We start from the raw sequence: 57,671 nt of genomic DNA on the forward strand, positions 1-57,671 counted from the left end.
TAAGGGAAAAGGCGCAAGTGGAAGACCCACGAGGGTGAAAGTACCGATGCCAGATTCAGGGGCGGAACAGTCCGTAGTAGTGATGAAGCTCCTGTAATGGGAGTGGAGCGAAGGGACGTGTTATCCAGTTTTGTAGGTTAGTCAACCAACTCTGTGCAGACAACCGAAAGGGAGGAACTGTGAACAGAGACAAGGAAGGAGCAAACAGACAAGATGAGGTCGTATGAAATCTCCTTTGTACACTGGACGAAGATCCGCTGTAAGCTTAAGAACAAAAACCCGCTGAACTCTGTGAAGAGTCGTCCTTAGTCCTTCGTCCCAAATCATGGACCCGTCCTTGGGCTTGGGAAGAGCCTGAGGTCAGAGGCAAGAGGTCGGAAGAGCGAAGAGATCTTGATCTTCTTACCTCTAGCCTCATTCCTCTTACCTCTGATCCGCCTCATCCCTGACCAAGAGCACGTCAGGATGACCAATTGAGTTAGTTCATGCAACCTAACGTCCTGCCCCTAGAAAGGTTCTCCCTCCTGGCGAAGCCAGCCTTACGTCCCCGGATGGTTGGGGGTGAAATCGCCCTGGGCTACTCACCGATTTGTTCGTACAAACAAACGGTCGGTTTATGTGGTCTTATTACCAAGGAGGTGACTAAATGAAGAAGACATTCTGGGTTTTAATTGTAGTTTTCAATCTTCTATCCTATCTATTTGCTTTTAACGTTGGCTATGTTGAGCTTGCAGAACTTGAGCCGTTTGTTCTTACGGAGAGTGTAGGAAGTAGAACAAGCAATGTGAACTTCACAGTTCTCTCGAAAAGCTATTCAGGAGAAGTCGCAATTGTCTTGTCCGGCTGGTTGTTCGATCCAGGAAGCCAGAATTCGGAGCGAGAAGTATTCATTCAACTTAGAGGAAATGGGGAGAGTTATGAAAAAAAGATCTCATTGATGAGAGAGGGTATATACTACACAATGAATCCCTTCATTCTCACGTTTCAAAGAGGTTATACACTCGTGGTAATGGGACTCGAAGTTGATTATGATAAAAATAGGGGGGATGATGCTATAGAACTTGGGTTTGAGGACGTCTCGGTTGAAGTTGAGTGGGATAGCGATGTGAGCATTCTTCTGGGGGAGGTTAATGAAGGTCTTTTTACTCAGGTCTCTGCAATCCTTGAAGAACCGGTATTGTTAGTCAAGGGGGGAGAAAGGCCTACGGGCGGCTACAGCATCGTGATAGACGGCGTTTATCTCCACAAAGATAGAACCATTGAAGTAGCTGCAAAACTGCAGACTCCGGGAAGCGGAGATTTCGTTACACAGGCCTTCACTTACCCTCATAAAGCGATAAGAATTCTGGGGCTTCATTCTGGCAATTACGATGTCTCAGTTCGAATGGAAGTGCTCAAGGATGGCGAGGTGATTGATATCTATGAATACAGCTCGTGTTTCACTCTTTACTCGTCAAAGAACTGATCTTTTGCACATAGGCATCGGCATCAAACTTCCTTTTTAGGCCGTTTGAGTTCATATATCTGACTTTTCCGAATACTGAACGCTCCGCCCAAGCTCTGTCGTGTTTTCCGAAGCACCAGAGAATGCCGCTATAACCATTCGGATCTCTACCGTCTAGTTCGTATTTGTCGTTAAGATAGATCGCCGAGCTGATTGCAGTTTCAGGATCTGGACTCCATTCGAGGATCTTCTTTCCCCAATACATACGCATATAACCGTGCATTTTGCCCTTCACGACCATTTCTCTCTGTGCTGCGTTCCAGTAAGGATCGTGAGTCATCCCGCCTTCCAGTTCAGAAAGTGAGTATACGTATTCCCGCCTATCGCTTCTATGTTCATTGAGCGTCTTCTGAGCCCACGGGGGGAGTGCTTCGAAGGAATCGTACCTGGAGTTATAGAACACGAAATTCATGCTCAGTTCTCTTCTAACAATAAGCTCTTCAAGATAAGCTTCTATTCCCGATGAACCAGACTCCATAACCCTCCTGGCGATCAGACAAGGGGAGATTTGTCCGAAGTGAAGAAATGGACTCATCTCTGATAGACAGTCACAATTGGGGTCATTTCTCTCTTTCTCGAACCTATCTATTTTGGTTTCTAGAAATATCTCAAGTTGTCTATTTGCTTCTTCCTGTCCGCCAGGAAAGTTGCTGACCATGGATGCCGTGTCGTCGATATTTGAAAGGTCCGGATTGTCGAGATCAAATGTGGTCTCAAAATCGGTTACAGGGTCTCCGGGTTCGAACACGACGGATTCGAAGTCAGTTATGAAATCTTGAAGGCGACTCAACACTCTTGGCCTAAACGTAGCTGCGCTGTATTCCTCCTTATTACTGGCTGCTTTGACAGGAACAACTACGTTGGCTTCGACCGCGATTACCGGGCACGAGGATGCTTTCGCAATTTCCCTTCTCCATGCGATCTGATGCCTGAGGTATCCAACGTCTGTGACGATCAAAGCACAGTTCCTTGAGGCCCGGGGGACGATTTCTGTTGGATTACCCTCTAGAACAGTGAATCTGATACCCATTTCTTTGAGCTTTGATTTAACAGCCTTGAGCCCGTCAATCATAAAGGAAAAGTTCCTGAGATTTGCAGAGGGGTAATCGGTGTTGAAGACGAAAAGGACTATAAGAGGAAGGCTATTTCTCTTGGCTTCTTGCTTTGCGATCTCGAGTGCGGGGTTTTCTTCGGTTCTTTGAGAGGCCTGCATCCAGTACATAATGAATCTACCTTTCATATCTCGTCTCTTACTCAGGTTATGAATCCTATCACTCTTCATTTTCCGGACCTTCCCTTCCCGGAGTCCGTTATCTCAATCAATTCAGCAGGGTAGGGTTGGAAAAATGTTTGACGAGCAAGATACTCACTGTCAAATGCAACAATGTAAGAACGCAATATGTAGAGAGGAACACTTAGCGGGATTTTTCCGTCTCGATATCTTTCAAGCGTCTCTAGAAAAAACCTCTTCTCAGAAGAAGAGATGTATTTAGAGAAGTAACCAAGCCCATGCATCAAGACGTTTATGTGTGAAGTATGTTTTGGGGGGGTGGACATCATCTTGTAGAAGTGGGATGAATAATCGCTGTATACTTCTTCAATACCTCTTGAATCCATCTTTCCGATTATTCTTCCCATTATTCTCATTTCGTTCTGGTTGTAGGACATGAAGAGCAGCTTGTTATCCGACTGAAAATCAACCAGACCTTTTCTGGTGAGATTTATGGAGAGGTCTCTGAAGCGCGTGACGGTGAATAGAATAGTTAAGAAATGCTCTCTTATAGTGAAATTAGAAAGTCTTCCCTCGTCTTCTATAGGAAGCCCACAGTATCTTTCTAGTACAGCGCCTCCAAAAAAACCAGAATCCCTTCCTGATGAGGCGACTTTTCCTTCTCCTGGATAGACCTTAACATCCTTTATGCCACACGTAGGTGAGGCCGACTTGAGAATGAAGCCATCTACCCTTTCCAGTCCAGCAAAAAAACTCTCCGTAAACTCCAAGAGGCGTTCAGTAACGTCAACTCCCGTTAAGGGTTGCACTAGTCTTGTTTCATTAGATCTGAAAACCATGCGAATGGGCGGCCTAGGAACTCCGAGCCCGATGTCGTATTCCGGACATACGGTCCTGTAATTGACGAACTTCTTCAGCTTCTCCACGAATTTGTTCGGGATCATCTGAGCGTTGTATCTGCAACTTTCGAAGCCCAGGCACCTGCTCACGACTACTTCCGGTTTGGTTAGCCTCAACACATCGCCCTCCTCGTTCATTCCAGAAAACCGATGATTTCTTTTGCTATCCTATCAGGTGATTCAAGAAATGGAGCGTGTCCGCTTCCCTCTACTACTTTCAGAATGCTATTGGGAATCTTTCTAGCCAGCGGCTCTCCATGCTCCGCAACTGGGAGAATAATATCTTTTTCTCCCCAAAGGATCAGCGTGCTGCATTCGATTTCGCCAAGTTTATCCGATATAGAAGCTGTGTCATCACTGTTTATGAATTCATAAATGAAAGAAGAGGACATATGGTCCACGAGCGAGAAATATCTGCCGAAAGTTTCAGAACTGAATAAGGATTTGTCTCCCAATCCTTTAGTATAAAGCAATCTTTGAACCGGAAAAGTTTGGAAATAGAACCTCATAGCGATCCGCGTCATTATCTTGCTTCGCGCAAAGAAACCGGGGAGAATATCTCTATCCCCGTGAATGGAAGAGTCAATGAGAACAAGGCGGTTGACCCTTTCGGGAAAATAGTAGGCGATGTTCAAAGAGACCTCTCCTCCAAATGAATGGCCAATCAAATCAGCTTTCTCAATGTTCAATAGGCTCATTAAATCAACCACAAGCTCAGCATAACCCTTTCTTGAATAGTCACCTTTGTTAGAGGCAGTGGACAGCCCAAAACCGGGCAAGTCCAACAAGTAGACTCTTCTATTCGATGAAAGCAGTTTAGCAAGCTCTAGAAAATCAAAATGTGATCCAGCAAAACCATGTATCATTAGAACTGGGTCGCCGTCTCCAATAACCTTGAAGAAGACCTCCTCTTGTTCTACCTTCAAATACCTTCCGTCTCTCTCTATTCTACCGAAATAAATCCTGGCCATGGTAACGCTGAAGATACTGTTGATAACGAGGAGAGCAGCACCTATTAGCAGAATCAAAAAGAGCGCTTTAATCAATTTCATTAGATACACCCCTTCACGGGAAGTATTCAAGCAACAATAATATACCATTTTTTCTTTGCAGATCGTTGGATGGTTACGAATACCGAGTATCTAGGAAAGCAATTCTTCTTTTTGAAGAGCAGTGCTTCTTTCTTTTGGAAGAAGCCACCATTCGAGAACGATTAAGAGAAGCTGTTGCCTTTTCTTCTTCTTGCCTAGAAGCTCTACACCTTCCTTGGCACTGAGATTTCCTTCTTCCAATTTCCTGATGATCTTCGAAGCTTCCTGAATTTGGCGATTTGCAAGCTCATATCCGAGACTTGTACCAGTTACTCCAGTTTGCTTCTTGCAGTGGGATAGGAAATACTTAGCTCCTTCTGGAGTTCAGAGAGATTTCCTCTATTCTTAATGAACACTTTCAGGAAGTCAAGGAGTTCTTCGGGCAGGTAAAGCAGCTCGTCTTGCACAAAGGTCCCGATAATCTTAATCTCGCAGTTCTTAAAGGTATACTCGGTAATTGTAGATATCCGCCGCAGCTGGGACACTTAGCAAGCCGCTTCTTCATCCAGAGCCCTCCATCCGATCGGCAATAAGCGTACTGCAAGAGAAAATATCGGTAAACCCGGGAAGAAGTCAATCTTTGGAGAGTCATCAATTCAATAAAGTTCAATAATATTATCTAATAATTGATAACTATATGACAATAACTAATAAGTGTAAATATTGCATAAGCAAAATCTTATTTCTTCTGAATTCTAGATATATCCCAGCGATTCGATTTGATGGAGTGTGCGCATGACAGAGAAATGACCAATATTGAAACAATTCCTGAAATTCACCTGGAAAGAAAACTTTAGGTGTTTTCTGCAACGGAGACACGCTTCTGCAAGACAATCCTTGATGTAAATGAATGCGGAGATTCAAACTATTCAATTATCACCTGTCTTGTTTCTACACCCATTCTGAAGACAACTATAGCTGCAAATGTACTGAGAGCGGCCATAAAAATCATTACAACAAATACGCTACCGGTGGCTCCCATTAAAGTGCTGGTGAAATAGGGCGCGATAATTCCTGCTGACCTTGCCATAGCTCCTGAAGTACCGTTTCCAAGGCCACGCATCTCGGTTGGATATAATTCAGGGGTATAAGCGTATACCATGCCCCAAGCTCCAAGAACGAATAGAGAAATCAGAACGCTGGCGAAAAGAAGAAGCGAAGAGCTGCTTACAAAAGCCATCACAATAGACGATACTGCCATTCCCGCAAAAAAGAATGTGAGAGATGGCCTTCTACCGAACCTCTCTATAAGAAGCGCTGCGGCAAGATATCCTGGAAGTTGCATGATAAGCATGAAAAAGGTGTACCAGAGAGATGAAACTGGGGTGAGCCCTTTCGACATGAAAATCTTTGGAGCCCAAGTATAGATTCCGTAGTACACAAAGCTAACCGAGAACCAGCTTATCCATATCATGATTGTTCTTCTCGCAAGACCGTTTCTAAAAAGCCCCAGAATAGGCTGCTTTTGGCGTTGGTGCATCTCAACTTCTTCATCTATACTCGTCGAAAGAATCTTTTCCAGAGCTGATTTTCCCTTCTTCATGAATTCATATTTTGGACTCTCAGGAAGAAGAAAGGATACGAATATAAGGGGAATACTGAAGAAGGCAAGCAAATAGTATGACCACTGCCATCCAAGGGATTCCAGCGTTAACATTGTGAATCCACCTATCAAGATACTTCCAATTGCCCAGCTAGATTCCAGGAGAGCAAGATAAAGGCCCCTGATTCTGATGGACGAGAATTCGGTAAGGTAGGCGTTTACAACAGGCAACAATCCGCCATAACCAAATCCTGAGATAAATCTTCCCAGGGAGAACACTCTCATTGAGTTAGAAGCGCCGGTGAGTCCTGTTGAAAATCCGGCGATCAACAAAAGAACAAGATTAGTCCACTTTCTTCCGAATCTATCAGAAATTGCACCGGAGAATAGGGCTCCAAGAAGCATACCTGCAAATACGGAACTCGCCATCATGTTCTGGCTTCCAACAGTTCCAGCGAGATCGTCAACAATAGAAGGAAGAGTCAGGGAGGTAATCATCACCCCTCCGGCCACAAGCATCCATTCCATTGATGTCAAGAGAAGCATTCGTCTTCTTCTACCGGAAGTGATATATTTCTGAATGACTTCGTCTATGTTCATTCGCTTACCCCTCTACTTGGCAAAAAAGCCCCTCTCCTCCAGCATGTTTCTGATACTCCCCAGTACCTCTTCAGAGTCCGCCTCAATAGTGTGAAGGTGAACTCCGTCTTTTGAAAGACTAAGAAGAGGAAGTGCATCTGATGCTTTCAAAGCAGATACGAACCTGTTTAGATGATCTATGCTTGATAGATTAAGCTGACCTTTGAGTTCACCATAGACTGCGTGAATCACGCTGACATCAATTACGCGTCCTCCAGCTCTTATTATTGCTGAAAGTTCCTCGTAGATATCCTTTTCCTCGTGTTTTACGGAGACAACCATTCTTAAACTCTTTCTTCCGTCAAGAACATATCCTCTCGGAGTAGAGACGATTCTATAGCCTCTTTCCCTTAGCTCGTCAACATCCTTTACGATCATCTGTCTACTAACGCCTGTTTCAGCTGCCAGAGTCTGTCCCTTTACCGGAACGGTAGAAGCTTCAAGAGTCTCTAAGATGTGTTTGTGTCGCGAAGATCTCTCCACCACCTCACCCCCAGCATAAAGCTAATTATAGCAGCTACTTTACAGTAATTCAGTCTAAAAAAATATGCCCGGAAGGACATATCGTGAATTAAGAATCCACGGAAAACTCTGGTGGCAAGGGACGGAATCGAACCGTCGACACACGGATTTTCAGTCCGCTGCTCTACCTGCTGAGCTACCTCGCCATCAATCTGGTGGAAGCGACAGGGATCGAACCTGTGACCTTCTGCTTGTAAGGCAGACGCTCTTCCTCTGAGCTACGCTTCCACCTCTGGCGCCCTCACGGGGATTTGAACCCCGGTCGCCGGCGTGAAAGGCCAGTGTCCTAGGCCACTAGACGATGAGGGCCGAAGCACGAATTTATATTACACTATAAACCGTCCCCGGTCAAGAGGTCGATGCTTTTCTTTCGTGGCTTTCGCCGACTACTTTGGGTTCATAATCCGCCTAGGGTAGGGTTTTTTCATGATAGAATCTTGAAGAAAGGGGTGATCGTGATGCCGATTGACTTCAGAATGACAAAAAAAGGGCTGATTCTTCTCATTGACTCTTACAGAACCGTCGATGAATTGAGGCAAGACATCATGAAGAAGTTTGCTGACGCGAAGGATTTCTTTCGTGAAGGAGATGAGATCTCGCTCATGCTTACTCAAGATACAAGCAAACCGGATGACATCGTTAAGATCGTCTCGCTGTTGAGTGATCTTGGTGTCCACGTTAAGGACATACTCGTGGGTAGTATGGAGCAGAAGGATGTGAAAGTCGGTCAGAAGTATGATCTTGTTAGAGAGAAGATTACTGAAGTCCGAGGAGCTCAGATCATTAGGCGTAATCTCAGATCAGGACAGATAGTTGTTCACAATTATGATGTTGTGGTGGTTGGCAATGTTCATCCCGGTGCAGAGGTAATCGCCGGTGGTAGTGTTGTAATATTTGGAAGTGCAAGAGGGGTTGTTAGAGCCGGTTACTCTCAGGGTGAAATCGGGATAATCGCAGCGATCGATTTGCAGCCTTCACTGATCCAGATTGGGAATTTCATAACTCAGGAATACGATCGTTTTGATAAGCCTGCCGTGGCACACGTAAGGACGGGCAGGATAGTAGTTGAAGAGGCGGACAATGTTAAGTTTGAAGTAAAGGGGGAGGCGAATTGAGTTTAGCCAGGTTATTGATTAATCTCTCCAATGCCTTTGGACCTGTGGGATACGAAGATGAGGTCCATTCGGTAATTAGGGAAGCGATAGGTCCGTTTGTGGATGAGACCTATACAGACGAAATTGGAAATCTGATTGCAGTTAAGAAAGGAAGTGGGAAGAGAATAGGCGTATTCACTCATGTTGACGAGGTATCGCTTGTGATTTCGAGAGTCGATGAAAGAGGGTTTGCAAGGTTTGAAGAGCTAGGAGGCGTCGATCCTAAGGTATTGATTTCTCAGAAGGTTAAGATCAGGAGCAGAGATGGAAAGGAAAGATCAGGAGTAATTGGAATGTTGGCTCCCCACCTTCAGAAAAGGGAGACAAGAGGAGAAGTCCCTTCTTTCGATGAGCTCTTCATTGATGCTTCGATTAATCCGGATTATGAGAAGATAGGTGTTGGCGATCTTGCAGTAGTAGACATTTTAGCGTTTGAGATGAACGGCAAGGTTGCTGGGAAAGCTCTTGACGACAGAGCGTGTGCAGCGATAAGCATAGAGACTGCAAGAGAGCTCTCGAAATACAGTACAACTCCTACCGTCTATTTCGTGTTCACAACAAGAGAAGAAGTCGGGGCAATAGGAGCAAAGGGCGCCGCTGAAGCTTTGGAAATCGATCTTGGTGTTGCCATGGATGTTACTCACCATGACAAAGAGAACGATGTCGAACTTGGAAAGGGTCCGGCCTTAACTGTTGGAGGCCCGAATATCCACAAGAAGTACTTTGAGTTACTCGATAAACATGCGAAAGACAATGAAATCAAAGTTCAATATGACTTCACCTCAGGTAGAACGGGAACTGATGCAGACAATGTCCAAATAGCCGGCACCGGAGTTCCAACGCTTCTGCTTTCTCTCCCTGAAATGTTCATGCACACTCCAGTCGAAGTAGTTCAAGTTAGTGATGTTGCAGGAACGGCCAGATTACTTGCAGGATTTTTCATATCACTGAAGGGGGCTGAGGAGCAATGAAGCTAGAACGCCTGAAAGACCTTTGTGAACTCCCGGGAATATCAGGTTTTGAGGAAAAAGTCTCTTCCTTCATCAGGAGCATTGTCGAGCCAAGAGTCGATTCGATCTGGACCGATACAGTTGGAAACCTAATTGCGGAGAAAAAAGGGACGGGGAAGAGTTCTAAGAAGCTTATGCTTCTTGCTCATACCGATGAGGTTGGTCTTATGGTGAAGAAGATCAATGAAGACGGCACACTCTCTTTCACCAGTGTAGGAGGAGTCGATCCAAGAGTATTGATGGGTAAAAAGGTTTTGGTGGGAAAGGATTTTGTTCCTGGGGTGATAGGGTTTGAAGCCATACACACTCAGGATCCAACCGCTTTGCTTAAAACACCAAGCATGGGCAAACTGAGAATCTATTTGGGTTATTCAAAGAAGGAAGAGGCTCAGAAGAACCATCGCATTGGAGACCCAGTATTCTTCGATACTCAGTACGAAGAGATTGGCGACTATGCGATTGCGAAATCATTTGACGACAGGACGGGGTGCGAAGTATTAATAAGGATTCTTGAGAGCCTTGAAGGGTACCGTCTGGATTTTGATGTCTATTTCGCCTGGGTGGTCCAAGAAGAGGTTGGTCTGAGGGGAAGCGGGGTCGCGGCGAAACAGATAAAGCCGGACGCAGCTCTTGTGTTCGAGAACACTACGGCTGGAGACAACCCGGAGCTTCCTGATTACAGGTGGGCCACAAGTCTTGGAAGAGGCCCCGTCTTAACATTTGCCCACAGTGGATTGGTGCTAGATAAGAGGATACTCGACACAATCGTGGATACTGCTAAGAAAAACTCAATAGAATTCCAGTACAAGAGCAGGATAGCTGGGGGTACTGATGCAGCTAGGCTTGCAAGAGTAATTTCGGGTATACCGTCAGGTGTTATCTCGACTCCTTCGAGATACATACATTCTCCAACTTCTGTAATAAACGTCAATGATTTTCTCGGAGTGGTAAAACTCGCCAGTTTACTAGTTAAGGAAGGGAAGGTGCTGTCTAGATGAAAAAGCTGATTGAGAAACTGGTTACGATTAGTTCTCCCAGTGGTAGGGAGGATGCTATAAGGGAAGCGATCGCCGAAGAGATCAAACCATACGTTGATAGCATGAAGATAGATCCGTTAGGCAATCTTGTTGCTCTGAAGAAAGGAAAGAGTGGCAAGAAGCTGTTATTTGACGGTCACATGGACGAAATCGGTGTCGTGGTCACACATATCGACTCAAATGGTTTTCTCAGGATTGATTCGATAGGTGCGCTGTCTCCATATATGCTTTTGGGTTCGAGATTGATTTTTGAGACAGGAGCATCAGGTGTCGTTGACCTAGAAGGTGAGACGATCAAAGAGCTCGGGGAGAGCATCAAGAATCTTGATTTCGACCACATTTTCGTTGACATCGGAGCAATAGATAAGAGTGATGCAGAGAGGAAGGCACCGATCGGGACTTTTGGAACATATGATTCAGAGTTCATCGATCTTGGAAAGAGACTCATCTCGAAATCTATGGACGACAGGATCGCCTGTGCAATTATGATACAGGTCTTGAAAGAGCTAAAGGATCCCAAAGACGATGTTTACTTTGTCTTCGCCGTTCAGGAAGAAGTTGGACTAGTGGGTGCAAGTGTCGCTGCATTTGATATTATGCCAGATATGGCTGTTGCAGTAGATGTTACCACAGGACCCGACACCCCGAAATCTTTGAAGAGAATGGGATTCAAACTTGGAGAAGGACCTACGATAAAGATAAAGGATCGCGGAAGCATAAGCTCTTCGAGAGTAGTATCTAGATTGAAGGAGATTGCTGAGAAAAAGGAGATTCCCACTCAGTATGAGGTCTTGATTTTTGGAGGCACTGACGCTAGAGGTTACCAGACGACCGGAAGAGGAATAGCCTCAGGAACGGTCTCGGTTCCTTGCAGATACGTGCACTCGCCTCACGAGATGGTTGATTATGATGATGTTCTTAATGCGGTTCGTCTGTTAAAGGCACTTGCTGAAGAAGGAGTGGAATGAGAAGAATCACATTTACCAGTGAATCAGCTGAAAGGTGTCAGTTGATTTTTGGGAAGGCTTTTGCTGGAAGACTTCCAGAGTCCCTGAAAATAGTAGACTCTGGTTTTAGAAAGGTTTTTGGCGAAAGACTGGAAGACGAATACTTGATGCCCGGTGGAGAACATGTGAAGTCAGTTGACAGAGTGTTCGAAATATATCAGGCTATAAGGGCATCGAGAAGAAACGCAATAACAGCCGTTGGAGGAGGTTCTCTCATCGATCTGGTAGGTTATGCGTCATCAGGTCATACCGATATTGAGAAGCTCTTCCTCTTTCCTACGACGACAGTTAGTCAGGTGATGCCTGCGCTGAAAGGATTCAGGGTGAATTTCGAGTTTGTGAAGGACCTTCTCTCTTTCAACTGTCTCCCGGACAAAGTCTTCATTGATTTTGAGGTCAGTTACAGAGAGTATGCTTGCTCGTCCAAGAGTGTTCTGATCTTTCCTTTGCTGGTTGCCCTTTCGTTTGATAATAGGCTTTTCAAGTATCTTTTTAACGTTGTGGTCTCTGGTAAAGATATCTCTGCTGAGCAATGGGAAGATATTGTTTTCTCGTCAGTGAAAGCTTATCTTAAGGGAATTGAAACTGGCAGATTCGTTGTAGGCACGGAAATTGGAAGGCTTATTGAAACTGCTTCTAGGCTTAAGGCTGGATATGATTCTTCACTTCTATTTGGAGCCATGATGGAATTACGTCTGGCCGAGAAATTTGGTACAGGGGATAGTAGTGTGACAGAAGACTTTTTTAGAGTGGTGAAATTGCTGTGGGACAGTAGATGGTCTTCCAGAATTGATATGTCGTCCTTGGTTGACTTGGTCGAACAGAAAGGTGGTGTAAGAATCAGTACTCCTGACGGAAATCTCGACAAGACTTACTTCGTGGGGTGTTCTATATTTGAGAGATTTGTCAGGGAAAAGACCTGGAGGGGATTGGAGAATTTTGTATGAGCGAAGTATCGCATGATTATGTTCTGAAGACTCTTATCGTTATCGTTCTTGCATTGTCGGCAGTTGTCATGACGCTTGGAGGATATGCTATTTTTCTCCGGGAGGAAAACAGAAAGTCGGAACTCATAATTGAGGAAATCAGAAGTTCTGTGCTTTCTCAGGGGATCGATCAGCCTGAACAGCCGGACAATCCCGTACAATTTCCCACAGGAACACAGGTTGTCAGAGAGACAATATCGATTCCAGAAACTCAGAACTTCTTTCTTGAGGTATTCGACTATAGGCGGCTAATACTGAACTCCTTCGACTTTCTTGCAGAAGGTTCCGAGTTTGGTTATGTTGTTGTGGAAGAAGATACAGCATTCAAGTTGTGCGTGGAGAAAGGTCTCGGGAAGTACTTTATCACCAGGGTGGGGGATAGTTTTGGCGTGATGTTTCTGGGGAAGAACCCACTTGACGGACTTTATGACTCAAAGACGGCTTATGGAATTCAACTCGTATCGCACACAGTCTCAGATGGGATAGCACCACAAGTAATGGATCTGAGGAGTGCAGGTTACCCTGCCTTTGTGTATAAGTCAATAACCGCGGACGGGAGAACATTCTATGCAGCTGTTTTAGGGATTTTCCCTGATGCGGCAGCGGCCAGAGAGTACTCTTCATCAGTCGACGTTCAGGCACTCCAGAGGATAACGGGCTGGAATATCACTGACAGGTTTCCGAGGCAGTTGAGATGAGGAAGATTTCGGTCAAGGAGTTACAGATAATCGGATCAATTGTGATACTAGTGCTCATGGGGTTTGTGGCCCTCTCAGGGTATAGCGGTAGCAACTCAACGGCCATCGGTGAAAACTCTGATAAACCGAAGTCGGTTAGCTTCCCTATTGATTTGAACTCTTGCTCGGAGAAGGAGCTGGAGCTGTTGCCGGGGATAGGCCCTGCCAAGGCCCGAGCAATAGTCGATTACAGAGCTACGTCCGGTCCGTTTTTTTCCATTGACGATCTTCTTCTTGTCAGGGGAATTGGTGAAAAGACCCTGAGTAACTTGAGAGAAATGGTGACCGTTTCCGGTCAGCTGTATTCCAACGCAGAAGGAGTGGTTTTAATCGACATAAACACGGCTTCCTCTCAGTCTCTTCAGAAAATTCCAGGAATCGGTGAAGCTAAGGCAGCTGCTATAATCGAATACAGGGAACTCAAGGGACCCATAATAACTGAGGAAGACCTTCTCAATGTACCTGGAATCGGACCTTCCATACTTCCTGAGATACTTGCTGCCATTATTCCTCTTATCGGGGCTGAAGAACAATCCGGTTCGAGAAAGGTGAATGTTAATAACGCAGATGTGGAAGACCTCTGTAAGCTTCCAGGCATCGGGCCCGTGCTTGCTCAGAGAATAGTTGACACGCGTGCTCATTTCGGTCCATTTCGTTCGTGCGATGATCTGGCTAAGGTAAGTGGAATTGGTGATAAGACCATTGCCAGTTTGAAGGAGCTGGTTGAGTTTTGAATCTGCTTCATGTTTGCTGCGCACCGGATCTAGTTAGTTCTGTTTTGAAGAGAGAGGAACTGAAGCATTCAATGCTGCTTTTCTATAATCCGAATATCTATCCTGAAGAAGAGTTCTTCAAAAGATATCATGCTTTCCGAAGAGTCTGTCAAGAAATGGGAGTTGAGTGTCCTGAACCAGACTACAGCCCCGAGGACTTCTCTGCTATTCATGATTCCTTTGAAGATGAGCCGGAAGGGGGCATGAGATGTACGAAATGTATAGAATTAAGGTTGAGAAAGGCAGCGGAAGCTGCAAAATCCTTAGGTGCCAAGAGCTTCAGTACCACGCTTCTTGCAAGCCCCCAGAAGCCAATTTATCTGATCTGTCAGATTGGGCAGAAAGTTTCGGAATCGTTTGATTTGGAGTTCATTTCGGAAAACCTAAGACTAGAAAGGGGAAAGCTAAATCAGTTTTTGGGTAATGTCTATGTCCAGAATTACTGTGGCTGCAAATCTAGTCTCAAGGAAATTGTCCAGACCAGAGAGATCAAGAAAAGGAGAGATAAAGAGGCGCTAGAGAGAGACTTTTCATGCTTCGCCGATCTCTGGAGATTCAGAGGTGCCGTAATTTCTCGAAGCAGCATCCCCGTTGAAGAGGTCTCCGTGTTGAAAGAGCTGATAACTCTCATTAAGCCTTGTGCACTTCTTGATGATGTCGAAGATGTTTCACTACAAGGCAAAAGATGGTTGAAAACCGGGAGTTACAACTGCCGGATAATCAGGGAGAAGAAGTAATGGATACTCTGGCAAAAAGAATCAGATCACTGGGGGAAGAGTGTGGAATGGTCTTTCGCCTGGTCGACGAAAAAGGGATTCCTTATGATGGGGAGTTGGAATTTGATATCCCTCAGCTCATAATCGCGCTTTCAAAAGCTACGGGTTCGAGAAGCTCAACGGTTGTGAATGGGACGCAGATTACCGCTCTATATCTTGATGGAATTAGAAAGAGTTCTTATCTCATAGTGCTCGGTGAGTTCCTTGAAGACAACGCATATAGGCTTTTGAAAACGGTTATCGAGTCCCATGAGGCGAACCTGTGATTGAATTCACTTTGAAACCTGCGGGTCTAATTGATCTTGATTCGACACTTGACTGTGGTCAGACTTTTCGATGGCGAAAAGAAGGAGACTGGTGGAAGGGAGTTGTTCGAGATACAGTTCTCTTCCTGAAAGAGGACTCAGATGGAATTATCGTCAGATCTTCCTCCAAATCTTTGCTCGGAAAAGATATCTATGAGGAAATTGGGAACTACCTTGGACTTGGGGATAATCTGGAGGAGATTCACTCTATAATTCTGGAAAGACTGAAGTGTTTTGATCAAAGGGTTAGAATAGTGTCTGAAAAGGCTCTCAAGGAAGCCGAAGGACTGAGAATACTAAGGCAAGATCCTTTTGAGATGGTTGTGGAGTATATTCTCTCAACTAGAAACAGCATTCCTATGATTCGATGGATGAGCGACAAACTATCGGAACTCTTTCCCGAAAACAGGATCGATCTATGTCAGGAGAGTTACTACACGTTTCCTTCATTGGAGCAGGCCAAGGGAATCTCAGCAGAAGCTCTGACCGAGCTCAAAATCGGTTTCAGGGTTCCGTGGCTTATGAAACTCTTTTCAGACATAGAGACAGAAGGGTATTTCTCACGGCTTTCTTCACTGGCTGCTGAAGACTTGCTCGAAGAATTGATGAAGCATGACGGCATTGGTTACAAGGTAGGTAGCTGTGTAATGCTCTTTGCCTACGGTAAGCTGAGCGCCTTCCCGGTAGATATCTGGGTGAGCAGAGTGATGAAAGATCTGTTCGCGCTGGACGGTTCAACAAAAAAGGTAATGCAGTTTGGAATGGATTCCTTCTTTCCTTATGGAGGGTACTATCAAGAAGCACTATTCAGGTACTATAGAACTCACAAACTAGGAAGAGAGAAGAAATGAGGATAAATGTTATCGGTGGAGGACTGGCCGGTTCTGAAGTTGCTTTGAGCCTCGCGGATTTCGGAAAAGAGGTAATGATTTTCGAGATGAGACCTGCCAGGAAAACCGATGTTCATCAAACGGAAGACTTTGCGGAACTAGTATGCAGCAACTCTTTGAAATCTAAGTCACTGGACAATGCATCGGGCCTGTTGAAGGAAGAGGGTCTGCTAATTGGCTCCCGACTTCTGGAAGCCGCCCACCGTCATAGAGTACCTGCGGGAAAGGCTTTGGCAGTAAACAGAGAGACCTTTGCAAGAGAGATCACTAGGAGGATAGAGAACCACCCACTTATCAGTGTTCGGAGAGAAGAGGTGTGCCAGCTAGACATCTCCGGGTCAGTCAATATAGTGTGTACCGGCCCACTAACTTCTGAATGCCTTGAGAATTATCTAGGTGAACTGTTCGGCAACGCACTCTTTTTCTTTGATGCTGTAGCTCCAATAGTCGCTTCGGATTCGGTAAACTTCGAGAGAGCCTTTGTTGCTGACAGATATTCCGACACCGGAGACTACGTGAACTGCCCTCTTACGACTGAGGAGTACGAAGTTTTCTGGAAGGAGATTGTATCGGCAGAAGTTTTGGAGATCGAAAACTTCTCGGATCGATTTCTCTTCGAACGCTGCCAGCCTGTTGAAGAGATAGCGCGAAGCGGAAAAGAAGCTCTGAGATTTGGTCCAATGAAGCCGGTGGGACTGACCGATCCTGCAACGGGAGAAGAACCTTTTGCGGTTGTTCAGCTTAGAAAGGAAAATCTCTCAGGTTCACTGTTAAGTCTTGTTGGGTTTCAAACGAGGCTGAAATGGAGCGAGCAGAAGAGAATCCTAGGACTTATCCCAGCTCTAAGGAACGCCGACATTGCCAGATATGGAGTAATGCACAGGAACACCTTCCTCGATTCACCCAAGCTTCTGAATCCCGATCTTCAGTCCAAAGATTACCAAGGGCTGTTCTTTGCAGGACAGATTTGCGGTCTTGAAGGATACGTGGAGGCAATAGTCTCCGGAAGGCTTGTGGCAATCAATGTCAATCGATTTGTTGACGGTCGCAGAACGTTAATTCCTCCGAAGGAGACAATGCTTGGAGGGCTGGTCAACCATGTAACAGTATCTGGCAGGAGTCCCTTAAGGCCAGTCTATGCGAATTTTGGTCTTCTACCGGAGATAAGGATGAGAGATAAGAGAGAGAAGAATAGAAGAAAGGTATTAAGAGCGCAAGAGCAGATGGAGCATTTCCTGAAAGAGGTGAGAAAGTGATATACAGAAGCAAACCCGTCTTTTCGAGTAGACCGTGGGGTGATAGTGATTTGAACACCATCTACGGAGTAGATTCTGAAGAACCGATAGGAGAAGTTTGGCTTCTGTCAGATACAGCTAATATGAAGACTAGTCTTGAGTCAAGCTCTTCAAGACTGAATCCTGAAGATGTTACTGAAGAGCTTTGCGGACGAGCTTTGCCTAGGCTTCCTTTGATGGTTAAATATATCTCGGCAAAGGAATGGCTTTCAGTCCAGGTTCATCCTGATGATGAATTTGCCCGTCGCATTGAAGGAGAACCATGGGGTAAGAGCGAATGCTGGTATTTCTTAACAAATGGTCAGGTGCTTGCAGGGTTAAAGAAAAAAACCGAGACAATCGACATCAGAGAGAAAGACCTGAATCACATCAGTCTTAATAAGGGAGATCTTCTGGCTTTGCCTGCAGGTGTCGTACACGCAATAGGGCCGAGTTCTAAGCTGATCGAGATTCAGCAGAACAGTGACACAACGTACAGGCTCTTCGACTGGAACAGGGGTCGGGATCTTCATCTTGACAAGGCAATCAAAGTAATTAAGCCGTCTGTTAATCCAGAATACTGTAAGAACATGAAGAGTTTTCAGTGGAAATACTTTTCGATAGAGAAGACAGTAACATTCTCCGGTACTGGAATATGTGTCACAATTGAGGAAAGACCTAATCTATATGTGGTTATCAATGATAATGTTGAATCCCAAATGCCATTTCTTGCTATCACTTTGGGACCATTTTGGAGTGAGGACTTGTGAAGCACATTTTGGTTCTTGCCTTTATATTGACCGTTTCAGCTCTTGCCTTTTCTGTTGACAAAACGGATTTGCTTCTTTCGAAGAACTACCTTATGGATATTCAATCACTTGACAGCAGAGATTTGGAAACGAAGGCTTATCTTACGTTAGCCGTGGGTCTGAAGTACAGAGAGACTATCCAACCAAACTACAAGGTTTGGTTTAGTAATCTTTACTCAGAGCTTCAAGGAGAGGTACTTCCTCCGTACCTTCAGGAAGCCATCGAGGTGGTCTACCAGTTAGTCGCTGTTTCAACTGTCTCTGCGTTGAATATGCTCTATTCGTCTGAAAGCGAGGACCATCTCTTGAAGGCGGTATCTCTGAGAGCCTTCTTCTATGATTGGGTTGATACAAGAGATCCGAGATCGGCAAAGCAGATCGAGGAGACGGCAAATGAGTTGATTGACGCTCGACCCGGGCAGTATTTCCCATACAAAGCTTTGCTGGAGTTGTATTCCAGCATCGGCTCAATGGATATTGAAAGGTTAATGGAAATCCGAGAAACGGTATTCTCTGAAAACCTTCAGGGACTGCTCGGAGACGATCTTATCGAAAGTGAATTTGTCTCAGGGCTTACAGAGGTGGTTATAGAGGACTTTTCGAGGCTGGAAACAGAGGATCCACTTTCCAGCTATTATGTGGCGATGTCCTATCTGCAACTTGGTGAAGTACCTCAAGCTTGGGAGATCTTAGACTCCCTCGATCTGAATCAGATTCCTCCCAGATTTGCGTCTAATGCTTCGATGGTAATTGGAGACATCTACCTTGAAGATGGTGACTTTGAAGAAGCAATTGAGCGCTATCAGGAGGCAGTACGTTTTTGGCCGAACAACTCAAGGGCTATTAGGAATCTTGGAATGGCCTATTATGAGACGAAAGATCGAGACTACTATGATTTAGCTAGGTTCTATCTTCAGCTGAGTGGATTCGAAGATTATGATTATGCAGTAAGTTCTGCACTGAAGGAGTTAAGGCGAAGAGTAATCTTTGAACTGGCGCTTGTTACAGTAGTCCCGCTTACTGCCGTAGTAGTCCTGGGGCTCTTTCTGTTAGAATACTTTAGTAGAAAGAGAAAGAGTTCACAAGAGAGAAAGGCGATGAAAGAAGACGGAGGAAATGATGAGAATTGATGTTCTTGACAAAGGGTTCGTCGAGCTTGTAGACCGAATGGGAGATGACTACTCAGCGGTTCAGGCAGCTAGGGTAAGTTATGGTAAGGGCTTAACTAGCAAAGATAGAGATGATCGCCTAATTCGTTATTTGATGGAGCATGGTCACCACTCCCCTTTTGAACACATAGTGTTCAAGTTCCACTTGAAGCTACCGATTTTCGTTATGAGACAGCTCGTGAGACACAGAATAGCGTCAATAAATGAGCGAAGCGGAAGATATACTGAGTTCTCTGATGAGTGGTATCTGCCAGATTCCATAAGGACTCCAGACGGCGAAAACAAACAGGGTTCAGTGGAATGTGCAGATAAGGCAATCACTCAAAAGGCGATTGCAATAATCGAAGAAGCCTATAAGAACGCTTTTGTCGCTTATAGTAGACTCATAGAAATGGGCGTTGCGAAAGAGATGGCGAGAATTGTACTGCCCACATCTATGTACACAGAGGCGTACTGGACTATCAATGGAAGGTCGATTATGAATTTCCTAAATCAGAGAGCAGATTCTCATGCTCAGCCAGAAATCCAACTGTATGCTAGTGCAATCGCAGAGATTTTCGAAGCTAAATGTCCGGTAGTATATGATGCTTTCATCAGGTACAACTATACAGGTGATCTTCTGAATAAGGAGGTTAGGGGATGAGACTTGCCAATATCATCCGGTTACTTGATTGCGAGATACTGAATAATGTAACTGAAGATCCTGAAATAGAGTCGGTAGGAGCTGCAGATCTGATGAGTGATGTGCTTGCTTTTGGAGGACCTGGAATGATTCTGGTAACAGGCCTGAATTCTCCTCAATGTGTTAGAACTGCCTCAGTGGTTGGAGCCGCTGCAGTGTTGATAATAAGGAAAAGAAATGTTCCTGAGACCACGATTCATCTGGCTCAAGAACTTGAGATGCCTTTGATTCACGCAAGAATGTCGATGTACAGGACTTGCGGAATTCTTTATAGAGAGGGTCTTGGAGATTCACTAGAAGAAGGGAAGAACTTTGACTGAACGAAGTGTTGACGACCTCCTTGAAAAGTTAAGAGGGTTATTTGTAGATATAACGGCAAAAGACATAATGTTGAAGAGCGTTATCACGCTAACCAAAGATAGAACGATGTGGCAGGCGAAAGAACTGATGAGGATCTGCAAGATATCAGGAGTTCCCATTACCGATGCCGATAACCAGCTGGAAGGCATAGTGAGTATAGAGGACATTATTGTTGCTCTGGAGGGCAACTACATAACTGATTCGATTGAAAAGCATATGACAAGGGATTTAGTTACACTCTCTCCAGAGATGAATCTTGAGGCACTGATTGAGAAGTTCAACAGATACAGATACGGGAGATTCCCAGTTGTTGATTCCGAAGGGAAGCTCATCGGAATAATTACAAAGAAGGATATTATCGGAGCCATTCTTGATAAATTCAGGCTAATCTACGTTCACGATACCCGACGAAGGGAAGTTCTGGAGAGAAGTGTTGACTGGTTTGATAAGTCTCTTATTTCGGGAGATGCCGTTGAGAAAAAGAGTGCTGACTTCGTATTCCATATTGATTATTCGGAAATTGACATGGCCGGAGTTGGATCTGCGAAACTGAAGAGCTATCTGAAGACGCTTACAGATGACGACAATCTGATACGGAGAGTATCAATCGCCTGTTATGAAGCTGAAGTGAACGTCGTAATTCATAGCGGTAGCGAAGGTTATATCTTCGCCTGGTACGATGAGGCCCTGGTAAGAGTGAGAGTTGAAGACTATGGAAGAGGTATTGAAAACGTGGAGCAGGCAATCAAGGAAGGATTCTCCACGGCGTCTGATCACATTCGCGAGCTGGGTTTTGGAGCGGGGATGGGCCTTCCGAACATGAGAAGGTACTCAGACAAAATGGTTGTAGTATCTGAGACGGGAAAAGGGGTTGTGGTTGAAATGCACTTCTATCGAAATGGGAGGAAATGACATGAGATTGAGCGAACTGGTTGACAAATGTGGGACAAAAGTAGTCACAGACTTACCTCTCGAGGCTGACATATCGGATGCTTACATTGGAGACTTGCTTAGCGACGTAATGGGAAATGCCCCATCGAATTCTATCTGGTTGACTGTTCAGTCTCATATGAATATTCTGGCAGTTGCCACTATTGTAGGGGTCAAAGCAATTGTGTTGTGTAATGGTCTTCACTTCGACGACGCGACTATTAGAAAGGCCGAGGAAACGGGAATCGTCCTTATGGAAAGCGAAGAAACTACCTTCGATCTTGTTTACAGGCTAATAAAGAGTGGTTTCAAGGGCTGAAGTGTTTTGCAGTTTCTTTGCGACTTTCACATTCATAGCTGTCTCTCTCCATGTGCCGAAATTACAATGACGCCAGGCGAGATTGCAAAAGTATGTGTATCAAGAGGGATCGATTGGATTGCTATTACGGATCATAACAGTGCGGGTAACGTTAGAGTTTTCAGCAGTGTTCTTCAAGAAGTGGGGGTTTCCGTGATCCCCGGCATAGAAGTACACACACTTGAGGATGTTCACGTATTAGCGTATTTTCCAGATGTTTCGTCAGCAGAAGGGTATTCTGCATTTCTTAAGAGAGAGAAGCTTCCGATAGTTACGATAGACCCTGAGATATCTGGTTATCAGTTGTTGGTGGATGAGAATGATTCTTTTGTAGGTATGGAGGAAATCTGGCTTGGACAGCCAGCTTCTCTGAGCATTTCTGAGACTCTTAAGACTGTAGAAGAGAATGGTGGGATTTCGGTAATGGCTCATATTGATAGGAAAATGGGTCTCATTGTGCAGCTCGGACTTGTACCAGAAGAATGTATAGAAGTGCCCATGGAGATTTCTTTTGAAAGGACTCTGAAGCGGGGGCTGCAGACGAAAAACATTATACATTCAAGTGATGCACATAGTTTAGACCTGATCAAGCCCACAGTGGCAATTTCGGCCAGCACAAGAAGCTTCGAGGAGTTCAAAACTGCGATTTTTTCCTCAGGAAGGGCGTTGAGTATAATATGGGACTGAGAACAATCTGCGACCACATACTGGATATTGCTCAGAACTCAGTAGATTCTGGAACAAAAACAGCGAAGTTAACGATCGAAGAAAGGAAGGAAGAGACTCTCTTTTTCTCGGTTGTGGACTGGGGTAAGGGCATTAATGCTCAATCTTTGGAAGCAGTCATGGATCCTTTCTATACGGAAAAGAAAAAGAAAGTCAATTTCGGATTAGGCTTGCCGATGCTGAAGTTTGCAGCTGAATCTACGGGAGGCAACTTCGAAATTCGTTCAGAGCCTGGGATTGGTACAGAGGTTAGCGCACTGTTCATTCTTTCAAGTGTCGACTGTCAGCCTGTAGGTGATGTCCCATCGACTCTATTTGCTGTGATTACTATGAAAGACAATGTAGACTGGACAATAGAGAGAGTTCTAGATGAAGATGGTTATTCTTTCTCCTCGGCTCAATTCAGAGAAGTTCTGGGGAACGACTGTTTCGTTTTTCCAGTCAAAATGAAGATGATTCTTGAAATTCTTCAGGAGGCAGAAATTTCACTGGGAGGTTTATCGGATGTCCATTAGAAGATTATCGATTATTCTTAGTCTGCTTTTGCTATGTGGGTTTGGTTTGGCAAGCATCGTTCCGTCAAGGATCGCTGTTCTTGACAACAGAGTGATCTCAGACAACGAAGTTCTAGAGATTCTGAACATTCAGCGTGGAAAGGAAATAAGCGGTTCTGAACTAGAAGAGGCGATAGAGAGAGTGAAGAACAGTGGTTACTTTTCCGATGTGTATCACAGCTTTGATGAAGCATCCAGACTTCTGACAGTTCAGGTCAAAGAGTACCCTGTTGTAGAGGTTTCAGTTGTTTTCGACGGTCCGAAAATCGTTGAAACATCTCTACTCGAAGCTGCTTCAGTTATCAAGAGTGGCAAACCTATGAATCCTTCAAGGTTGATGTATGATATTCCCTTAACCCTAGAAGCAATAGAGAGCAAACTGGCTGAAAGCGGTTATATAGAACCGTTTGTACGGGTAGAGTGGGAGACCGATAAAGACAGAGCCGACGTTTTTTCAGGCAATGTTACTGATAAGGTGAAGGTCACTTTTACAGTTAAAATCTCTTTCCTGTGGGAGCTTTCGATCGATGCTCCAATATCGGATGAAGCTAAATCCTATCTCCTTAGTAGATTGGAGATAGATTATTTGAAAAAGTATTACGATACTTCGATCCTGATTAGATGGGTCAATTCTAAGAAAAAGTATGTTCCAAGAGTCGAAGACATTAACAGAGTCGTTCAGACGATTTACTCCACTTATTATGCTAATTCAAACGGACAGTGGGGATTCGATGACAGAACTTATCAGGCGATGATCGTGACACTGAATAACGCCCTGAAAAGCGTGAGACAGGTGACGCTTCCCGATGAAGTTAGGGAAAGCAGCGCATTATCAATGAGTATCACTTTCACGCCGATAGAGTATGTAAAATCGGGATTCGAATTAAGAAGTGTCTTTATTGAGGGGAACGTTAACTTGCAGAAAGGAGAAATCCTTAGACAGACCGGTCTTGCTGAAGGTCAGAAGGTTGACAATGAGATTGCGGCAAAGGCAATTCAGGCAGTTCAAGACTTATATACCGATAGGGGTTATCCCTTTATGAGAATTGAGCCGGTAATTGATGAAAAAATCGGCTTCTTCAGTCTGAAGATAACTGAGCCCTTAGTGAGAGACGTAACAGTTGAATTTGATGGTCCAAAGAAGACTCAGGATTATCTCATCAATGACAAAATCGTCATTGAGAAGGGTAAGGTTTTGTCCTTGGATGAGCTTAGAAACACATATGCCTTCTTAAACAACACAGGTTACTTCTCGAAAGTGGATATTGCTCCTGTTCCTGTAGGTAGCGATGCATTGGATGTGAAGATCACGCTTACGGAAACCGATAAAAACAACAGGATTGGTGGCGGCGGAGGATGGCAGAATGGTCTGAATCTTTATCTTGATCTGGGACTGCTCAATGTGTGGGGTTATGGTCAGAATATCTCAACTACGCTCAGTGTTACCCTTCCAATGCCCAACAACAAAGAAGTTGTTTTGACTGAAGGAGCCACGGAAACAACAACGAGAAGACCGGCCTTTGATGCCACTATAGGCTATTCGATTCCCAAGATCGGTGGTTCCAGGCTTGATTTGGACACGGCCTTCAGACTGAAATTTACTGGATTTACGACAACAATCGATTCCACCGATACCATAGTAACCAAAGCTTCTCAGGATACAGAGTTCATGCTCTCATTTACTCCAAGTTACAAGCTGTCACCCGGACAAAAAATTGGGTTTACTGCGGGGTATGAGTATATTATGTCAGAGAGCAAGGTTTCTACAGAGACTAAGCCTGCGACTGGCGACGATACTGGGAGCGTCTCCGAAAGCTTTGACGGGCTGTTTACTGGGATAAGTTATCAGCTCTCTACCCGAGATGACATCCTAAGGCCGACAATGGGAAGTGAGTATCTTGCCGGCCTCACTGCTAGAGGTATCCTTGGGAAGGACGACAAACTGTTCCTTTCGGGATATGCAGAGTACAAGAATTTCATGTCAATAGGAGATCCAGTTCTTGGCTTCAGGATAAGAACGCAGCAGCTTTTCCCGCTCTCTTCTAACGGTGTCTTCAGAAACTATCTGTTTAGCCCGGACTCTCTCATTAGGGTAAGGGGTTCTCAGAGTATCGGTCAGAATTCCTACGGTGTAACTGTCGGTTCTGCCCAGCTGAGATATCCGTTGACACCGGAAACATCGTCAATACCTGTTGACATAGTTGGGTTCGGTGACTTGCTTTTCTATCGGAACAGTTCGGGCGGGGACATAATCGGAGGAAACTTTCTTGCTGATTTTGGTCTTTGCATAGATATATCAATTCCAATGATTGGGTTGGTTCGTCTTGGTTACGGATACAACACGAGCCTTGCTGAACAGAATTCCATGTATGGCAAGCCGTATTATGGAACTCCCTTCTTTGGTTTTGGGCCTGCATTCTAAGAAGATAAAGAAAGCGCGGCTTAGTCGCGCTTTCTTTATTGGTGAGTTGAGTTAAACTACTGCAGTCAAAAAGTTAAGCACAGATTCTGAGTTCGCAACAGGGTTGTAGCCACCCTCCTGTACAATAAGCTTTTGAACATCAACTTCCTGTATGAGTTTCCCCATCATTGAGAAGTCCTCATTGTTCAGGCTGAAATGGCCTATCCCGTCGTTTTTGTGGCTGTCAATTCCAAGAGAAATTATAAGCAAGTCAGGGGAAAAATCATCGATTTCCTGAAGTGCTTTCGAAAGAGTTCGCATGTATTCAGGTCCCTCTGTGCCACCCGGAAGAGGGAAATTCATGTTGAAACCTTCGCCCGAATCGGAACCAATCTCCCAAGAGTTGCCGCTTATCCAGGGGTAGAATATCTTTGGATCGCCATGAATGGAGACATAGAATACCGTGTCGTCGTAGTAGAAGATCTCCTGAGTTCCGTTTCCATGATGGAAATCGACGTCAAGAATTGCGACGAAGCCTCTAGTGTGTTTTTGGTAGTATCGCGCGGCAATTGCTGCATTGTTGAAGTAGCAGTATCCTCCACCAGTCGATATACCGGCATGATGTCCTGGGGGTCGGCAAAGAGCATAGGAAACACTTTCACTGTCGAGGATTGAATCGACGGCGTTTAAGGCTGTGGAAACGGCAGCAAGCCCTCCAACATAGCAACCCGAGGTGACCGGCGTGCCAGTATCGAAGAGTTTGTCATATCCAAAGACCTCGGGGAAGTACTCTCTGTCTCTTGATACTGAGAGACTCTTTTCTCTTAACCATTCAACGTACTCTGGTGTATGCACCTGATAAAGATGAGAACAGTGGTAATCTCTTGGTTCCCTAATACGAAAGCCCGCGGTCTCCAGCGTGCTGCGAATTGCCTCTATCCTTTCAGGTTTGTCCGGATTTTCGATCCAAAGGCCGTCTTCCAATTCTTTCATAGGTAGATGAAAGAGATGTCTTCTGTCATAGTAAGTTATCAATTTCCATTCACCCTGTCCCCGGAAGGTCCAGTCTCAAGCTTGTTCACTCTGACCTGGTGACGTCCACCCTCTTCAGATGAAGCGAGAAAAGCTTCCACTATCCAACCGGCTAGCTCGCTACCTATCAACCTTCCACCCAGCACGAGAACGTTAGCATGGTTGTGCCTTCTGGCAAGTGCGGCCATTTCCGGAAATAGGCAAAGAGCAGCGCGAACACCCCGATGCTTGTTTGCGGCAATCGACATGCCAATTCCAGTCCCACATAGTAAAACACCGAAGTCGGAGTCTCCGCTCGTTACCGACTTACATACCTTATCGGCATAGTCTGGATAATCAACAGATCGTTCACCAGATTCAGGACCGAAGTCGACCACTGAATGACCCTTTTCTCTGATGTAGTTTACAACGAAATCTTTGAGCTGATAGGCAGCGTGATCAGAAGCAACTGCGATTTTCATGTCCATACTCCTTAGAAATGGCTTTGCTATTTGTACCAGCGGAGTACACCGGAAAGCCGTCCCTGGATTTTCACCCTGTTTGCTTCAACGACAATTGGAAGCATCTCCGGGTTTGAAGGCACCAGCCTAATCTTAGGTCCCTCGTTCTCATATCTCTTAAGGGTAGCATACTCGTCGTCTATTAGGGCCACAACAATATCACCGTTATTAGCCCATTCCTGTTTTCTAATAATAACAAAGTCACCGCTCATGATATGAGAGTCAATCATGCTGTTCCCGGTTACTTTCAGCATGTAGTATTCAAAACCTCTTCTTATCATCCACAAAGGAACAGGAATCTTCTCTTCCTCAGTCTGGACAGCTTGGACAGCCTCACCCGCTGCTACGTTACCAATAACAGGGAGCATGACAACATCTTCGCCAGGTTCAAGCGATGAGCCGTCAGGACTCTTCAAGACTCTTATTCCGCGAGAAACGCCGGTTCTTTCAATGTAACCCTTCTTCTCAAGTGACTCAAGATGCTTTGCCACTCCCCTTGGAGAAGATATTTCAAAGTCTCTGCAGATATCTCTTATGCTAGGCGGGTAACCATAGAGCTTAATGAAATTCTCAATGTACTCCAGAATCTTCTTTTGTTTCTCGGTCAGAGTCAATTCATTACACCCCCTATTCTTGGCTGGGTTATTAATCAACGACAACTGCCATCGTAGCGACGGTATCGTTTTCTTTTAGGTCCACTATCCTAACTCCCTTGGTTATTCTTCCGGTCGGTCTAACTTGTGAGATAGGAATTCTTATTGACATGCCCAACTTGGTCGCAAGAATAATCTCGTCTTCGTCGGTCACGACGAGAGTTCCGACAACAGGACCGATCTTCTCGAGTCCGTAGATGTTCTTTACACCCATGCCTCCCCGATTCTGGCATCTATACTCGGAAATGCAGGTTCTCTTTCCTCCTCCCTTTTCTGTAGTTGTCAGGAGGAATCTTTTGTCGTCAGCAGAAACGATGCTGGCTCCAACGACCTCGTCATTCTTCTTCAGTCTTATGCCCATAACTCCTGCTGCTCCTCTTCCCATTGCACGTACCTGTACAAGCGGAAATCTAGTTACCATACCGTTCCTTGTTGAAATAATAATGGTATCATCTTCCCTTGATGCAAGTGAAGCATCTATCACCCTATCGTTCTCGTTCAAACCGATTGCCCTAATTCCGGATACCCTCACATTCAGGAAGGCCTCGAATACCGTCTTCTTGATCTTGCCAGATCTAGTGGTAATAACCAGATGCTTTCCTTGAACCTCTTCCTTTCTCGTTGAAAGGACTGCCTGTACGTTCTCATCGGGATCGATCTTGATGTAGTTGGCGAGAAGCTTTCCCTTTGAGTCTCTAGAAGAGTGATCGATGATGTGGTTGCTAAGTACGTATGCTTTTCCCTTTGATGTGATGATAACTGTCTTGCTAAGCCTGGTTGTTGTAAGAATGTTGACAACGAAATCCTCTTCGCCCGTTCTTACTCCGATGACGCCTTTGCCGCCACGCCCTTGCTTTCTGTAACTTTCAAGAGGTGTAGATTTTATGTACCCCTTCTTTGTTACCATCAAGACGATCTCTTCATCCGGAATCATGTCTTCGATGTCAAAATCCCTTCCATTGCCCAAATCAATCCTTGTGCGTCTAGCATCTCCGTACTTGGTCTTTATTTCATCGAGCTCCTTAACAATGATCTCATAGACCTTTTCATCACTTCCTAGAATCAATCTGTACTCGTTGATCTTGGCTACCAAATCCCTGTACTCACTGAGAAGCTTCTCGATTTCCATTCCTGTAAGCTTGCCCATTCGCATGTCTAGAATCGCGGCGCTTTGCTCCTCAGTTACTTCAAGTGTTTCCATCAGATTCCTGGATGCCTCTTCCGTATTAGCCGAATTCCTTATTATGTCTACAACTGTATCAATAGATCTTGTCGCCTTCGTCAGCCCCTCGACAATGTGAGCTCTTCTGGATGCTTGCTCAAGATCGTATTCAGTCTTTGCTCTAATTACATTGAACCGGTGAAAAAGAAAGCCCTGAAGTATTTGCTTAAGATTCATTACTCTTGGGCGCTTCTTCTCGTCGATAACCAGCATGTTCACGCTAAAGGTTGTTTGAAGCTGTGTATGCTTGAAAAGAAGATTAAGGACTACGTTAGGATCGGCACCGCGTTTCAGTTCAATAACTACCCTGAGCCCTTTTTGATCGGACTCATCCCTTATGTTTCTTATCTGAAGGTCGCGGTGGTTCTGAGTTGCGCTAACTATCTGCTGAATTAGATCTGCCTTCGATATGTTGTAAGGTATCTCATGGACAACTATTTGAGGACTTCCACCTGACTCTTCAATCTCGGCAATAGCTCTAATGGTGATTCTTCCTTTCCCTTCCTCATATATTGAAGGGATGGATCCTGCATCCATTATCATTCCGCCAGTAGGAAAATCCGGTCCCTTCACGAATTTCAAGAGATCGGAAACCGTACAATCTGGATCCTTGATCAGCAGATTTAGGGAATCAACTATTTCGATTAGGTTGTGTGGTGGTATGCTCGTCATCATTCCCACGGCAATTCCAGAAGTGCCATTCAGGAGTAGGTTTGGGATTTTAGTAGGAAGCACATCAGGTTCTGAAAGAGACCCATCAAAATTCGGCATCATCGGTACGGTGCTCTTATCGATGTCCTGAAGCAATTCTTCTGCAAGAGTCTGCATTCGTGCTTCGGTATACCTCATGGCAGCGGGAGGATCTCTATCGACTGATCCGAAGTTGCCCTGCCCTTCGACAAGAGGATAACGCATAGAGAATGGTTGAGCCATTCTCACTAGAGCGTCGTAAATGGCAGCATCGCCGTGGGGATGGAACTTTCCCATGACTTCTCCGACTATACGGGCGCTTTTCTTGAAACTTTGATTATGACGAAGACCCAATTCCGACATCCCGAAAAGAATCCTTCTCTGAACAGGTTTCAGACCATCGCGCAGATCCGGGATCGCTCTCCCTACTATAACGCTCATAGAGTAGAGCATGTATGAATTAATCAGTTCATCATCAATATTCTTGTGGATAATTTCTTCAGGCAAAGACGTATTCCTCCTCTACTTGTCACGAAACTTTGGCGCCTGGAAGCAGATCCTTATGAACAGTTAGCAGTGAAAGCGCATTTCCTATCTTTGCGGCAAGAAGCATCCCGTTTGACTCAATCCCCATCAGTTTTGCAGGTTGAAGATTAGCGACCACCACCACCTTCAGACCGACCAATTCTTCCGGGCTGTAGAATTGAGCGATTCCAGCTACGACCTGCCGCTTGCCAAGTTCACCTAGATCGAGCTGCAACTTGACAAGTTTCTTGGATTTCGGAACGTTCTCCGCCTCAATTACAGCCGCCACCCTAAGTTCAACCCTGGTGAATTCGTCGATTGCTATCAGAACGTTATTTTCTGTTTCAGGCTTAGTATCCTGACCGTTCAAGTCTGTCACCTTCTTATGTTTTTCTATGTCAATTCTCGGAAAAATCGGTTCACCGTGACTGACTCTACTTCCAAAAAGCGGATCGGCCCAGTCAAGGTCTTGAAGAGTCATTCTCGACTCAATACCTAATCGCTTTCGAATCTCCTTTGCAGTATTGAACATAACCGGTTCAATCATTAACGACACATTTCCAAGAACACAGACAAGATTGTGCAGGACAGTGTCTAGTCTCGTTTTCTTTTCGTTGTCTTTCCCGAGCTTCCATGGCTCAGTCAGATCGATGTATTTGTTACCATATCTTATGAGTTCCCAGACGCTTTCAAGTGCCTGTGTGAACCTGAGTCTATCCATTGAGTCCACATATGTGGAAAAGGTGCTTTCCAAAAGCTCTTTAAGGGACTCATCAACCATCTCTTCTACGCCTCTTTCAGGAACAACTCCGTCATTGAACTTCTGAATCATCACGACTGTTCTATGCAGAAGATTACCCAGATCGTTTGCAAGATCTGCGTTGATTCTGCCAATAAGGTTGTCTTCGGAAAAGTCGCCATCGCGACCAAACTGGATATCCCTTAGGAGGTAGTATCTCAGAGCGTCGTTACCGTAAACCTTGACAAAGCTCATCGGACTTATCGCGTTTCCCAATGACTTGGAGATCTTCTGACCATTAATTGTTAGCCATCCGTGGGCATAAACCTGCTTAGGCAAAGAGATTCCAGCAGACATAAGCATAGCTGGCCAAATAATTGAGTGAAAACGATTTATCTCCTTTCCAATCAGATGCACATCGGCGGGCCAATACCGTTCAAAGGAGTCGTGATCATTCGGGAACCCGATTGCACTCAAGTAGTTTATCAGCGCGTCCACCCAAACATAAATCACGTGTTCTGGATCGTCAGGCATCGGTACCCCCCAATTGAAAGACGTTCTCGTTATACTTAAATCCTTCAGCCCGGATTCGAGAATTTTCAGCATTTCATTTCTTCTAAAATACGGTTGGACAAATTCAGGGTTCTCTTTGTAGAGTTTGAGAAGAGGATCATTGTACTTAGAAAGTCTAAAAAAGTAGTTCTCTTCACTCACCCATTTCACTTCGCGACCACATTCTGGGCAAGTCTTTCCTTCCTTCAGATCTTCCTCATTCCAGAAAGTTTCATCTGGTATGCAGTACCACCCTTCATATCTTCCCTTATATATATCACCGTTTTCCTTTAGTCGTGAAACGAATTCCTGCACGGCTCTCATGTGATTCTCATCAGTAGTTCTCACGAACCCATCGTTCGTCAATTCAAGATCTTTCCAGAGCTTTATAAATTTGGCGGCCATTATATTGCAGTATTCCTGAGCATTGATATTTCTCGTTAGCGCTTCATTCAAGACCTTTTGACCGTGCTCATCGGTGCCAGTGAGGAAGAATACTTCATAGCCGGAGAGTCTCCTATATCTGGCAATTACATCTGCAATTATTGTAGTATAGGCAGAGCCAATGTGAGGCTCACTATTTATGTAGTATATTGGCGTGGTAACATAGAACTTCTTCAAAGGACACCTCCAGAAGTATTATATCATTTACCTAGCTAAATGTATACCAGGGAAAATCACTCAAAGCGTTTCGAAGAGCGAGATTAAGCTTTGTATCTGATCAACGGTTTTCTCTGGAAGATTGGGCGTCTTCTCAATCAGATCCCTATTTAGATTGACCACTCTTTCGTAAATATTTTTCAGATTTTGCTCGAAGTTACTTAATTCTTCTCCAGAAAGATTTGATCTGCCCCACTGTACTGCGAATTGCAGTGTTTCGTCTGGAGTTGCCGGTCCCATGTTCTCACAGGCCCATACGTGTTTCCGGACAACCTCAAGTATCTTCAGTTTCTGTGCATCTATAGAATCAACAATCGAGGGTATTGAGTTCAAGTATTCAATGTAGATGTCCTCCCAGTCCGGGTATCTGTTCCATGTGCCGGGAAGAAGAGTGATCGCAAGATCAAACCAGTAAGTTGCTCGAATACCACTTTCGTATACCAGATCTATGATTATCTGCCTGAACTCTCCGCTTTCTCCGAAGGCAGAGACCACAGTGCTTTCTCTAGAATTGATGAAGTTGAAGTACTTCTTGAGTTCGCTATTCAAGCTTGTGTATAGGCGGCCAAGAATCCTTGGCGTCTGGCGCTCGCTGAACAGTATAACAGATGATTCATAGTAGTCGGCAGCATCGAGTATCATCTGAATCTGTGTAATGAAGTAAAGCTGTAAGCCCGACACAAGTTCAGGATTGTCGAAAACCGAAGCGTGCTTCTGGAAGAACTCAGCGAACGGAAGAGTTCTAATGCTTGTTCTATGAACCGGAATTATTTCGGGATCTCCCTTGAACTCAAGTATTATGTCAGAGGAATACTCATCCTTCCCTGTTAGAATCGATTTCATGAGCTCCGGGTTGTCTCTCACTGTCTCAAGTCGCTGTGCCTTTGTCCCCAGGCCTGCAATATACCATAAGGGTTTGCCAAATACGGGATACAGTCTATTTGAAAGTTTGAAATCGTCTAATGCCTTATCATAGAACTCCCCCGCCTTGGAAATATAGAAGTTGTACTGGTTTATTCGATTGTTTATCTCATCCAATAGTTTTCTGATCTCGCTCTGTCTCTCTTTTTCAGCTAGCTCAAGAAGATCGATTTGATTGGCGCCAGGATACTTCGATCGGATCTCGCTTCCCTTCACATTCATATAACTCGCGACATCTTGCAGGTGAGCGTAGTTGCCAGAGAAAGTGCTGATCTCATTCTTGATTTGCTGAAGAGCACTTAGATTGATGTTCTGTGCTTGATTATAGTAAGCAAGATAATACTGCTGGTTAGTTTGTCCAATCCTGAAGAAGCCCTCTCCAAGAAACGCCGACGTCTTCAGGAAGATCAGTACGGCGGCTATAGCGAACAAGGCCACCACAGCAGGAACTCTTGGAAGCTTTCTTTCCTTAAGATCTGGATTGAAGTACTTTCCAACGGCGATAGATCCCAAAAAGATGGCCAGCATAAGATTTGGCTGCATATGGAGAGGAAATTCAAAGAAACTGTGAACTGCCAGGGAAAATATTCCCGCTCCCAGGGAGCCATAAAGCAGCAGATCCCTCTTATTGTCTATTCTGAACAAGTTTTTTACGTACCTGAAGACCAGTAGGCCGACCATCAATACAATGAAGAGGAGGCCGATGATTCCCATCTCTCCCAGACCCTGGATGTAGTCGTTGTGAGTCCTCTTGAAATTATTCCATACAGGCATGAAGTCAGGACTATGGTTAAGTACCTGAGGACTGTATAAGAGATGATACAGCTGAAACGTTCCGATTCCACTCCCGAAAGGGATTCTCAGCTTATTGTTATCATCGAGCCACTGGAAAAGCGAGTTGTACCATGCTGAGAACCTCTCTTTCCACGATCCAGAGGAAGTTAATACATATTCAAGTCTGGCAGTGATATTGATTTTTCCGTCGCCGGTCAGGGGAGATGGTGTGAGATAAAGATATGACAATACGGCTATGATTACTAGAGCCAAGAGAAGAAAGATGAGTGAGAGTCTTTTCAACTTCTTCTCTTCAGAGGTTTCCAGAGCTTCTGGCTTCTTTCCTTTCCTCAAGAAGAAGTACAATAGCAAGAATAGTAGATTGCCTATGAATATCGCAGTTATTACCGTTCTTGTCTGTGATACAAATACAGAGGCTACCATCGGAATCAAGAATACCAGCATGATTATCTTAAGGATAAGTTGACTTCTTGCACTCTTGAACAGAATCCCGAGTGGTCTTCTGGAGATCAGGAAATAGAAGATCATAGGAATTGTCATGCCCATGTAATCAGAGACGAAATTCGGGTTTCCAATAGTCGATCTAGCGGAGGCTCTTGCAAAAGGTTCTCCGACCTTGCCTAGAAAAATGTCAAATCCCAGGTAGAAGTTAAGGAGTGCATCAGCTGCGACAACGGCTGCTCCAATCAAGAAGAACAGCATAATTACTTCAATCTTCTCGACGGAGTCCCATTTGCTGGAAATATAGATCGCGGTGAAGGAAAGGAACACAACATAAAGAGCAATCTCCAAAGAGTACCTGAAGTACTGAGGATTGTCCATCGAAACCACAATCAACGAGAGTAAGGCAGCGATTCCGATTCCGAAAAAGGCCAGATGTACGTACCCAAATCGCATCAAAACCTCTCTCTTCCTAATAAACACAGAAAGGAAGATTACTGTGAATCCGACAACGTAGAAGAGATGTTTTCCGGTTGAAGGCTCGTGTGTGAATCCCTTGGTGACAAACAAAGGAATAAACAGAGTCAGAATCAGATAAACAATGGTTTCGAAGTCTATTAGTTGTTTCTTCTCCGTCATTGAGACCACCTCGAAAAATGAGATTAGAATTCTACAAAGAGATACCTTCTCAATATGTTGTCTTCATAGCTTGCCAAAAAGCAACGTTATTGCCTGAAACTTCTACTTGCTGGTTCTCTTCCTTCTCTTTTTTCTTTTTCCTTCTTCGTTGTAATAGTAATAGTAGTGGTAGTAATAGCTTGAATTCTTCTCATCTACTCCATTGACTATTACTCCAAGAATCTTCACTCCCACGGTCTTGAGATTCTCCACAACTATTCTCAAGCCATCCTTTATTGCCCTTCCGGGCCTAACAACTAGCACGATTCCGTCTAACTTGTTTCCCACCAAAGAAACGTCTGAAGTGACAACCGCCGGTGGCATATCTATCAGAACTCTGTCATATCTCTGCTTCAGTTCAGAAAGGAGAGTGTCGATCCTTTTCGACGAAAGGACTATTGTGGGATTTGGGGGAATGATTCCCACTCCTATGAAATCCATGTTTTCAGCGTAGTTCTCGACAACGTCATCAATTGAGGCAGTTCCCATTATCACATCCACCGCGCCCTTGGTTCTCTTGCCAGCTTTGAGTATCTTTTCGACCCTGGGGCGACGCAGATCAAGGTCCAGGAGGACTACTCTTTGACCGCTGTTTGCCATTGAATAGGCGATATTTGCAATTACGAAACTCTTTCCCTCAGTAGGGAGAACCGATGTAACTGCCACCGTCTTTCCCTCGCCCATCGTGAAAGAGAGATTGCTTGCTGCAAGCTTTATCGATTCTGAAGAAGGTGCCGTTGGGTTTTTCTCTACATACATTTCTTCGCTTGTTCCTTCGATACTCGGAATTCTTCCGATTATCGGCTGCCTACTGAAACGTTCTATCTCTTCCTCTGTCTTGAGAGTTTTGTCGAGGTACTCGGCAAGAAAGACCATTAGCATTCCAAGAAAGATCCCCAAAACGCCTCCAATGGCCAGAGATAGTTTCTTGTTGGGTTTCACCGGCGACTGAGGCACGGTCGCGGGGTCGACAATTGCAGCGTTTCCAACTACGGCAGCTTCACTGATCTTTGCCTCCTCAAGTCTCTCCAGAAGCAAGGTGTAGAGGCTCTCTTTAACTGCTATCTGCCTCTCAAGATCGAGCAGCTGTTGCTCCTTTGCCGGCAGGTTTCTCAGTTCAGATTGATACTGGTCCCTCAAAAGACCCACTGCCTGAATCGAAGCTTGAAGGATTTGAAATCCTGCTTCTGAACTGATGACGCCAGTTATTATCTGCTGGTACGCAGGATTCAAGGTCATGCCCTGGCCTGAGACTATGAACTCGTTTTGAATCTGTTCTGCTATCAAACTCTCAGTCTTCGAAATCTCTGTGATTTTCGATCTCACTCTAGGGTCAGTTTTTGGATACTGCTCCTCCAGCGAAGCAAGCTCAACTTGAAGAGTTGCAAGGCTCTGTCTTAGACTGGTAAGCACGGGGTTTACGGAAAAACTCTCAGATGTCTGAACCCAAAGTGCCTTTATGCTCTTTGAATCAATGCTGTCAAAATCGTCGAGCATACTCTGGTAAGTTTCGATTTCAGCTTTCTTCTCTTCAGCGGAGATCATCAGTTCGTTGTGCTGCTTGTCATAGTTGCTGAGCATTTGGAATAGTTGATCGGCATGCTTGTCGAGTACGTAGATGCCTGTTTCTTCTTTGAACTGCTTTATCTTATCGGTAGCCTCGTTCAGATCGCTCTCCAGAAGTGGGATCTGTGCCTCAATGAATTCACGTTTTCTTGTCAGGTCTCTTTTTGACAATTCTGCCAGTTTGGTATTGTAAACCTCGGCTAGAGTATTGGCGATATCCCTCGCAAGAACGGGGTCCTTGTTCTGAACTGAGACTCTGACAATCCTGGTATCCTTAACAGGTGAGACAGTTATCATTGATGAAATACTTCGCGTGAGTGAAGCTACTAGATCACGGTCCGAATAACCTTCCGATAGTAGCCGAGCCTTCGTATCTTCTGAATATACTCTGTCGACCAACCCGAGCACTTCGATTATCTCTTCGATGTTCGTCCTGCTCTTAATAAGTTCAACCTCGGTTGAGATATTCGATCCCGAGCTCCCTGTAAGGGAACTACTAAAGAGATCCCCCACAGATGATTGAGAGGTTGGATCGACTTTGATGGTGACGCTGGCTTCATAAATTGGCGTAGCGAAAATGAGATAAACGCCTGTGACAACAACTACCGCAAGTACAATAGAAATGAAGAGAACCATTCGCTTCTTAAACATTCTAAAAATGTCTTCAAGAGTTAGTTCCCTATAATCGCTGCCCTCGAACTCGCTCACGAAAGCACCTCCATCTAGAGATAGTAATCGTTCAAAAAAAGCCTATATCGATCATCGTGAAAATCTATTAAGAGTCTGTTGTCGCCAGACTTGTGTTTATCGCTTCCAATGATCTCGGCTATTCCTTCGTTGATAAGAACCCGAGTTCTGGGATTCTTGTCGAGACTGTTCCAGTTTACCTGAAAGAGAACTCCCATGTCTCTAAGCCTAAGTATATCGTCTGTAAGCTCTTGCTTGCCAAAAAACAACCCGCTTTTTCTGAAAAGGTATTCATAACGCTCAACATGAGCAAGTATTATTCTTAATCCCTTGACCTGCAGTTTTTCGATCACTTCAAACAGATAGTGAGGTCTTCGCTGCGTTGGAAGCTCCAATAGAACAGTGTTTGACCCACCCATAGTAATCAGATCGGCATCCAGTATCTCTGGTCTAAAGAATATCTCAGAGCCAAGCAAGACTTCAACTGAGTGAGAGTTCAGTTCAAAATGGTATTCGTTCCATCTCTTCACTATCCGTTCAGGATCGGAAGGACTCATCGGGGAAAAAAGGTGAGGTGTCAAGTAAAGTCTCTGAAGCCCCTTGAGCTTCATTTCTTCAAGGAGTGCCAGAGACTCCTCAATGCTATCAACACCGTCATCCACTCCAGGGAGCAGATGGCAGTGAGAGTCGATATTCAATGCAGATCAACCTCACTTGAATATGCCGACGGCCGAATTCACTATGCTAAGCGATGAAGCAACAATCGACATGATGTCCTTGATGTTCACGATAGACGACTGGGGAACGAAAATGATGTTTCCCGGCGTCAAAGGAACGTTGCCTTTCGCAGGCTTTCCCTTCTGCTGATCAAGATCAAGTACTAGAGGCTGTTTGTCAGGGTCCTGGAACAGCAGCGCGTTACCTAACACTGCATAACTTGTGGGACCTCCCGCCTCGACGACCGCCTCGATTGCCGTTATGCCATCATAGAACCTTACAACTCCCGGTCTCTGCACTTCGCCAAAGACGTACACTCTGGCGGGTTCAGAATAAGGAACATATATCGTTGACCCCGGTGAGACAGTCCTTCTGGTTAATGTGAGGAAATCTTCCGGGGTAGTAATCACTTCTTCAGTCTTTCCGGAATAAGAGATGAAGATTCTGCCCCTGGTTTCGAAGCTGGCAAGACCCCCTGCAAGACTCAGTAGTTCTGCAAGCGAAAGCTCCCCATATTCTGAAACAGAGAATATGCCTGGTGACTTGACGTCTCCTACGATAGTAACGAATGAATCATAGTTTCTTAGCGCAACAATGGTATCATCATCCTTAACATAGCTTCTAGCCAGTTCCTCGGTCTTCAGTGCATCTACCAGCTTTATTGTGCCATCGATTCCTACAAGACTGAGCGTAGTCACTGATTTGTCGAGTCCTCCAGCAACTGCAATCGCTGTCGCCAATGAAGGTTTTTCTCCGCTGATCTCGTACTTTCCAGGTCTTACTACATCGCCGAGCACTGTGATTGATATCAAGGATTTGCTCGACACATAAATGTATGAGTTGTCTGATAGAGGATCCCCTCGCTTTTGCAGAACCGATGCGGTGAACTCGCTGACGGATTTTCCATCATGAATTACTATCTTTCCAACCTGATTCTCGTCAACTATTCCGCCCGCTTTGGCTATTGCATCAGAAAGAGAATGGCTTTCATCTACGCTAAATGTGTAGAGGCCTGGATTGTTTACTGCACCCAGAACAGTTATCCTAATCACCTTTCTTGGAACGATAACCGTGCTTCCCGCTTCAATTACCGTATCTCTACCTTCGTTTTTGACTTCAGCCAGACTAATCGGGAGAATCTCTCCGGAAGGCATGAGAATCCTAACTTGATCTGAAGCAGTAATCTTCTCTCCTCCTGCTCTCGCAAGTGCTCTGAGAACAGTGATCTCCTCTTCGAAGGAAAACTCAAACTTGCCAGGAGAATTCACCTCTCCGCTAACATAAACGTAGCGGTCATCTCCGGCAATGTACACAGTCTGACCTGCCGACAAATGAATGTCTTCACCTTCAATTAGGTCGAACCAGCGAATCTCTCTGTCTTGATCTGTGATCTTTATATTAGTAGCAGCCCTATTTGTTAGACCGCCGGCCTTGGAAATGGCTAGCATCAGGCTAGGGGTCTCATTCTTGTAAAACTCGACGATTCCCGGGTTTCTAACTTCTCCAATTACATTCACTCTAACAGCCTCATAAACTGGTACATATACGAAGGACCCATCTTCGAGCGTAAGATCGAGGGCCTTTCCTAGTAGTATTGGGTCAACATTTACTGTGGAAGTTCTACCAAAAGGATCTGTTATCTGTATCTTGTTGCTGAGTGCAAGTGGCGTCATCCCGCCAGCTCTTGCAATTAGAGTAGTCAATGTAACTTTTTCTCCTGGCTCGAACTGAACTGATCCTGGACTATTGACTGCACCAACCACAAATATCTGGCGGAGAACGTTGGGATACACGATTATCGATCCGGGTGAAAGTACCATGTCATTATCTTTGAGATCGGAGATCTGTCTTTCTCTTCTTGTTCCGTCGGGAAAAATCACAGTTACTCTACTGTTTGAGTCAAAATCAAGCAGGTTATGCTTTGCAAGGGCAGTTCTAAGGGTGATCTCCTCATTACTAGAAAAGTCAACTCTCCCGCCTCTTTCTCTCGAGATAACGTAAACGAACCGTTCTGAAGTCTCGGGCACGTATACTATTGAACCACTTGTTATCTGTGGATCAAGTGATATGCCCTTTATAACTGCCTGAAGGTCAAGTTTCTTGCGTTGGTCGGATTCAACTATTTCAACGTTTTTTGATAGAGGATCGATTAACCCTCCGGATATTGCTATTAGCTTTGTCAGGGTGGGATTCGGTTCTTCTCTGCTAATCAATTTGAGCCCAGGCTCCTTTACACCACCAAGAATGTACACATATCTTGATTCTATCTCGGGCACGAAGACTGTTGCTCCATCAGGAATAGACGGAGGGGTATCCTTCGATAGATCATCAATAGTATATACGGTTATTGAGGCTGCTCTCGAGTCAATTACTGTTATGCCGTATCTGTCAGCATAGTCATCAAAACCACCGGCAGCGGAAATCACGGTAGCCAGGTTGAAGGGGATACCGGGTTTCAGGGTGATTGTACCTGGGTTTCTTACTCGCCCAAGAACATTCGCCACGTTGCTTGCCTGCGGATAGAACACAACACTTCCTGTCTCAAGTTCCCAGTCAGTCTTTATTAGAGAACTGATAGGAATCCTTCTTTCGCCGCCGTCAGGAGATATCACCCTTATTTCCTTCTCTGAGGAAATCTCTACGAGATTTAGTTTCGCCAGAGCGTTTCTCAATGTGATCTTCTCTCCCGAAGAGAAGTCAACTTTGCCTCCGCTGTTGTCGGAGATAACGTACACGAATCTGTTGTCGATTCTTGGAACATAGATTAAATCGTCATACCCAATTTTCGGGTCTATTGAAAGACCTTTAAGAACTCTATCGAGATCGACGTCGATTATTTTCGTTCCTGAAAGAACCTGTACTGAAGAAATGTCGGCATTTTGCGAAAATCCTCCACCCGCGCTAATGGCTCTGGTTAAGAGAAGGTCATCTTCATCTAGCTCGATTTTTCCCGGTCTTCCCACTTCTCCAAACAAGTATACCCAAGTGCTGGTGTCAGGAACAATTACGATTGAGCCGGGTTCAAGGAAGTAATCCTTCTCTTCCAACTCCGAGGCAGGGATCTCTAGATTAGTACCGTTTGAACTAATTATCGAAATGGACTTGCTTGACTTGAAATTAAGGAGATTGATTCTGGCAAGAAGGTTTCTCAGGGTGAAGGCTTCATTCTCTTGAAAGTCGACTCTTCCTCCCTCTGTGGAAGAGACAACGTAGACAAATCGCTGTTCTTTCTCCCTAACAAGAACAATAGATTGCGGTTCTAGAACCAGAGAGCTTCTAGTGGCCTCTTCTATTGACAAGAGCCTTGTTCCGTCTTTCATAAGAACCTCGACAAGTCCTGCCTTTTCATTAAGACCGCCCGACTTAGCAATTGCTCTACTGAGAGTGATTTCTTCGAAATTTGAAAAGGGTAGAGAGCCTGGGTTTCTAACCTCTCCAGTTACAAAGACCGTCTTCTCTCCGTGGGGCAGGATAATCATCGAACCTGCCTCGAGAAGCATATCCTCTTTTTTGATGGAGTCATAACGTTTTCCAGAAGGTTCAACTATCACGACAGAATCGAGACTAGATGGGTCGTATAGGTCTACCTTAACCAGAGCATTTACAAGAGTAAGATTCTCGTCGATACTGAATTCTACTTTTCCGCCGAATGATGCTGAAGCGACATAGACGAACCTTTCTCGCAGACGAGGAACGAAGACCGTATCACCCGGATTCAATTTCACGTCATCGATTGAACCGCTCAAGAGCTTATCGACTTCAAAGGACTCAGGCACCGCGACGCCACTTCTCAGAATGTACAATCCTTCTGATGCAGTTTGTCTAAGGCCGCCGGCCTCTCCAATTGCCTGTAGAAGGGTAAGTGTTTCACGGTATGGTAGCGATGTTGGGTTGTTGAACTCACCAAGAAGTTTCACGGATTTTGATGAAGAATCGTTTGCTATTACGATACTCCCGGCGGGGACTTCCGGGTCGCTTACTCTTCCAAATAGTATACTATTCAGGTTTATTGAGGATGAGTTGCCCTGGAATTCGTCGCTAATGATCAGAATCTCTTCTTTGTCGGCCGTTTCGGCAAGGCCGCCCGACTTAGCAATAACCTGGGTTAACGTAATGCCTGGATTGAATTTCACTAGAGTAGGTGACCTGAACTCTCCCATAGTCAAGATCCATGCTTTTGTACCCGTTGGAACGTATAGGGTTGAACCTTCCGTAATCTTCTCCTTCAAAGCTTCGCCTGCCGACAAAATGGAAGACAGATCGACGTGCTTTCTGGTTCCATCCTTATAGACAACGAAGGCAGAAGAGAGATCTGCCCCATCCTGGAGCCCGCCAGCAAGGGCAAGAAGCTGAGAGATTCCGATCGTGCCTTCATGCCACTCTATCGCCCCTGGTTTGTTTACTTCCCCAAGGATGTAGAACATGAATGGTGCATATGATTTCACAGATACCGTAACCTGTGGTTTAGATGTAAGGATGCCCTGATTTAAGAACTGAGAAGACAGCAAAGATTGGATTTCTTCGAGAGTCTTTCCCAGTAAAGCAATATTTCCTAGCGGTGGAATAGAAGCGGTACCGTCAGGACCAACAAGTACTTCGCTGGAAAGATCGCCTGAACCATAAACAGAGATCAATAGCAGATCACCTGGTCTAACCGAGTATCCGAAAAGGGAAACTGTAATAACAAGCAATATTAGAAGCGGGATGATTCTAAAACGCATGTAACTTCCTCCTTCTCCAATTTTCAGTTCTCTTCCAGGAGTCTTTTGATCTGAGACTTCAATTCCGAGAAATCGGGTGACTTAACGACATACGCGTCAGCGGCCCAAGAAGAGAGATCATGTTTGTAGTGTGTGTACGCTGTCAAAAGAACGATCTTCTTATCAGGATATTTTTCGCGCAATATGCCGGCTAGCTCAAGTCCATTTATCCCTTCCATTTCAACATCGATAGTAATGAGATCAAACGATGTTCCCTGCTTTAAGATGCTCAGAGCTTCTTCTGCGCTACTTGAGCCCTCGACTTCATATCCCGATTCCTTGAGCTCTTCTTCAAGGAGTAGCCTCATGTTCTTTTCATCTTCAACTATCAGCACTCTTTTTTTCAAGATCAAACCTCCCAACTCTTCTAGTCGGCAACCTGAAAGTGAAGTTAGTTCCTCCGCTTCCGCTTGAAGCGGAAATCTCTCCCCCGTGTTCCTCAACAATCTTCTTGCATATCGAAAGTCCTAGACCCGTGCCAAAGGTCTTGGTAGTGAAGAACGGCTCAAAGATACGCTTCAACGTCTCCTCTGGTATCGTTCTTCCGCCATTCCAGACGGAAAAGTTTATACTATCATCTTCTTCTTGAATAGTTATCCGTACTTCACCATCACTTTCAGAAGCCTCAATAGCGTTCTGAACAAGGTTAATTATTACCTGTTTAATCCTGTCTTTGTTGCCGTAATACTCAATTTCATCTTTTCTTGAGTATAGAACAAGTTTAACACTTTCTTGGACGGCTTTTTCTTCAAAACCGGCAAGTATCTCGCGTGTTATGGAAACGAGATCGAACTTCTCGTCCGTTGTTACACTCCTTCTTCGCGAGGCTTCTAGTACTTCTCCAACTATGCTGTCGAGTCTACGGAGTTCTTCCATAAGTATCTTCGCATATTCTCTAGTTTTTTCCCTGTCGGAAGAGGCCAGAATCCTCTTAACAAAACCGCCGATTATCGTGATGGGGTTTCTGATTTCGTGAGCAACTTTGGCAGACATTTCTCCGAGAGCAGCGAGTTTTTCTCTGCTTTTCAACTCCTGTTCCAGCTTTCTTCTTCTAGTTATTTCATCTAGAGATAGAATCACACCGGTAAGCTTCTTTCTTCTCTCTTCTCTCAAAGGTGTTATTTGAACATCGAAATACTTGTCGCCAAAAGCGTTAAAATGCTGATCAGTCAAAGTAATCGTCTCTCCAATTCTCATCGCGTCAAAGAGTAGTTCGATGATACCGTCGAGTTTCAAATTCATGGACTGGATGCTCTTTCCGATAATGTCATTTCTATTGACGTCAAGAAGGAACTCAGCGGTTCTGTTTACCTCTGTTATTTTGCCTTCAACCGAACAGACGATTATTGCCGATTCGAGAGACTGAAGAATACTTGATACAAACCTACGATAGTAATTAGATAGGTTTTTCTCCTTCTCAAGGCTCTCAGCCATCTGGACAATTCTCTCGTAGTTCTCCGTAAGCTCCAGAGCTACCCCTGTGCTGTCGGCAAGCAACCCGAGAATCTCCGTATCGGCATTGCTGATTCTCTTTCCTGAATCACTGTTGTCGATTATCAGAATTCCTAATACTTCTTCTTCACCGGATACGGGAACAATCAAGTATTCATCTGAACCGATGATCCTATTGAGAAGAGCCAACTCTTCCCCTCTCAGCCTAAGCATTTCGGGTGTGACGTGAACGATTTTCTTCCTCAGGACTACTCTCTCAAGGATGATATTACCCGGGTAAGAAATCAACGCCCTAGATTCATTTTCATCATTTGAAGATTCCTCAAACGACACATCCTGAAGATATCTTGCTAGATCGCTATACACTGATCTGTCCGAGTTTTCTCTGCTTTTTGAGAGCATTTTGCTCTCTTCAACAAGAACAGAACGTGCGTTATCCACTCTGAAGAATATTGCTCTATCGAATTTAAGTCCGGAGGAGTGGGTTGCGCCCATAAGAAGAATTCTAATTATTCTCTCTCTGTCAAGGCTTCTCTTCATTGCCTCTGTGATTTTGTGAAGCACGCTCAATTTGAAGAGTTGCTCTTTCTGTTCGCTTATTAGTTCCTCATGCTTCTTTCCGAGCTGCCTGAGTTTTCTCACTTCCATTTCCAGTCGAGAAGTAAGTCTTAACCTACTTATGGCAACTGCCATCCTTCTACTCATATCATCAAGCATCTTCAAATCTTCTCTGTCAAGGTGTTTGTAAGCTCTGAATTCACCTTCTACCTCTTCTCTATCGGCAGCAACAATCAATCCAACTACCATTCCCTCGACCAAGAGTGGAACTGCTATGAACGAACCTACGGAGACTTCTTCTGTGAAGATCACTGATGAAAGATCCGACTTCTTGGCTGAAACAAAAAGCCTCTCTCTTGAGAGAGCATCAAGTTGCTCATCGGAAATACTCATCTCTATTCCTCGTAAAGGACTTGTTCCTTCACCAATCGCTGCCCTAAGGTGAAATGAGGTGTCAAGCCTTTCAAGAAAGAAGATCCATCTAACCCTTAACATCTCTCTGGCAATTTCAAGAGATCTATATACAAGCTCTTCCGAATCGGTTTCCGTTTCGAGAACCGAAGTTAATCGAGAGACAAGCTTCAGTCTCCTGTAGCTTTCTTCTTCTAGCGATCTCTTGATTGAATAGTGCAGAGCCATTTCTAGCTCCTTTATCCAGCTTCCGAGTGAGCCTTTGACTTTAGATTTTGTAGGGAAGGTCAAAAGGCCGAGCGGTTCACCCTCGCAAAACAAACCTATGAACTTAACCTTTTCCTTATGTTCCTCGAGATGAGTAGAAAGGACTATCTCCTTCTCGAACACATCAGCTTTGTTTAGTTCTCTCAGAAAGGGATTCTTATTCAATCCAATTTCCCTTCCTGTACGGGTGAATCCTTCTCTGAAATTCACTTCCTTGAAGACATCCCGGTACTTCTCCAGAATAAAGAGTGATGGTTCCGATGAGATTTCCAGCGCTATTCTTTTCAGTATTCTCTGGATTATCTCATCAGAAGATGTTTCAAACCCCGTTCCTCTCAGTTCAATCACCACTTCTCGACAATCTCTATTATCATTCTCATGTGCTCAACATGACTTCCCTTCCAGTAGATATGACCGCAATTCTTGCACTTTGAGAAGTTCTCTTTTGTAAGTAGTATGTAGTCCGGTACTCCGCAAAGATCTTCAAGAGAGGCTATTTCTAGCTCGCCGTTGCATTTTGAACATCTGCTGAGGAAATCGATATCTTTGTGACTTATCCTGAACCTGTGAACGACCGACTTCAGTTGCGACTTCCAGTTCTCCGATTTGATAAGGTAACATCTGATCCTGAATCTCATTGCAATTTCGAGAGCTTTCCTGCTCTTGGTAAGAAATACGTCTCGATTGCTGACAGCTCCTTCAATCTCATTTCTTGAGCATATCTCGGTGTCGAAGCCAAGAAACCGGAGCTTCTTCGCCAGCTTTGTAAGAGAGTCTTCAACTAGGAACTTCATTTCTTCACCATGATCGAGAATACTATCCCTGCATATTCTCTTTGATCGATAAGCCTAAACAGAGTACCGGTTCTTGCAAGAGAATCGCTTTCTCTCTTTGAAGTTTCGACTATCAGGAGACTTCTAGAGTTTAGAACGACAGAGTTTTGTTCTAGCAATTCAATAAGAGGTTTGGTATATTGTTCATCAAAAGGGGGATCTGCAAAGATAATATCAAATTCAACACCCTTTCTTACGAGGGAAGGGATGGCTCTGCGGAAGTCGGAGCAGACTATTTTCAAGTCCGCTGAAGGATCAAGTCCATTCTTGCTTTCGAGAATTGATTGACATGCCTTCTTTGATGAATCAACTGATGTTACATCTATTGCGCCTCTACTCAATGCTTCAAAAGAAATTATTCCGCTTCCTGAGAAGAGATCAAGAAAGGTCTTCGAGCTCACGTCCACTATATCGAAAAGGGCCTTTCTGGCGGACTGAGGTGTATATCTTGTACTCCTCCTTGGAGGAGTCTTTATAGATCGTCTAGCCCACTTCCCTCCGGTTATGACCAACATACTATCCAACCTCTATCAATCTTACTCTTTCCGAGTATAGCCTCTGCATTTCGATTCTGAGAGCTCCATGCTCCAGAAGATCGGGGTCTCTTTCAATAGTTTCCTGAGCATCTTCCCTGGCTTTGAAAAGGAGATCTTGATCATCGACAATGTCGCCGAGAAGAAATTGAGGCATTCCGTGCTGCCTCAAACCAACGAACTCACCGGGGCCTCGAAGTCTAAGATCGAGCTCAGCAACATCAAATCCACTTGCGGTCGAAGCAAACTCTCTCAACCTCGAGAGCGCTTCGCCCGAAATCGCCCGGTTCATTAGCATGACGCAAATCGACTTGAGATTGCTTCTTCCTACACGTCCTCTGAGCTGGTGAAGTTGCGCCATTCCAAATCTTTCGGGGTGTTCAATAACCATAACGGTTGCCGTAGGTATATCAATTCCTACCTCAACAACAGTTGTGGAAACAAGAATCATGCTCTTCTTTGATTTGAATCTCTGCATAATCTCTTGCTTTTCGGTGTCGGTTAGTCTTCCATGGAGCAGTTCCACTCCTGCACCAGGGAAGACTTTCTCTCTTAGCCTTGCCGCTTCATCTGTTGCATTTTTCAGGTCTACTTGCTCTGACTCTTCTACGAGAGGATAAATGAAGAAAATCTGATGACCCATCTTTATTTCCTCCGAAATGAATGAATAGAGATGATCTATCCTGCTTCGGGCAAGCAGTATCGTTCGTACTGGCGATCTTCCTTTTGGCATCGTATGAATTGTTGATACGTCAAGATCACCGTATACCGTCAAGGCAAGTGTTCTGGGGATAGGGGTCGCAGTCATGACAAGACTATCAAGAAGTCTCCCCTTTGAAGTCAATGTTTCACGTTGCTTAACTCCGAATCTGTGCTGTTCGTCGACCACAACAAGACCAAGGCTTCTGAACTCCACACCCTCCTGAATTAGGGAATGGGTTCCAACCACTACGTCTATCTCTCCCTTTGTCAATCTGGTTCTGATACTCTCCTGATCAGTCTTCTTGAGTGAACCAGTCAACAGTGCGACGTCGATACCTAGCGGTTCAAGATCCTTCTTCAACTTTTCGAAGTGCTGCATTGCCAAGACAGACGTTGGAACCATCAAGGCGCTCTGATATCCAGCTTCATAGTTGTCTGTGATTGCCAGTTCGGCTACAAGTGTCTTTCCAGAGCCCACATCTCCCTGAAGCAACCTGCTCATTGGCGAGGTGGCCCTCATATCATCTCTTATCTCTCTGAAAGCCTTTACCTGATCTTCTGTTAACTCAAAGGGCAGTGACTCTACAAGTCTTTCGGCGAGAATCCCGGCGATTTCCTTAGGTAGGCCTTGGTATTTACACCTTATCTGTCTTCTACGAGAAAGAACTGCTATCTCAAATAAGAAAAACTCTTCATATGCAAGCGTTTCGCGAGCCTTTCTTGCTTCGAACATGCTCTTGGGAAAATGTATCGCAGTGAATGAATGCTTTCTTTCGAGGAGCTGCCTTCTTTCTTTGATCTTCAGAGGGATAAGGTTTTCTAGGGATCTCACAACACCAAGATTGCGCTTGGTTATTTTCCTCATCATTTTCATAGAGATTCCTGAAGTAAGGGAGTAGACGGGCAGAATCTCCCCCGAGACTTCGCCATTCACTTCTTCGATTTCCGGAGAGTTCATCTCCAGAGGACCAAATGGGGTCTTCTTTGCCAATCCGTGAATGAGATACTCTTTGTCTTTCTTGAGCTTTTGTAGAATGTAGTCCTGATTGAACCATTTGAGAAGCAGTTGACCGAAGCCATCGCCTGCGACTGCAGAGATTATCGTGTAGCCTGAAACCTTCTTAACTGAGAAGTTAAGTATTCTCGCCCTTACACTTACCTTGGAATCAGCTGAAAGTGACGAAATCGGGAGAATCACCCTTCGGTCTTCGTAGTCTCTCGGAAAGTAATAGATCAGATCACCAATTGTTTCGATATCCATTCTCTTAAGAATTTTGGATCTTGCTTCACCGACTGAGTAAGCATACTTTATGGGTGTTGAGGGTGACACGGGCCTTCCTAGTAGCGCCTCGATTTCGTCAACAGTTCGCAGAAGGAAAATCCTTCTCAACTTTGCTACCATTTCGAGTCCATTTATTAGTCTCTTTTTCCTTCTATCTTGACTGAGCGCTTCGCTTTTCGAGAAGTAGGAGACGAATTTGGACAAGTATTCGTTGAGTAAGGGAAATCGGGAAAACTCCTCTTTGTTTGTCTGAGATACGATTCGCTTCAGTTCAGAGAAGAGAACTTCATTGTCTCTTCCTGAGAGCGAAGCTTCGAAAAGCATTTCACATTCGTCAAGGACTTGCTCAAAAAGCATTACTTTCTTTCTTTCTCCCCGTAACACGCCAGGCCAAAGACTGCGGGTCCGCTATGGCAGGCTATTGTTGGCCAGATTCTTCCGGCAACAAGTTCAATCTCATTTCTTTGGATGCCTAAATTCTCTTCGATCAACTCGACGGTTTTTTCGGTTGTTTCTTTCGCAATATCCGAGTACTCCTCGCTCCCGTAGATAGAGTACAAAACAACTGATTCTCTCCTTCTCTCGAGAAACTCAAGGACGTTTGAAACCATCTGCTCCTGCAACTTCTTCATACCTCTAAGCTTCGCCACAGGACTAATATATCCTTCTTCATCCACTGAAAGAATCGGCTTGATGTTGAGCAAGGTTCCGGCTAGCCCCTGTGCTTTTCCTATTCTTCCGTTCTTTATCAAGTATTTCAGCGTGGGAACGCTGAATTCCATGAACGTATCTTGAATTATCTCCGGCACTCTCGATATTGCCTCATCGATCTCCAACCCTCGTTCTATTAACTCAATAAGTTTCTTAGCGATCAAATAAGCTCCAATAGAGACTTTTCTGGTATCAACAACTGTGACTTCTAGCCCCTCCACCATTTTGGAGGCCATAACGCAAGTATCATACAGACCCGACATCTTCGATGAGAAATGAATATCAAGTAGCTTCGTGTAACCTTTTGACTTTATGTCATTGTAGTAATCAAGAACCTGTCCGAGTGGCGGTTGAGCTGTGTGAAACTCTCTGGAGCTTTCGACGATATTGTAGAAAACATTCTCCATGAAGTCAAACTCGTCGTTATATTCCTTATCATCAATAATGATTTTCATTCCCATGAAAAAGAGTTTATGCTCCTCAACGAAACTTCTCGTTGGCGCACAACCTGAATCAACGGATACCGCAATCAATTCGTTCACCTTCCTTCGGCGAAAATCTGTTCTTGGTCGTCTCCGTTATCTATTCTCACGCACCATCTACCATCGACAAAATCAGTCTCTAGTGAATAGCCGTTAAGTTCCACAGCAAGTGGTCTGCCATTATCTATGCTGAACTGAAGAAGTCTTTCGGCAGAAACCCTTACTCCCCTCTTTACAGAAGCCTCAAGCATTAACTGCGTGTTTTTGCGATTTGAGTTCACAACACTCAGTGCAAAAAAAGAAGTTATCATACAGATACTCAGAAGTAAGACAGAGAGAACAAGTGTAACAATGTTGCCTCTTCTCATCAATCACCTTTCAAATAACCTACGTAAGGTAGATTTCTGTATACTTCATCATAGTCAAGTCCATATCCAACAATGAACTGATCGCCTATTCTTTCGCCGGTAAAGTCTATCCCAACACCATGATCGTGAATAGTCTTTTCAAAGAGCGAGACCAGTTTCACGTCTGCCGGTTTCTGCTTCCAGATATAGTTTATTATGTATCTCAAAGTTCCTCCGGTGTCAACTATGTCTTCAACAAGAAGAACGTAACGGTCCGTAACAGATTCATCCACCCATGTCTTCACACGAATTCTTCCCGTAGTGGAGACTCCTGAATAACTGGAAACATGAACGAAATTATAGCGCACCTTTAACTCAAGTCTCTTTAGGAGATCGCTATAGAAATGAACTGAGCCCTTCAGAATGCAGACAGCCGTTATCTCTTCAGTAATCGAGGAGTAGTAACTGTTGATTTCTTCTGCAAGTCTACTAACAATTCTCTCAAGGGCCTCTTCTGAGTAAAGAACCGCGATCTTAGCAGGATCAAAGAGCATTTCCTTCACCTCCGGCAGTCATGATAATTATACCATCGCAGAAAGACTATAAAACTATCAATTCTTCTGAAGCATTAAGTGGAAATGCGAGGTTGAGTAGGTTACAATCCTTCTTGTGAAGTTGCACGGATTTCTTGGCTAATCTTTTTGCCTACAGAATGGGGCGATTGTATGGATCAGCATTTTCTGATTAATTACCTCGACGCTTCCGAACATGAGCTTCCTCTAGATTTGCCGACAGTCTTTGGGAGGGAAAGCGAAACATACCTGGAAGTGGGGTTTGGTAGTGGCGAGTTCCTTGTTCAGAAAGCGATTGATAATTCTGCAAAAGATTTCCTGGGAGTTGAGTTGTCTGTAATAAGCACAGAGAAACTTCTTAAATCGCTTAAGAGAGAGCTTGTAGAAAACGTCCGAGTGCTTCTGACGGATGCATCTTTCTGTTTAAATAACGTAATTCCTAAGGATTCACTGTCCGGTGTTTATATGAATTTCCCCTGTCCGTGGCCAAAGAAAAGACATTCAAATCGGCGGCTGAACGACCCCAATTTCGTTTTGAAGATTGGGCGGGTTCTAAAAAAAGGGGGTTTCTTTCAGCTCTACTCCGATTCGAAGGAATTCATCTCTGAGATGAGCTCAAGCGTAGACCTAACTGGTCTCTTCGATTCGGTCACAGTCGAAATAAATCCAACGGCCGGAGTGGGAACTAGATACGAGAGAAAATGGCTGGCTATGCAGAGGGAGATATTCAGACTCATCTGTAGAAGAAACAGCAAAGCAGTGAACTGTGAAGAGGATGTGGTTAACTTGTCGCATTTGTGGGTGAAGAACATCGACAAGTCCCAGCTTAATAGAGTTGCAGGGCGGTCGTTTTCTAGTGATGAGATGTTTGTCAAGTTCATGGGGGTCTACAGAAAGCTTGATAATGAGGTCTTTCTAATTGAGACTCTTTCGGTTGACAGAGGCTATTCTCAAAGATTCTATATAAGTCTTTCCAAAAGGGAAGAAGTTTGGCTGATTCAACTAGATAGTCAAGCGAAACCTTTTAGGACCAGAGCGGTAAAATTCGCCTTTAGAATGCTCTCTCGGATACTTGGTGACGAAAGTCGAGCTTAATAGTGAGGCGCATTTTTGGGAAGTTCTGCTTTTCTTAATAGAGTAGGAAGCGCTTTCATTGAACGGGGCAAATCATAGTTATGGCGGGGCGCAGAAGCGCCCCGCCCGATTAAGATAGTTAGAGCTTCTTGAATAGCAAAGAAGCGTTATGGCCTCCAAAGCCAAATGAGTTTTTTAGGGCGTAGTTGATTTTCCTATCAACTCCTGAATTTGGTGTGTAGTTCAGATTGCATTCAGGATCGGGGATAGAGTAATTAATCGTTGGTGGAACGAAAGAGTTCTGAATTGCAAGAAGAGTTGCTACAGATTCAATTGCTCCTGCGGCTCCCAGGGCATGTCCGACCATTGACTTTGTGGAACTTATGTTGAGCCCATCACTACTCCCAAATAGACGCTTTATGGCTCGTGTCTCCGTCAAGTCGTTTAAGGGCGTAGAAGTGCCGTGAGCGTTAATATAGTCAACTTCTGATGGGTCAACTTCGGCTTCTTCAAGAGCCATTTTCATAGCTCTGTAAGCTCCATCACCAGATTCCTCGGGTGAAGTGATATGAAACGCATCATCGGTTGAACCGTATCCGGCGATTTCCCCGTAGATCTTTGCTCCACGCTTCAAAGCATGCCCGTATTCCTCGATGATCAGTGTTGCGGATCCTTCGGCCATAACAAATCCATCGCGTTCGCGATCAAACGGTCTTGAAGCATTTTCAGGATTTCCGCGTGATAGGGCGGTCATATTCGAGAAGCCGGCAAGAGCAAGGGGCGTGATCGTGGCTTCAGAACCGCCGGTCATCGCGATATCGATTATCCCATTTCTTATAAGCCTCGTTGCTTCACCAATCGCATTTGTGCCAGAAGCGCAAGCTGTGGACACAGTGAAGTTTGTACCCTTGAACTTGAAACGTACGGCGAGAAGTCCTGGTGCCATATTCGCGATAGTCATGGGAATCAGGAAAGGGCTGATTCTCGAGGGGCCTTTTTCCAACAAGACGGAGTGCTGGTCCTCAATGACATCCATTCCGCCTAGACCTACACCATAGACCACCCCAGCCCTTTCGGGATTAGGAATCTTTCCGTCCAGACCGGAATCATCATACGCCTGGCAAGCACTAGCAACAGCCATCTGAACAAATCTTGCGTTTCTTTTTGCTTCTTTTTTGCCCATAAATGCAACAGGATCGAAGTCTTTTACCTGACCAGCAACCTTTGATCCAAACTGAGTGACATCAAAAGTGTCAATCCAGTCAATACCAGATCTACCAGATTTCAGCGACTCCCAAAACTCCGATAGGTTCTTTCCTATTGAACAAATTACACCCATTCCAGTTATTACGACTCTTCTCATCCTATCTCTCTTCCAGTTTGATTATGAATTTCACAACGTCATCGATGGTCTTGAAGCTTGCGGTCTGACTGTCGCTGATCTGGATATCGAATTTGTCTTCAAGTTCCATTACAAGATCTACCAAGTCAAGAGAGTCAGCTCCAAGATCTTCTATGAATCTTGAACTTCCGACGATTTCTCCAGCTTCAATACTCAGATTCTCTGCTACGATCGAAATCACTCTTTCCTGTACAGTAGACGTCTTTTCCATTGAACTCACCTCTCATTTCAAAGTATTTTAGTTAACGATTTCCTGGAATTCTCTTATTACTTCAAGGCTTTCGCAATCTGTTGTGCTAATCGAAACGTTTCTATCAATCTTCTTCATAAATCCGCTAAGAACCTTTCCGGGTCCTACTTCAATGAATCTGTCCGAGCCAAGTTGTATCATTCTTCTTATTGATTGTTCCCATTTAACTGGCTTATATGCCTGGGAGATTATGAGTTCTTTGATTTCCTCTGGATCTTCGGGGAAGAAGTCGCCAGTGACGTTTGAGATCACGGGGATTTTAGGAGGACTCACCTTGACGTCCTTCAGAAAGTCCCGCAAGACATCGCCTACTGGCTGTAAGAATCGACTGTGAAAAGGTGCGCTGACGGAAAGCTCAACGCACTTTCTAGCACCTGCTTCCAGTGCCATTGAAGTTACCAAACGCACTTTTTCTGTAGTTCCCGAAACCACAACCTGGCCTGGACAGTTGTAATTGGCAACGATAACTTCTTCTTCAGAAGAGATTTCCAGGCAGATTTTCTCTACGGCCTCATTGGGTAAACCTATGATTGCCGCCATTATTCCTTCACCGGGTGGAATTGCTTCTTGCATCGCTATTCCCCTCAACCTGACAAGTCGAAGAGCATCAGCGTACTCAAGTGATCCCGCAACAGTAAGCGCACTGAATTCTCCAAGAGATAGACCCGCTACAATATCGGGTTTAGCACCCCTTTCCGAGAGGAAATCCGAAAGAGCGATGCTGACAGAGAGAATAGCCGGCTGAGCATTCTGTGTAAGAGTCAACTCACTTTCCGGACCTTCAAGCATCAATCTTAACATATCAAATCCAAGCATTCGGCCCGAGAGCCCAATGAATTCTCGTATTATGGCGCTTTCCTCGAACAGTGTCTTTCCCATTCCAACGTACTGACTCCCCTGACCGGGAAATATCCATGCTACCATCTCTTGATCCCTCCCAAAACTTCGATGACCTCTTCGGCTTCCCCGATGATTTCTTCCAACAACTCACTTACGCTTTTGATGTCTCTGATCAATCCACTAGATTGACCGGCCATGAGCGAGCCAAAATTGAGATCACCTTCTCTTGCGGCTCTTTTAAGGCCGCCAATCGCCACTCTTTCAATTGCCTCGACTCCGTTACCTTGTCTTTCAAGTTCTTCAATCTTCCTAGTCAATTTATTTCGGAAGGCTCTGACAGGATGTCCGGTTGAGATCCCTGTAACGACTGTATCAAGCTCGTTTGATGAAAGAACTCTTTCTTTGTAATTATGGTGTGCCGAACACTCCGTCGTGCAAATGAACCTTGTTCCCATCTGGATTCCGCTTGCCCCTAGAGCAAGAGCTGCTACGAGCCCTCTTCCATCAGCGATTCCGCCGGCAGCAATAACAGGGATCTTTACTACGGATGCAACGGCCGCCACCAGAACCATTGTTGTCACCTTTCCGATATGGCCACCGGCTTCCATTCCTTCGGCAATTACTGCGTCAGCACCTTGTTTTTCGAGCCTTCGTGCAAGTGCCGTTGAAGCAACAACCGGGATTACTTTAGTCCCAGAAGACTTGAGCCTTTCAATAATGCGTGATGGGCTTCCTGCACCTGTCGTTACCACTGGTACCTTCTCTCGGCAGACAACTTCTATTTGATCTTCGATGTTCTGAGAGAGAAGCATAATATTTACGCCAAAAGGTTTTGATGTGATCTCTTTTGTTCTTCGGATTTCAGTCTGTAACTCTTCCGCCGAAAGGCTTCCGCCAGCAATAATCCCTAACCCGCCAGCATTTGAAACAGCCCCTGCCAAGCCGTTGTCTGAAATCCAGGCCATTCCTCCCTGGAATATTGGATACTTTATTCCTAATAGTTCAGTTAGTGTTCTTCTTTGTCTCGTCAATGTCGTTCCTCCTGGCACGGAAATGCTGATAAAGAGTCAGCAACACTATACCAGGGCCCAAGGAGACCAATAAAGTATGGATTTCGGACGCTTTGCGGTCTTATTGACCGGAAACGCTACAGGAGGAGAGCTTTGAAAGACAAGGAGTATGTTCAAGAGAGAATTCCTCACAGAGACCCTTTTCTGTTAGTGGACGGTGTAACATCTATTGGAGAAACGGAGGCTAAAGCTTACAGAGATATCCTTGAAGATGATCCCGTTTTCAGAGGCCACTTTCCCGGGTGCCCAATCTACCCGGGAGTACTAATAATTGAGGGTCTAGCACAAACGGCGGGAATTCTTCTTCTAAAGCCTGGGACAACCCCTTTGTTCGTAGGAATAGAAAAAGCACGGTTCAAGACCATAGTTAAACCTCCATGCAGACTTGAATACTCAATCAGACTGATTGGAAGAAAGATGAATCTTGCCAAAATAGATGCTACAGCTTTTGTAGATGGCAAACTTTCTGTCAAGGCAGTTCTACTTGTCACTTCGCTATAACAATGATTTTGGAAAGAAAAAACCCCTGTGCTATAATTTAGGCGTTGATCCTGCACAGGGGACTAAAGGGGGTAAGCCGTCACCTTCGAAGGGTGACGGCATTTCCATTTTAGAACTGGAAAGAAGCAACGAATCTTACGCCGCTTCTATAGACGAAGAAAGCCACGTAATCTCCCTCTCTTATGCTATCAACAGCTTCTTCAAAAGCACTTACATTATCAATAGCCACCTGATTTCCATTTATGCTTAAACGGGTTATTATGTCGTCTTTCCCTATGCCCAGCCTGTATACTATTCCTTCTGTGCTTACACTCCTAACGATTATCCCTCTGAACTCTTGAGAAAGGCCGAGACGCTCTCTGTCTTCAGGAGTTATCTCGGAAACCGAGAGGCCTAAAGAGCTCTCGAAAGCTTTTGGCTCTTCACTCTCTTCCTGTGAAGAAGTACTTTCTTGAGAAAGGGTCCCAAGGACTGCAGTTACAACAATCCTCTCTCCGAACCTGTCGATCGTGATTCTAACTTGAGAACCAGCAGGGTAGTTGAGTACAGCTGCTCTAAGCTCAGAGGAGTTTGAGATCTCAAGATTTTCGAATCCGACTATTACGTCTTGTGGCCTAATTCCCGCCTTGTCAGCAGCTGAGTCAGGTACGACATCGGTTATTAAGGCGCCTTTATCAACTTTGAGACCCAACGATCGAGAGATTGCCTCAGTGACGGAGTCCATGTACACTCCCAGATAAGCCCTCTGAACCGATCCCGTTTCGATTATCGAATCAACGAATCTCATAGCAACGTTGATCGGTATTGCGAAGCCAAGAGAAGTCCCAACGTCGGGAGATATAATGGCTGTGTTGATTCCGATAACCTGACCATAAATGTTGAGGAGTGGACCTCCACTATTACCGGGGTTGATTGCTGCATCAGTCTGGATAAGATTCGAATAGACTCCGTTACCGTCGGGTTTCGGTAGCTGCCTGCCGACAGCGCTGATCACGCCGAGGGTAACTGTGTGTTTTAGACCAAAAGGATTGCCTATCGCAATTGCCCATTCGCCTATCCTAAGAGAGTCGGAGTCACCGACTTCAACAATGGGAAGATCGGCACCGTCCGGTTCGATCTTTATCACGGCAATGTCTAGTTCGGCGTCTCCTCCAATATACTTTGCCGGATAGACGTTGCCGTCGAGAAGAGATACCGATATCTTGTCTGCTCCAGCGACAACATGTTCGTTAGTGAAAATATAGCCATCTTTACTGAAGATGAACCCGGACCCAACGCCGGTCACCTTCTGATCGGGAATTTCACCAAAAAAACGCCTGAAGAATTCCTCGAAACCGTAAGGATCTCTGATGGAATATTTCCTTGTCGCCTCAACGTCTACTTTGACAACTGCTGGTCCTGCTGCTTCAACTACGTTAATAACTGGGCTCTCGTAGCCTTCATTAACCAGGGCCAGAGAAGCCACTGATAACATAACTACAACAAGTACTACAGAAACCTTCTTCATAACTCTGACCTCCTTCTTCGAGTTGGCTACTCCGGTATCAATTTGACTGAAAATTTTTGTCCATTGTTCAAGGAATTGGTTGGTGATATACTGTTATAGTTCATTTTCGAGAGGTGACTCGAAATGCAGTGGTTGTTCGTTCTAGTTGTTTTTGTTCTGGCTTACATTCTCATAATATCTGGTAAATTCAATAGATCTACCGTTGCGTTTGCAGCAGGTATAATCATACTTCTTTCTAAAGTAATACCTAACTTCGATATGAAGGAAATTGGTTTTCTTGTAGACTTCAATACGATAGGCATTCTTATCGGAATGATGATAGTGGTCGGCACTCTTAGGACAACAGGGTTCTTCGAGTTTGTGGCTGTTCAT

The 57,671-nt window shown here is 44.8% G+C and carries 52 protein-coding genes and 3 tRNA genes (1 of these 55 running past the window's edge); 24 read left to right on the forward strand and 31 right to left on the reverse strand.

Translation table 11 applies throughout. From position 1 onward, the window contains the following. Positions 1 to 646 precede the first annotated feature (646 nt). A complete protein-coding gene (locus V512_RS01720; protein WP_099828745.1) occupies positions 647 to 1,465 on the forward strand; it encodes a protease complex subunit PrcB family protein in 819 nt (272 codons plus the stop codon). On the opposite strand, the gene V512_RS01725 is transcribed toward V512_RS01720, so the two are convergent. The 9 genes from V512_RS01725 to V512_RS01765 form a co-directional block, all read right to left on the reverse strand. Continuing rightward, a complete protein-coding gene (locus V512_RS01725) occupies positions 1,440 to 2,786 on the reverse strand; it encodes a deoxyribodipyrimidine photo-lyase (RefSeq protein WP_099828746.1) in 1,347 nt (448 codons plus the stop codon). The genes V512_RS01720 and V512_RS01725 overlap by 26 nt on opposite strands. Continuing rightward, positions 2,783 to 3,754, reverse strand: a complete 972-nt coding sequence (locus V512_RS01730) for a DUF523 and DUF1722 domain-containing protein (RefSeq protein ID WP_258001746.1) — start codon at positions 3,752 to 3,754, stop codon at positions 2,783 to 2,785. Before V512_RS01730 ends, V512_RS01725 begins: the two co-directional genes overlap by 4 nt. Positions 3,755 to 3,768: 14 nt before the next feature. Next, positions 3,769 to 4,686, reverse strand: a complete 918-nt coding sequence (locus V512_RS01735) for an alpha/beta hydrolase (RefSeq protein ID WP_099828748.1) — start codon at positions 4,684 to 4,686, stop codon at positions 3,769 to 3,771. 308 nt (positions 4,687 to 4,994) lie between these two features. Then, on the reverse strand, positions 4,995 to 5,210 hold the full coding sequence (locus V512_RS14875; protein WP_243392211.1) for a DUF2089 family protein: 216 nt from the start codon (positions 5,208 to 5,210) through the stop codon (positions 4,995 to 4,997). A 380-nt stretch (positions 5,211 to 5,590) separates the two neighbouring features. Further along, the gene (locus tag V512_RS01745; protein WP_099828749.1) at positions 5,591 to 6,868 is read right to left on the reverse strand and encodes an MFS transporter; all 1,278 of its coding nucleotides are present in this window, start codon (positions 6,866 to 6,868) and stop codon (positions 5,591 to 5,593) included. 12 nt (positions 6,869 to 6,880) lie between these two features. Continuing rightward, the gene (locus tag V512_RS01750) at positions 6,881 to 7,390 is read right to left on the reverse strand and encodes a transcription repressor NadR (protein WP_243392212.1); all 510 of its coding nucleotides are present in this window, start codon (positions 7,388 to 7,390) and stop codon (positions 6,881 to 6,883) included. A 109-nt stretch (positions 7,391 to 7,499) separates the two neighbouring features. Beyond that, a tRNA-Phe gene (locus tag V512_RS01755) sits at positions 7,500 to 7,575 on the reverse strand. A 7-nt stretch (positions 7,576 to 7,582) separates the two neighbouring features. Next, positions 7,583 to 7,657 (reverse strand) — tRNA-Val (locus tag V512_RS01760). A 5-nt stretch (positions 7,658 to 7,662) separates the two neighbouring features. Continuing rightward, positions 7,663 to 7,738 (reverse strand) — tRNA-Glu (locus V512_RS01765). Positions 7,739 to 7,887: 149 nt separating this feature from the next. Here V512_RS01765 and minC point away from each other — a divergent pair. The 20 genes from minC to V512_RS01865 are packed head-to-tail and all read left to right on the forward strand — an operon-like array spanning position 7,888 to position 25,388. Beyond that, positions 7,888 to 8,544 (forward strand): septum site-determining protein MinC, encoded by a 657-nt coding sequence (minC, locus tag V512_RS01770; protein WP_099828751.1) that lies wholly within the window; start codon positions 7,888 to 7,890, stop codon positions 8,542 to 8,544. Beyond that, positions 8,541 to 9,554 (forward strand): M20/M25/M40 family metallo-hydrolase, encoded by a 1,014-nt coding sequence (locus tag V512_RS01775; protein ID WP_099828752.1) that lies wholly within the window; start codon positions 8,541 to 8,543, stop codon positions 9,552 to 9,554. The genes minC and V512_RS01775 overlap by 4 nt, the downstream gene beginning before the upstream one ends. Continuing rightward, positions 9,551 to 10,591, forward strand: a complete 1,041-nt coding sequence (locus V512_RS01780; protein ID WP_099828753.1) for a M42 family peptidase — start codon at positions 9,551 to 9,553, stop codon at positions 10,589 to 10,591. The genes V512_RS01775 and V512_RS01780 overlap by 4 nt, the downstream gene beginning before the upstream one ends. Continuing rightward, the gene (locus tag V512_RS01785) at positions 10,588 to 11,598 is read left to right on the forward strand and encodes a M20/M25/M40 family metallo-hydrolase (protein ID WP_099828754.1); all 1,011 of its coding nucleotides are present in this window, start codon (positions 10,588 to 10,590) and stop codon (positions 11,596 to 11,598) included. Before V512_RS01780 ends, V512_RS01785 begins: the two co-directional genes overlap by 4 nt. Further along, positions 11,595 to 12,584 (forward strand): 3-dehydroquinate synthase, encoded by a 990-nt coding sequence (locus V512_RS01790; RefSeq protein ID WP_099828755.1) that lies wholly within the window; start codon positions 11,595 to 11,597, stop codon positions 12,582 to 12,584. The genes V512_RS01785 and V512_RS01790 overlap by 4 nt, the downstream gene beginning before the upstream one ends. After that, positions 12,581 to 13,321: an SPOR domain-containing protein gene (locus V512_RS01795; protein ID WP_099828756.1), complete on the forward strand. Its 741-nt coding sequence runs from the start codon at positions 12,581 to 12,583 to the stop codon at positions 13,319 to 13,321. The genes V512_RS01790 and V512_RS01795 overlap by 4 nt, the downstream gene beginning before the upstream one ends. Next, entirely contained in the window at positions 13,318 to 14,094 is a 777-nt protein-coding gene (locus V512_RS01800; RefSeq protein ID WP_099828757.1) for a ComEA family DNA-binding protein, read from the forward strand. The genes V512_RS01795 and V512_RS01800 overlap by 4 nt, the downstream gene beginning before the upstream one ends. After that, positions 14,091 to 14,870, forward strand: a complete 780-nt coding sequence (locus V512_RS01805; RefSeq protein WP_099828758.1) for an epoxyqueuosine reductase QueH — start codon at positions 14,091 to 14,093, stop codon at positions 14,868 to 14,870. Before V512_RS01800 ends, V512_RS01805 begins: the two co-directional genes overlap by 4 nt. Further along, complete coding sequence (locus tag V512_RS01810) at positions 14,870 to 15,175, forward strand: hypothetical protein (protein ID WP_099828759.1); 306 nt, start codon at positions 14,870 to 14,872, stop codon at positions 15,173 to 15,175. The genes V512_RS01805 and V512_RS01810 overlap by 1 nt, the downstream gene beginning before the upstream one ends. Then, positions 15,172 to 16,065 carry a DNA glycosylase gene (locus V512_RS01815; RefSeq protein ID WP_099828760.1) on the forward strand — a complete coding sequence of 298 codons (894 nt, stop codon included), beginning with the start codon at positions 15,172 to 15,174 and terminating at the stop codon, positions 16,063 to 16,065. Before V512_RS01810 ends, V512_RS01815 begins: the two co-directional genes overlap by 4 nt. Continuing rightward, a complete protein-coding gene (gene trmFO / locus V512_RS01820; RefSeq protein WP_099828761.1) occupies positions 16,062 to 17,360 on the forward strand; it encodes a methylenetetrahydrofolate--tRNA-(uracil(54)-C(5))-methyltransferase (FADH(2)-oxidizing) TrmFO in 1,299 nt (432 codons plus the stop codon). Before V512_RS01815 ends, trmFO begins: the two co-directional genes overlap by 4 nt. Next, positions 17,357 to 18,148, forward strand: a complete 792-nt coding sequence (locus V512_RS01825) for a type I phosphomannose isomerase catalytic subunit (protein ID WP_099828762.1) — start codon at positions 17,357 to 17,359, stop codon at positions 18,146 to 18,148. Before trmFO ends, V512_RS01825 begins: the two co-directional genes overlap by 4 nt. Then, on the forward strand, positions 18,145 to 19,317 hold the full coding sequence (locus tag V512_RS01830; RefSeq protein WP_243392213.1) for a tetratricopeptide repeat protein: 1,173 nt from the start codon (positions 18,145 to 18,147) through the stop codon (positions 19,315 to 19,317). Before V512_RS01825 ends, V512_RS01830 begins: the two co-directional genes overlap by 4 nt. Continuing rightward, positions 19,307 to 19,999 (forward strand): FAD-dependent thymidylate synthase, encoded by a 693-nt coding sequence (thyX, locus tag V512_RS01835; RefSeq protein WP_099828763.1) that lies wholly within the window; start codon positions 19,307 to 19,309, stop codon positions 19,997 to 19,999. The genes V512_RS01830 and thyX overlap by 11 nt, the downstream gene beginning before the upstream one ends. Continuing rightward, positions 19,996 to 20,358, forward strand: a complete 363-nt coding sequence (locus V512_RS01840) for a hypothetical protein (protein WP_099828764.1) — start codon at positions 19,996 to 19,998, stop codon at positions 20,356 to 20,358. The genes thyX and V512_RS01840 overlap by 4 nt, the downstream gene beginning before the upstream one ends. Next, the gene (locus V512_RS01845) at positions 20,351 to 21,310 is read left to right on the forward strand and encodes a CBS domain-containing protein (RefSeq protein WP_099828765.1); all 960 of its coding nucleotides are present in this window, start codon (positions 20,351 to 20,353) and stop codon (positions 21,308 to 21,310) included. Before V512_RS01840 ends, V512_RS01845 begins: the two co-directional genes overlap by 8 nt. 1 nt (position 21,311) lies before the next feature. Continuing rightward, positions 21,312 to 21,647 (forward strand): iron-sulfur binding hydrogenase, encoded by a 336-nt coding sequence (locus V512_RS01850; protein WP_099828766.1) that lies wholly within the window; start codon positions 21,312 to 21,314, stop codon positions 21,645 to 21,647. Positions 21,648 to 21,653: 6 nt separating this feature from the next. Further along, positions 21,654 to 22,373, forward strand: coding sequence for a PHP domain-containing protein (locus V512_RS01855; RefSeq protein ID WP_099828767.1), 720 nt, complete (start codon positions 21,654 to 21,656; stop codon positions 22,371 to 22,373). Beyond that, a complete protein-coding gene (locus V512_RS01860; protein WP_099828768.1) occupies positions 22,364 to 22,927 on the forward strand; it encodes an ATP-binding protein in 564 nt (187 codons plus the stop codon). Before V512_RS01855 ends, V512_RS01860 begins: the two co-directional genes overlap by 10 nt. Beyond that, a complete protein-coding gene (locus V512_RS01865; protein ID WP_099828769.1) occupies positions 22,917 to 25,388 on the forward strand; it encodes a POTRA domain-containing protein in 2,472 nt (823 codons plus the stop codon). The genes V512_RS01860 and V512_RS01865 overlap by 11 nt, the downstream gene beginning before the upstream one ends. A 51-nt stretch (positions 25,389 to 25,439) precedes the next feature. On the opposite strand, the gene V512_RS01870 is transcribed toward V512_RS01865, so the two are convergent. The 17 genes from V512_RS01870 to hpt form a co-directional block, all read right to left on the reverse strand. Beyond that, entirely contained in the window at positions 25,440 to 26,402 is a 963-nt protein-coding gene (locus V512_RS01870; protein WP_099828770.1) for a histone deacetylase family protein, read from the reverse strand. Then, positions 26,399 to 26,860, reverse strand: a complete 462-nt coding sequence (gene rpiB / locus V512_RS01875) for a ribose 5-phosphate isomerase B (protein WP_099828771.1) — start codon at positions 26,858 to 26,860, stop codon at positions 26,399 to 26,401. Before rpiB ends, V512_RS01870 begins: the two co-directional genes overlap by 4 nt. A gap of 26 nt (positions 26,861 to 26,886) precedes the next feature. Beyond that, positions 26,887 to 27,513: a transcriptional repressor LexA gene (gene lexA, locus V512_RS01880; protein WP_099828772.1), complete on the reverse strand. Its 627-nt coding sequence runs from the start codon at positions 27,511 to 27,513 to the stop codon at positions 26,887 to 26,889. Between the two features lie 31 nt (positions 27,514 to 27,544). After that, positions 27,545 to 29,971 (reverse strand): DNA gyrase subunit A, encoded by a 2,427-nt coding sequence (gene gyrA / locus V512_RS01885; protein WP_099828773.1) that lies wholly within the window; start codon positions 29,969 to 29,971, stop codon positions 27,545 to 27,547. A gap of 22 nt (positions 29,972 to 29,993) precedes the next feature. Then, on the reverse strand, positions 29,994 to 31,901 hold the full coding sequence (gene metG / locus V512_RS01890) for a methionine--tRNA ligase (RefSeq protein WP_099828774.1): 1,908 nt from the start codon (positions 31,899 to 31,901) through the stop codon (positions 29,994 to 29,996). Between the two features lie 60 nt (positions 31,902 to 31,961). Further along, positions 31,962 to 34,736 (reverse strand): O-antigen ligase family protein, encoded by a 2,775-nt coding sequence (locus V512_RS01895; RefSeq protein ID WP_099828775.1) that lies wholly within the window; start codon positions 34,734 to 34,736, stop codon positions 31,962 to 31,964. Positions 34,737 to 34,838: 102 nt separating this feature from the next. Beyond that, positions 34,839 to 37,049 (reverse strand): polysaccharide biosynthesis tyrosine autokinase, encoded by a 2,211-nt coding sequence (locus tag V512_RS01900; RefSeq protein ID WP_099828776.1) that lies wholly within the window; start codon positions 37,047 to 37,049, stop codon positions 34,839 to 34,841. 14 nt (positions 37,050 to 37,063) lie between these two features. Continuing rightward, entirely contained in the window at positions 37,064 to 37,726 is a 663-nt protein-coding gene (locus tag V512_RS01905; protein WP_099828777.1) for a CpsB/CapC family capsule biosynthesis tyrosine phosphatase, read from the reverse strand. A gap of 12 nt (positions 37,727 to 37,738) precedes the next feature. Continuing rightward, entirely contained in the window at positions 37,739 to 42,466 is a 4,728-nt protein-coding gene (locus V512_RS01910) for an SLBB domain-containing protein (protein ID WP_099828778.1), read from the reverse strand. Positions 42,467 to 42,489: 23 nt separating this feature from the next. Further along, entirely contained in the window at positions 42,490 to 42,813 is a 324-nt protein-coding gene (locus V512_RS01915; RefSeq protein WP_102818856.1) for a response regulator, read from the reverse strand. 13 nt (positions 42,814 to 42,826) lie between these two features. Then, entirely contained in the window at positions 42,827 to 45,541 is a 2,715-nt protein-coding gene (locus V512_RS01920) for an ATP-binding protein (protein WP_243392215.1), read from the reverse strand. Further along, complete coding sequence (locus V512_RS01925) at positions 45,538 to 45,987, reverse strand: Mut7-C RNAse domain-containing protein (RefSeq protein ID WP_099828779.1); 450 nt, start codon at positions 45,985 to 45,987, stop codon at positions 45,538 to 45,540. The genes V512_RS01920 and V512_RS01925 overlap by 4 nt, the downstream gene beginning before the upstream one ends. Continuing rightward, positions 45,984 to 46,541 carry a 16S rRNA (guanine(966)-N(2))-methyltransferase RsmD gene (rsmD, locus tag V512_RS01930; protein WP_099828780.1) on the reverse strand — a complete coding sequence of 186 codons (558 nt, stop codon included), beginning with the start codon at positions 46,539 to 46,541 and terminating at the stop codon, positions 45,984 to 45,986. Before rsmD ends, V512_RS01925 begins: the two co-directional genes overlap by 4 nt. A 1-nt stretch (position 46,542) precedes the next feature. Then, positions 46,543 to 48,900, reverse strand: a complete 2,358-nt coding sequence (gene recG, locus V512_RS01935; protein WP_099828781.1) for an ATP-dependent DNA helicase RecG — start codon at positions 48,898 to 48,900, stop codon at positions 46,543 to 46,545. Continuing rightward, complete coding sequence (locus tag V512_RS01940; RefSeq protein WP_099828782.1) at positions 48,900 to 49,796, reverse strand: DegV family protein; 897 nt, start codon at positions 49,794 to 49,796, stop codon at positions 48,900 to 48,902. Before V512_RS01940 ends, recG begins: the two co-directional genes overlap by 1 nt. Beyond that, entirely contained in the window at positions 49,793 to 50,104 is a 312-nt protein-coding gene (locus V512_RS01945) for a hypothetical protein (RefSeq protein ID WP_099828783.1), read from the reverse strand. Before V512_RS01945 ends, V512_RS01940 begins: the two co-directional genes overlap by 4 nt. After that, positions 50,104 to 50,637: a hypoxanthine phosphoribosyltransferase gene (gene hpt / locus V512_RS01950; protein WP_099828784.1), complete on the reverse strand. Its 534-nt coding sequence runs from the start codon at positions 50,635 to 50,637 to the stop codon at positions 50,104 to 50,106. Before hpt ends, V512_RS01945 begins: the two co-directional genes overlap by 1 nt. A gap of 171 nt (positions 50,638 to 50,808) precedes the next feature. Here hpt and trmB point away from each other — a divergent pair, with 171 nt between their 5' ends. Then, a complete protein-coding gene (trmB, locus tag V512_RS01955) occupies positions 50,809 to 51,750 on the forward strand; it encodes a tRNA (guanosine(46)-N7)-methyltransferase TrmB (RefSeq protein ID WP_099828785.1) in 942 nt (313 codons plus the stop codon). A 118-nt stretch (positions 51,751 to 51,868) separates the two neighbouring features. On the opposite strand, the gene fabF is transcribed toward trmB, so the two are convergent. Genes fabF through fabK form a run of 4 tightly spaced genes read right to left on the reverse strand, consistent with a single transcriptional unit; the run spans position 51,869 to position 55,252 of the window. Then, positions 51,869 to 53,092, reverse strand: coding sequence for a beta-ketoacyl-ACP synthase II (gene fabF, locus V512_RS01960; RefSeq protein ID WP_099828786.1), 1,224 nt, complete (start codon positions 53,090 to 53,092; stop codon positions 51,869 to 51,871). 1 nt (position 53,093) lies between these two features. Continuing rightward, positions 53,094 to 53,342, reverse strand: coding sequence for an acyl carrier protein (acpP, locus tag V512_RS01965; RefSeq protein ID WP_099828787.1), 249 nt, complete (start codon positions 53,340 to 53,342; stop codon positions 53,094 to 53,096). Between the two features lie 27 nt (positions 53,343 to 53,369). Then, positions 53,370 to 54,305, reverse strand: a complete 936-nt coding sequence (fabD, locus tag V512_RS01970; RefSeq protein WP_099828788.1) for an ACP S-malonyltransferase — start codon at positions 54,303 to 54,305, stop codon at positions 53,370 to 53,372. After that, positions 54,299 to 55,252 carry an enoyl-[acyl-carrier-protein] reductase FabK gene (gene fabK, locus V512_RS01975; protein ID WP_099828789.1) on the reverse strand — a complete coding sequence of 318 codons (954 nt, stop codon included), beginning with the start codon at positions 55,250 to 55,252 and terminating at the stop codon, positions 54,299 to 54,301. The genes fabD and fabK overlap by 7 nt, the downstream gene beginning before the upstream one ends. A gap of 132 nt (positions 55,253 to 55,384) precedes the next feature. On the opposite strand from fabK, the gene fabZ reads away from it, so the two are divergent. Beyond that, positions 55,385 to 55,792, forward strand: coding sequence for a 3-hydroxyacyl-ACP dehydratase FabZ (gene fabZ / locus V512_RS01980; RefSeq protein WP_099828790.1), 408 nt, complete (start codon positions 55,385 to 55,387; stop codon positions 55,790 to 55,792). 109 nt (positions 55,793 to 55,901) lie between these two features. On the opposite strand, the gene V512_RS01985 is transcribed toward fabZ, so the two are convergent. Then, positions 55,902 to 57,299, reverse strand: a complete 1,398-nt coding sequence (locus tag V512_RS01985; RefSeq protein ID WP_099828791.1) for a Do family serine endopeptidase — start codon at positions 57,297 to 57,299, stop codon at positions 55,902 to 55,904. 123 nt (positions 57,300 to 57,422) lie between these two features. Between V512_RS01985 and V512_RS01990 the strand changes: the two genes are divergently transcribed. Beyond that, positions 57,423 to 57,671, forward strand: the beginning of a protein-coding gene (locus V512_RS01990; RefSeq protein WP_099828792.1) for an ArsB/NhaD family transporter. The gene runs 1,026 nt beyond the window's last position; only the first 249 of its 1,275 coding nucleotides appear in the window; it begins with the start codon at positions 57,423 to 57,425; its stop codon lies beyond the right edge, outside the window.

The sequence above is a fragment of the Mesotoga sp. Brook.08.105.5.1 genome, assembly GCF_002752635.1.
GTDB lineage: Bacteria > Thermotogota > Thermotogae > Petrotogales > Kosmotogaceae > Mesotoga.

Coding starts and splice junctions, on each gene's coding strand:
- V512_RS01735 (WP_099828748.1), bottom strand. CDS start 4,686: ATGAAATTGATTAAAGCGCTCTTTTTGATTCTGCTAATAGGTGCTGCT.
- trmFO (WP_099828761.1), top strand. CDS start 16,062: ATGAGGATAAATGTTATCGGTGGAGGACTGGCCGGTTCTGAAGTTGCT.
- V512_RS01945 (WP_099828783.1), bottom strand. CDS start 50,104: ATGAGAAGAGGCAACATTGTTACACTTGTTCTCTCTGTCTTACTTCTG.
- thyX (WP_099828763.1), top strand. CDS start 19,307: ATGAGAATTGATGTTCTTGACAAAGGGTTCGTCGAGCTTGTAGACCGA.
- V512_RS01865 (WP_099828769.1), top strand. CDS start 22,917: ATGTCCATTAGAAGATTATCGATTATTCTTAGTCTGCTTTTGCTATGT.
- V512_RS01810 (WP_099828759.1), top strand. CDS start 14,870: ATGGATACTCTGGCAAAAAGAATCAGATCACTGGGGGAAGAGTGTGGA.
- V512_RS01985 (WP_099828791.1), bottom strand. CDS start 57,299: ATGAAGAAGGTTTCTGTAGTACTTGTTGTAGTTATGTTATCAGTGGCT.
- minC (WP_099828751.1), top strand. CDS start 7,888: ATGCCGATTGACTTCAGAATGACAAAAAAAGGGCTGATTCTTCTCATT.
- acpP (WP_099828787.1), bottom strand. CDS start 53,342: ATGGAAAAGACGTCTACTGTACAGGAAAGAGTGATTTCGATCGTAGCA.
- recG (WP_099828781.1), bottom strand. CDS start 48,900: ATGCTTTTTGAGCAAGTCCTTGACGAATGTGAAATGCTTTTCGAAGCT.
- trmB (WP_099828785.1), top strand. CDS start 50,809: ATGGATCAGCATTTTCTGATTAATTACCTCGACGCTTCCGAACATGAG.
- V512_RS01745 (WP_099828749.1), bottom strand. CDS start 6,868: ATGAACATAGACGAAGTCATTCAGAAATATATCACTTCCGGTAGAAGA.
- hpt (WP_099828784.1), bottom strand. CDS start 50,637: ATGCTCTTTGATCCTGCTAAGATCGCGGTTCTTTACTCAGAAGAGGCC.
- V512_RS01780 (WP_099828753.1), top strand. CDS start 9,551: ATGAAGCTAGAACGCCTGAAAGACCTTTGTGAACTCCCGGGAATATCA.
- V512_RS01895 (WP_099828775.1), bottom strand. CDS start 34,736: ATGACGGAGAAGAAACAACTAATAGACTTCGAAACCATTGTTTATCTG.
- V512_RS01925 (WP_099828779.1), bottom strand. CDS start 45,987: ATGAAGTTCCTAGTTGAAGACTCTCTTACAAAGCTGGCGAAGAAGCTC.
- fabF (WP_099828786.1), bottom strand. CDS start 53,092: ATGAGAAGAGTCGTAATAACTGGAATGGGTGTAATTTGTTCAATAGGA.
- V512_RS01790 (WP_099828755.1), top strand. CDS start 11,595: ATGAGAAGAATCACATTTACCAGTGAATCAGCTGAAAGGTGTCAGTTG.
- V512_RS01785 (WP_099828754.1), top strand. CDS start 10,588: ATGAAAAAGCTGATTGAGAAACTGGTTACGATTAGTTCTCCCAGTGGT.
- rsmD (WP_099828780.1), bottom strand. CDS start 46,541: ATGTTGGTCATAACCGGAGGGAAGTGGGCTAGACGATCTATAAAGACT.
- V512_RS01795 (WP_099828756.1), top strand. CDS start 12,581: ATGAGCGAAGTATCGCATGATTATGTTCTGAAGACTCTTATCGTTATC.
- V512_RS01860 (WP_099828768.1), top strand. CDS start 22,364: ATGGGACTGAGAACAATCTGCGACCACATACTGGATATTGCTCAGAAC.
- rpiB (WP_099828771.1), bottom strand. CDS start 26,860: ATGAAAATCGCAGTTGCTTCTGATCACGCTGCCTATCAGCTCAAAGAT.
- V512_RS01910 (WP_099828778.1), bottom strand. CDS start 42,466: ATGCGTTTTAGAATCATCCCGCTTCTAATATTGCTTGTTATTACAGTT.
- fabD (WP_099828788.1), bottom strand. CDS start 54,305: ATGGTAGCATGGATATTTCCCGGTCAGGGGAGTCAGTACGTTGGAATG.
- V512_RS01720 (WP_099828745.1), top strand. CDS start 647: ATGAAGAAGACATTCTGGGTTTTAATTGTAGTTTTCAATCTTCTATCC.
- V512_RS01915 (WP_102818856.1), bottom strand. CDS start 42,813: ATGAGGCTACTCCTTGAAGAAGAGCTCAAGGAATCGGGATATGAAGTC.
- V512_RS01850 (WP_099828766.1), top strand. CDS start 21,312: ATGAGATTGAGCGAACTGGTTGACAAATGTGGGACAAAAGTAGTCACA.
- V512_RS01800 (WP_099828757.1), top strand. CDS start 13,318: ATGAGGAAGATTTCGGTCAAGGAGTTACAGATAATCGGATCAATTGTG.
- V512_RS01725 (WP_099828746.1), bottom strand. CDS start 2,786: ATGAAGAGTGATAGGATTCATAACCTGAGTAAGAGACGAGATATGAAA.
- V512_RS01840 (WP_099828764.1), top strand. CDS start 19,996: ATGAGACTTGCCAATATCATCCGGTTACTTGATTGCGAGATACTGAAT.